Annotated in this window: 59 protein-coding genes and 2 pseudogenes (2 of these 61 cut by a window edge); 46 read left to right on the forward strand and 15 right to left on the reverse strand. The window is 49.3% G+C overall.

Going from position 1 to position 57,671, the window contains the following annotated elements; all coding sequences use genetic code 11:
* The 6 genes from IPL71_RS08790 to IPL71_RS08815 all read left to right on the forward strand — a co-directional run.
* Nucleotides 1-497: the 3' portion of a UbiA prenyltransferase family protein gene (locus IPL71_RS08790; RefSeq protein ID WP_345320793.1), read on the forward strand. Its footprint begins 361 nt before the window's first position; the window shows 497 of its 858 coding nt (coding positions 362-858); its start codon lies beyond the left edge, outside the window; its stop codon occupies nt 495-497.
* 2 nt (nt 498-499) lie between these two features.
* A complete protein-coding gene (locus tag IPL71_RS08795) occupies nt 500-1,804 on the forward strand; it encodes a molybdopterin-binding protein (RefSeq protein WP_345320795.1) in 1,305 nt (434 codons plus the stop codon).
* Between the two features lie 96 nt (nt 1,805-1,900).
* On the forward strand, nt 1,901-2,704 hold the full coding sequence (locus IPL71_RS08800; RefSeq protein WP_345320797.1) for a histidine kinase N-terminal 7TM domain-containing protein: 804 nt from the start codon (nt 1,901-1,903) through the stop codon (nt 2,702-2,704).
* Nucleotides 2,701-6,156 carry a PAS domain S-box protein gene (locus tag IPL71_RS08805; RefSeq protein ID WP_345320799.1) on the forward strand — a complete coding sequence of 1,152 codons (3,456 nt, stop codon included), beginning with the start codon at nt 2,701-2,703 and terminating at the stop codon, nt 6,154-6,156. The genes IPL71_RS08800 and IPL71_RS08805 overlap by 4 nt, the downstream gene beginning before the upstream one ends.
* A gap of 1 nt (nt 6,157) precedes the next feature.
* Entirely contained in the window at nt 6,158-6,517 is a 360-nt protein-coding gene (locus tag IPL71_RS08810; RefSeq protein WP_345320801.1) for a response regulator transcription factor, read from the forward strand.
* A 118-nt stretch (nt 6,518-6,635) separates the two neighbouring features.
* Nucleotides 6,636-8,606, forward strand: coding sequence for a cation:proton antiporter domain-containing protein (locus IPL71_RS08815; protein ID WP_345320803.1), 1,971 nt, complete (start codon nt 6,636-6,638; stop codon nt 8,604-8,606).
* A gap of 63 nt (nt 8,607-8,669) precedes the next feature.
* Here IPL71_RS08815 and IPL71_RS08820 read toward each other — a convergent pair whose 3' ends face one another.
* The 6 genes from IPL71_RS08820 to IPL71_RS08845 form a co-directional block, all read right to left on the reverse strand.
* Nucleotides 8,670-8,969, reverse strand: a complete 300-nt coding sequence (locus IPL71_RS08820; protein ID WP_345320805.1) for an alpha/beta hydrolase family protein — start codon at nt 8,967-8,969, stop codon at nt 8,670-8,672.
* Complete coding sequence (locus IPL71_RS08825; protein ID WP_345320807.1) at nt 8,920-9,741, reverse strand: alpha/beta hydrolase family protein; 822 nt, start codon at nt 9,739-9,741, stop codon at nt 8,920-8,922. Before IPL71_RS08825 ends, IPL71_RS08820 begins: the two co-directional genes overlap by 50 nt.
* Before the next feature lie 135 nt (nt 9,742-9,876).
* Entirely contained in the window at nt 9,877-10,752 is an 876-nt protein-coding gene (locus IPL71_RS08830) for a dihydropteroate synthase (RefSeq protein WP_345320808.1), read from the reverse strand.
* A gap of 108 nt (nt 10,753-10,860) precedes the next feature.
* A complete protein-coding gene (locus tag IPL71_RS08835) occupies nt 10,861-12,018 on the reverse strand; it encodes a M20 metallopeptidase family protein (protein WP_345320810.1) in 1,158 nt (385 codons plus the stop codon).
* Nucleotides 12,019-12,156: 138 nt separating this feature from the next.
* Nucleotides 12,157-13,788 carry a DUF8728 domain-containing protein gene (locus IPL71_RS08840; RefSeq protein WP_345320812.1) on the reverse strand — a complete coding sequence of 544 codons (1,632 nt, stop codon included), beginning with the start codon at nt 13,786-13,788 and terminating at the stop codon, nt 12,157-12,159.
* A 45-nt stretch (nt 13,789-13,833) separates the two neighbouring features.
* Nucleotides 13,834-14,553 (reverse strand): SDR family NAD(P)-dependent oxidoreductase, encoded by a 720-nt coding sequence (locus IPL71_RS08845; RefSeq protein ID WP_345320814.1) that lies wholly within the window; start codon nt 14,551-14,553, stop codon nt 13,834-13,836.
* A gap of 271 nt (nt 14,554-14,824) precedes the next feature.
* On the opposite strand from IPL71_RS08845, the gene IPL71_RS08850 reads away from it, so the two are divergent.
* Both IPL71_RS08850 and IPL71_RS08855 read left to right on the forward strand, forming a co-directional pair.
* The gene (locus IPL71_RS08850; RefSeq protein ID WP_345320816.1) at nt 14,825-15,826 is read left to right on the forward strand and encodes a glycosyltransferase family 87 protein; all 1,002 of its coding nucleotides are present in this window, start codon (nt 14,825-14,827) and stop codon (nt 15,824-15,826) included.
* A 361-nt stretch (nt 15,827-16,187) separates the two neighbouring features.
* Nucleotides 16,188-16,700, forward strand: coding sequence for a hypothetical protein (locus tag IPL71_RS08855; protein WP_345320818.1), 513 nt, complete (start codon nt 16,188-16,190; stop codon nt 16,698-16,700).
* 250 nt (nt 16,701-16,950) lie between these two features.
* Here IPL71_RS08855 and IPL71_RS08860 read toward each other — a convergent pair whose 3' ends face one another.
* Entirely contained in the window at nt 16,951-17,910 is a 960-nt protein-coding gene (locus tag IPL71_RS08860) for a proline dehydrogenase family protein (RefSeq protein WP_345320819.1), read from the reverse strand.
* 126 nt (nt 17,911-18,036) lie between these two features.
* On the opposite strand from IPL71_RS08860, the gene IPL71_RS08865 reads away from it, so the two are divergent.
* From IPL71_RS08865 to IPL71_RS08925, 13 genes are all read left to right on the forward strand, one after another.
* On the forward strand, nt 18,037-18,402 hold the full coding sequence (locus IPL71_RS08865; RefSeq protein ID WP_345320820.1) for a hypothetical protein: 366 nt from the start codon (nt 18,037-18,039) through the stop codon (nt 18,400-18,402).
* 59 nt (nt 18,403-18,461) lie between these two features.
* Complete coding sequence (locus IPL71_RS08870) at nt 18,462-19,523, forward strand: serine hydrolase (protein WP_345320822.1); 1,062 nt, start codon at nt 18,462-18,464, stop codon at nt 19,521-19,523.
* Between the two features lie 63 nt (nt 19,524-19,586).
* Nucleotides 19,587-19,760: a hypothetical protein gene (locus IPL71_RS08875; RefSeq protein ID WP_345320823.1), complete on the forward strand. Its 174-nt coding sequence runs from the start codon at nt 19,587-19,589 to the stop codon at nt 19,758-19,760.
* Between the two features lie 37 nt (nt 19,761-19,797).
* Nucleotides 19,798-20,286 carry a zinc ribbon domain-containing protein gene (locus IPL71_RS08880; protein ID WP_345320824.1) on the forward strand — a complete coding sequence of 163 codons (489 nt, stop codon included), beginning with the start codon at nt 19,798-19,800 and terminating at the stop codon, nt 20,284-20,286.
* Nucleotides 20,287-20,294: 8 nt separating this feature from the next.
* Entirely contained in the window at nt 20,295-22,856 is a 2,562-nt protein-coding gene (locus IPL71_RS08885; protein WP_345320825.1) for a HEAT repeat domain-containing protein, read from the forward strand.
* Between the two features lie 2 nt (nt 22,857-22,858).
* Complete coding sequence (gene ssnA, locus IPL71_RS08890; RefSeq protein WP_345320826.1) at nt 22,859-24,208, forward strand: putative aminohydrolase SsnA; 1,350 nt, start codon at nt 22,859-22,861, stop codon at nt 24,206-24,208.
* A gap of 143 nt (nt 24,209-24,351) precedes the next feature.
* Entirely contained in the window at nt 24,352-25,026 is a 675-nt protein-coding gene (gene npdG, locus IPL71_RS08895) for an NADPH-dependent F420 reductase (protein WP_345320828.1), read from the forward strand.
* A gap of 23 nt (nt 25,027-25,049) precedes the next feature.
* Nucleotides 25,050-25,817: a coenzyme F420-0:L-glutamate ligase gene (gene cofE / locus IPL71_RS08900; RefSeq protein WP_345320830.1), complete on the forward strand. Its 768-nt coding sequence runs from the start codon at nt 25,050-25,052 to the stop codon at nt 25,815-25,817.
* A 78-nt stretch (nt 25,818-25,895) separates the two neighbouring features.
* The gene (locus tag IPL71_RS08905; protein WP_345320831.1) at nt 25,896-26,288 is read left to right on the forward strand and encodes a TIGR03618 family F420-dependent PPOX class oxidoreductase; all 393 of its coding nucleotides are present in this window, start codon (nt 25,896-25,898) and stop codon (nt 26,286-26,288) included.
* Entirely contained in the window at nt 26,275-26,895 is a 621-nt protein-coding gene (locus tag IPL71_RS08910; protein WP_345320832.1) for a nitroreductase family protein, read from the forward strand. Before IPL71_RS08905 ends, IPL71_RS08910 begins: the two co-directional genes overlap by 14 nt.
* 62 nt (nt 26,896-26,957) lie before the next feature.
* On the forward strand, nt 26,958-27,917 hold the full coding sequence (gene cofD / locus IPL71_RS08915) for a 2-phospho-L-lactate transferase (RefSeq protein ID WP_345320834.1): 960 nt from the start codon (nt 26,958-26,960) through the stop codon (nt 27,915-27,917).
* Between the two features lie 2 nt (nt 27,918-27,919).
* Nucleotides 27,920-28,528 (forward strand): 2-phospho-L-lactate guanylyltransferase, encoded by a 609-nt coding sequence (gene cofC, locus IPL71_RS08920; protein ID WP_345320836.1) that lies wholly within the window; start codon nt 27,920-27,922, stop codon nt 28,526-28,528.
* Nucleotides 28,529-28,602: 74 nt separating this feature from the next.
* Nucleotides 28,603-29,601 carry an LLM class flavin-dependent oxidoreductase gene (locus tag IPL71_RS08925; RefSeq protein WP_345320838.1) on the forward strand — a complete coding sequence of 333 codons (999 nt, stop codon included), beginning with the start codon at nt 28,603-28,605 and terminating at the stop codon, nt 29,599-29,601.
* A gap of 96 nt (nt 29,602-29,697) precedes the next feature.
* On the opposite strand, the gene IPL71_RS08930 is transcribed toward IPL71_RS08925, so the two are convergent.
* The 3 genes from IPL71_RS08930 to IPL71_RS08940 form a co-directional block, all read right to left on the reverse strand.
* On the reverse strand, nt 29,698-30,285 hold the full coding sequence (locus IPL71_RS08930; protein WP_514130759.1) for an MFS transporter: 588 nt from the start codon (nt 30,283-30,285) through the stop codon (nt 29,698-29,700).
* Complete coding sequence (locus IPL71_RS08935) at nt 30,240-30,929, reverse strand: MFS transporter (protein WP_514130758.1); 690 nt, start codon at nt 30,927-30,929, stop codon at nt 30,240-30,242. Before IPL71_RS08935 ends, IPL71_RS08930 begins: the two co-directional genes overlap by 46 nt.
* 226 nt (nt 30,930-31,155) lie before the next feature.
* Nucleotides 31,156-32,151 (reverse strand): 2-hydroxyacid dehydrogenase, encoded by a 996-nt coding sequence (locus IPL71_RS08940; protein ID WP_345320841.1) that lies wholly within the window; start codon nt 32,149-32,151, stop codon nt 31,156-31,158.
* A gap of 22 nt (nt 32,152-32,173) precedes the next feature.
* Between IPL71_RS08940 and IPL71_RS08945 the strand changes: the two genes are divergently transcribed.
* The 21 genes and pseudogenes from IPL71_RS08945 (at nt 32,174) to IPL71_RS09035 (ending at nt 50,507) form a co-directional block, all read left to right on the forward strand.
* Complete coding sequence (locus IPL71_RS08945) at nt 32,174-32,653, forward strand: PaaI family thioesterase (RefSeq protein ID WP_345320843.1); 480 nt, start codon at nt 32,174-32,176, stop codon at nt 32,651-32,653.
* Between the two features lie 27 nt (nt 32,654-32,680).
* Nucleotides 32,681-33,136, forward strand: coding sequence for a hypothetical protein (locus IPL71_RS08950; protein WP_345320845.1), 456 nt, complete (start codon nt 32,681-32,683; stop codon nt 33,134-33,136).
* Nucleotides 33,137-33,142: 6 nt separating this feature from the next.
* Nucleotides 33,143-33,745, forward strand: a complete 603-nt coding sequence (locus IPL71_RS08955) for a trimeric intracellular cation channel family protein (protein WP_345320847.1) — start codon at nt 33,143-33,145, stop codon at nt 33,743-33,745.
* Between the two features lie 363 nt (nt 33,746-34,108).
* A complete protein-coding gene (locus IPL71_RS08960; RefSeq protein WP_345320848.1) occupies nt 34,109-34,303 on the forward strand; it encodes a hypothetical protein in 195 nt (64 codons plus the stop codon).
* A 131-nt stretch (nt 34,304-34,434) separates the two neighbouring features.
* On the forward strand, nt 34,435-35,475 hold the full coding sequence (locus IPL71_RS08965) for a hypothetical protein (RefSeq protein ID WP_345320849.1): 1,041 nt from the start codon (nt 34,435-34,437) through the stop codon (nt 35,473-35,475).
* An 88-nt stretch (nt 35,476-35,563) separates the two neighbouring features.
* The gene (locus IPL71_RS08970) at nt 35,564-35,965 is read left to right on the forward strand and encodes a LysM peptidoglycan-binding domain-containing protein (protein ID WP_345320851.1); all 402 of its coding nucleotides are present in this window, start codon (nt 35,564-35,566) and stop codon (nt 35,963-35,965) included.
* Nucleotides 35,966-36,058: 93 nt separating this feature from the next.
* Complete coding sequence (locus tag IPL71_RS08975; protein WP_345320853.1) at nt 36,059-36,805, forward strand: FAD binding domain-containing protein; 747 nt, start codon at nt 36,059-36,061, stop codon at nt 36,803-36,805.
* A 351-nt stretch (nt 36,806-37,156) separates the two neighbouring features.
* Nucleotides 37,157-37,285 carry a hypothetical protein gene (locus IPL71_RS25860; RefSeq protein WP_514130760.1) on the forward strand — a complete coding sequence of 43 codons (129 nt, stop codon included), beginning with the start codon at nt 37,157-37,159 and terminating at the stop codon, nt 37,283-37,285.
* 7 nt (nt 37,286-37,292) lie between these two features.
* Nucleotides 37,293-38,245, forward strand: a pseudogene (locus IPL71_RS08980) (site-specific DNA-methyltransferase).
* 62 nt (nt 38,246-38,307) lie between these two features.
* Nucleotides 38,308-41,220 (forward strand): insulinase family protein, encoded by a 2,913-nt coding sequence (locus tag IPL71_RS08985; protein ID WP_345320855.1) that lies wholly within the window; start codon nt 38,308-38,310, stop codon nt 41,218-41,220.
* Nucleotides 41,221-41,304: 84 nt separating this feature from the next.
* Nucleotides 41,305-41,562 (forward strand): (2Fe-2S)-binding protein, encoded by a 258-nt coding sequence (locus IPL71_RS08990; protein WP_345320857.1) that lies wholly within the window; start codon nt 41,305-41,307, stop codon nt 41,560-41,562.
* A gap of 31 nt (nt 41,563-41,593) precedes the next feature.
* The gene (locus IPL71_RS08995) at nt 41,594-44,293 is read left to right on the forward strand and encodes a molybdopterin-dependent oxidoreductase (protein ID WP_345320859.1); all 2,700 of its coding nucleotides are present in this window, start codon (nt 41,594-41,596) and stop codon (nt 44,291-44,293) included.
* Between the two features lie 76 nt (nt 44,294-44,369).
* A pseudogene (locus IPL71_RS25865) lies at nt 44,370-45,012 on the forward strand (histidine kinase N-terminal 7TM domain-containing protein); the annotation flags it as partial.
* Nucleotides 45,013-45,099: 87 nt separating this feature from the next.
* Nucleotides 45,100-45,192, forward strand: coding sequence for a PAS domain-containing protein (locus IPL71_RS25870; protein WP_514130761.1), 93 nt, complete (start codon nt 45,100-45,102; stop codon nt 45,190-45,192).
* Nucleotides 45,189-45,947, forward strand: a complete 759-nt coding sequence (locus IPL71_RS09005) for an HD domain-containing phosphohydrolase (RefSeq protein ID WP_345320863.1) — start codon at nt 45,189-45,191, stop codon at nt 45,945-45,947. The genes IPL71_RS25870 and IPL71_RS09005 overlap by 4 nt, the downstream gene beginning before the upstream one ends.
* Before the next feature lie 137 nt (nt 45,948-46,084).
* Nucleotides 46,085-46,852: a DHH family phosphoesterase gene (locus IPL71_RS09010; RefSeq protein WP_345320865.1), complete on the forward strand. Its 768-nt coding sequence runs from the start codon at nt 46,085-46,087 to the stop codon at nt 46,850-46,852.
* Nucleotides 46,819-47,427, forward strand: coding sequence for a DHHA2 domain-containing protein (locus IPL71_RS09015; RefSeq protein WP_345320867.1), 609 nt, complete (start codon nt 46,819-46,821; stop codon nt 47,425-47,427). The genes IPL71_RS09010 and IPL71_RS09015 overlap by 34 nt, the downstream gene beginning before the upstream one ends.
* Before the next feature lie 230 nt (nt 47,428-47,657).
* Nucleotides 47,658-47,984: a HepT-like ribonuclease domain-containing protein gene (locus tag IPL71_RS09020; RefSeq protein ID WP_345320869.1), complete on the forward strand. Its 327-nt coding sequence runs from the start codon at nt 47,658-47,660 to the stop codon at nt 47,982-47,984.
* Between the two features lie 76 nt (nt 47,985-48,060).
* Entirely contained in the window at nt 48,061-48,393 is a 333-nt protein-coding gene (locus tag IPL71_RS09025; RefSeq protein ID WP_345320871.1) for a hypothetical protein, read from the forward strand.
* A gap of 42 nt (nt 48,394-48,435) precedes the next feature.
* A complete protein-coding gene (locus tag IPL71_RS09030; RefSeq protein WP_345320873.1) occupies nt 48,436-49,233 on the forward strand; it encodes an XdhC family protein in 798 nt (265 codons plus the stop codon).
* A 227-nt stretch (nt 49,234-49,460) separates the two neighbouring features.
* On the forward strand, nt 49,461-50,507 hold the full coding sequence (locus IPL71_RS09035) for an SPFH domain-containing protein (protein WP_345320874.1): 1,047 nt from the start codon (nt 49,461-49,463) through the stop codon (nt 50,505-50,507).
* Nucleotides 50,508-50,583: 76 nt separating this feature from the next.
* On the opposite strand, the gene IPL71_RS09040 is transcribed toward IPL71_RS09035, so the two are convergent.
* The 5 genes from IPL71_RS09040 to IPL71_RS09060 form a co-directional block, all read right to left on the reverse strand.
* Complete coding sequence (locus IPL71_RS09040; RefSeq protein WP_345320876.1) at nt 50,584-52,113, reverse strand: NAD(P)H-hydrate dehydratase; 1,530 nt, start codon at nt 52,111-52,113, stop codon at nt 50,584-50,586.
* Nucleotides 52,114-52,277: 164 nt separating this feature from the next.
* On the reverse strand, nt 52,278-53,723 hold the full coding sequence (locus tag IPL71_RS09045; protein WP_345320878.1) for an aldehyde ferredoxin oxidoreductase family protein: 1,446 nt from the start codon (nt 53,721-53,723) through the stop codon (nt 52,278-52,280).
* Nucleotides 53,677-54,096, reverse strand: a complete 420-nt coding sequence (locus IPL71_RS09050; RefSeq protein WP_345320880.1) for an aldehyde ferredoxin oxidoreductase N-terminal domain-containing protein — start codon at nt 54,094-54,096, stop codon at nt 53,677-53,679. The genes IPL71_RS09045 and IPL71_RS09050 overlap by 47 nt, the downstream gene beginning before the upstream one ends.
* A gap of 10 nt (nt 54,097-54,106) precedes the next feature.
* The gene (locus tag IPL71_RS09055) at nt 54,107-54,346 is read right to left on the reverse strand and encodes an SCP2 sterol-binding domain-containing protein (RefSeq protein ID WP_345320882.1); all 240 of its coding nucleotides are present in this window, start codon (nt 54,344-54,346) and stop codon (nt 54,107-54,109) included.
* Nucleotides 54,267-54,515 (reverse strand): hypothetical protein, encoded by a 249-nt coding sequence (locus IPL71_RS09060; protein WP_345321124.1) that lies wholly within the window; start codon nt 54,513-54,515, stop codon nt 54,267-54,269. The genes IPL71_RS09055 and IPL71_RS09060 overlap by 80 nt, the downstream gene beginning before the upstream one ends.
* A 163-nt stretch (nt 54,516-54,678) precedes the next feature.
* Here IPL71_RS09060 and IPL71_RS09065 point away from each other — a divergent pair, with 163 nt between their 5' ends.
* The 4 genes from IPL71_RS09065 to IPL71_RS09080 form a co-directional block, all read left to right on the forward strand.
* Complete coding sequence (locus tag IPL71_RS09065; protein ID WP_345320884.1) at nt 54,679-55,587, forward strand: transporter substrate-binding domain-containing protein; 909 nt, start codon at nt 54,679-54,681, stop codon at nt 55,585-55,587.
* A gap of 69 nt (nt 55,588-55,656) precedes the next feature.
* On the forward strand, nt 55,657-56,505 hold the full coding sequence (locus IPL71_RS09070; protein WP_345320886.1) for an amino acid ABC transporter permease: 849 nt from the start codon (nt 55,657-55,659) through the stop codon (nt 56,503-56,505).
* Nucleotide 56,506: 1 nt separating this feature from the next.
* The gene (locus tag IPL71_RS09075) at nt 56,507-57,268 is read left to right on the forward strand and encodes an amino acid ABC transporter ATP-binding protein (protein ID WP_345320889.1); all 762 of its coding nucleotides are present in this window, start codon (nt 56,507-56,509) and stop codon (nt 57,266-57,268) included.
* A protein-coding gene (locus tag IPL71_RS09080) for a dimethylarginine dimethylaminohydrolase family protein (protein WP_345320891.1) crosses the window boundary here: on the forward strand, nt 57,269-57,671 show its 5' portion. The gene runs 356 nt beyond the window's last position; 403 of the gene's 759 nt are visible here — the first part of the coding sequence; it begins with the start codon at nt 57,269-57,271; its stop codon lies beyond the right edge, outside the window.

The raw sequence follows: 57,671 nt of genomic DNA on the forward strand, positions 1-57,671 counted from the left end.
CCTACGCCATCCCTCCCATCCGCCTGCTCAATCGCGGATTTGGCGAAGCAGCTCTCGCCGCACACATTGCCTACATCATTCCGTCCATCGGATTCCTTTTACAAGCCAAAGAAAATCATCGCCTATTGATCTTCATTCTCGTTCCGCTCACCGCATTGGCGCTCGCATATTTTCTCATTCTCAACTTTCAAACATTTTCAGATGACCAAAAATATCAGCGCGGAACATTTCTGCGCCTTCTCACTTGGGAACGCGCCGTACCGCTGCATCACAGCTTGATCGTCTTTACCTACAGCATCTTCGCCATCGCGCCCATACTCGGCTTCTCCGTTCTCTGGCCCGCCTTGCTCACCCTGCCCTTCGCCATTTTACAAATCGTTCTCCTGCGCAATATCTCACTTGGCGGCAAACCAAACTGGACTCTACTCACCACCACCGCCCTCGCTGTCTTTGGACTGACCACCTATTTCTTAACTCTTACTTTTTGGATTAGATAACCGTGCCCGAATTTTTGACTCTCCTCCCGCCCGACCAAGCCCGCGACGAATTACTCGCGCATCTCCCTCCGCCGACAATTGGCTCTGAATCTGTAGAAGTTATCCACGCTCTCGGCCGCTTCACCGCATCTGACGTATTTGCGCCGCACCCGTTACCAGATTTCCCCCGCACCACCGTGGACGGTTACGCCGTCCGCGCCAAAGATACCTTCGGCGCAAGTGACTCACTCCCCGCGTACTTAACCTTGATTGGGGAAGTTCCAATGGGAGATACACCAACCTTTGAAATAAGCGCTGGCCAATGCGCCCTGATCCACACCGGCGGCATGCTCCCCAAAGGCGCAGATGCTGCCGTGATGATCGAATACACACAGATAGTCCGTAAGGGCGACCTTGATGGTCGCCCAGATTCAACAGAAACAACAAGGGCAGGGACAAGCCCTGCCCCTACGGAATCTGAAATCGAAATCTTTAAATCTGTAGCAGACGGTGAAAACGTGATCCGCATCGGTGAAGATGTGGCCGAGAATCAATTAGTGATTCCCGCCGGCACACAGATCCGTCCCGCAGAAATTGGCGGATTAATGGCACTTGGATTCACATCCATCAACATTGCAAAGAAACCGCGCGTTGGATTAATCTCAACCGGCGATGAAGTCATTAATCCAAATCAAGCACCGCGCCCCGGACAAGTCCGCGATATCAACTCGTATACCCTCGGCGCGCTCGTCGAAAAAAGCGGCGGGGAGGCAATCCGCTATGGGATTTTTAGCGACCAGTTTTCAGTGTTGAAAGAAGCGGCGGCGCAGGCGTTATCCGCATGTGACGTGCTGATCATCACCGCAGGCTCATCCGCATCCACCAGAGACATGACAGCAGATGTCATCCGCACACTTGGTGAACCCGGCGTGTTGGTGCATGGAATTAATACAAGACCCGGCAAGCCAACGATCCTCGGCGTGTGCAACGGCAAAGCAGTGATCGGCCTGCCGGGCAACCCCGTCAGCGCATTGGTGAATGGATATTTATTTGTTGTGCCGGTCATTGAAAAATTATTGGGCGCACTGCCAAAACCAAAAGCAACAATCATGGCAAAATTGACAGTCAACCTTCCATCGCAAGCTGGCCGCGAAGATTGGTGGCCGGTGAAATTAAATCAAGTGGAAAGTGGGAAGTGGAACGCCGAACCGATATTTGGGAAATCAAATTTAATTTTCACACTTGCATCTGCTGACGGCTTGCTGCGCATTCACCCCGATGCCACTGGATTAAGCGCGGGCGAAATGACAGAAGTTGTTTTGATATAGACGGGGATCCAATAATCTCTTTCCTTTTTATGCCTTTGCAACGAAATAAATGTTCGCCTGTTATATAATTCGTTATCTATTTTCAAGGATAACCTTATGAGTTTCGAATACTCCCCATACATCCTCTCCCTCGTCATCGCCGCATTGATTTCGGGCTGGGCTTTATTTTATATATGGCCGCATCGTAAAACAAAATCCATCTTGATGCTTGTTCTTTTGGCGGCAGGTGTTGCGGCATGGAGCACAGGACATGCGCTGGAAATTGCCGGCGCTGACCTTGCAACAAAATTATTCTGGGGGAAGTTTCAATACCTTGGAATTGCAACAATTCCAGTGGCATGGTTATTTTTTGCACTTACCTATACCAACCCATCCCATCAATTTATGCGCCGCACTGTGGCGTGGCTAAGCGTTATTCCTCTCGTTACCCTTGTGCTGACATTTACAACCGAGTTACACGGGTTGGTCTGGACAGAGTTCAGGATTATTCGAGAAGGTGATTTTTCGGCTCTTCAATTGTCGCATGGACTATGGTTCTGGGTGTACTGGGGATATTCCCAGCTTTTACTGCTGGCCGGAACAACCATCATGGTGCGTTCACTGGTCCGGGCACGCGGCGCATTCCGTGGACAGAGAATACTATTCTTTATTGCCGTACTCGCCCCGTGGATCGGCAACGCCCTCTATGTAACCGGAAATAGTCCAATCGCATATCTAGACCTGACTCCGTTCGCATTTACGATTAGTGTTGCAGCTCTGGTATGGGCGATCTTTGGTTTTCGCTTAATGGATATCGCACCCATGGCGCGCGACCGTGTGGTAGATTCGATGCGTGAGGGGATGATCGTGCTTGATGTAAAAGGAAACGTAATAGACATCAACAATGCCGCACGCGCATGATCGGAGTTCCCGTTGCGAACGCCATCGGAAAAACAGCAGGGGATATTTTTTCTCCCTGGGCGCATTTGATGGAGCGCTTCCGCAATGTGACGGATGCAAGAGATGAAATATCGGTGGGAGAGGGAGATGCCGAACGTCGCTATGAAGTGCGTCTTTCTCCGCTGCAAGATCAACAGGATCAACTTGTTGGGCGCGTTATTCTGCTGCGCGTCATGGACGAGGACGAAATACCTCAGCCAAGGTTTGCCGTGCGCGAACCTGTTCCAACTCCACTGACGAGCGGAACGCCGGAAAGTTCTTCAACCCGTGAGGATAAATCTAAAAACAAAATATGGAATGCGATTCTTAATTTCTTTTCCCCGCCGCACAGAGATGACCTGCTCATTGGCACGGATATTAATCCGAGTTGGGCGCGCACCATAGAACGCGTTTTTACGGTCATGCTGCGGGTCGTGGCGGTCATCGGCACGGTTTCGGTGGTATTGTCTCTGCCCTCTGTAAGCGGACTTTTCATTTACACCTTAACCATCATCAGTGTCGTGGTGATCTTCTGGGTACTGGCTTTATGGCGCACACCCCCGCTTCGCATTCGCACCACAGCATTTATTTTAACCATCTTTGGGCTGGCTTTTATTGAACTTTTCAACTTTGGCTATTCAGTGGAAGCCTTTACTTATTTTATTTCGATCGTTGTTTTGGGTGTATTGCTTGAAGGCCTGAGCGGCGGCCTGCGGACATTGTTCGTATCGCTGGTTACTCTTTCCATTTTTGGTTTTTTAATCCTGTCCGGCATGCATCGTCCAGTGGGGATCGGCGGATATATCCTTCCCGACAGTATCGCGGGCGCAATATCCAGTATCACCACCTACATGGCTGCTGCGACGGCGCTGGTGATATCCATTAACGCATTAATGCGCAATCTTAACCTTGCATGGCAAAAGGAAACCCAAACTCTTAACCTTTTACAGCAGGAACACGACCTGCTTGAACAACGCGTAGAGGAACGCACTCATGATCTTGCTGAAGCCCGCGATCAGGCGGTTACCATAAGCAGACAAATGAGAAAGTACTACCGCGCCATTGAACAAAGCGGCAATACGATCGTGATCACCGACGCAAATGGAAATATTGAATACGTCAATCCGAAATTTGAACAGTCCACCGGGTATTCAATTGCGGAAGCAATGGGAAACAACTCGCGCATTCTCCAATCAGGCAAACAGCCAGCCGAACATTACAAGCGATTATGGCAGACCATCTCAGCCGGGAATATCTGGAACGGCGAATTTCTTAATAAACGCAAGGATGGCACTTTATATTGGGAGTCTGCCACGATCGCCCCGGTATTGGATCAGGACGGCGTGATCACCAATTATGTCGCTGTGAAAGAAGATATTACAGCCCGCAGACAGGTGGAAGAGCAATTACAAAAACTTTCCCAGGCCGTGGAACAAAGCGGAAATACCGTCATCGTAATGGATAAAAATGGACTGATCGAATACGTCAACCCCAAATTTAGCGAAGTGACCGGCTACTCTTCAGAGGAAGCACTCGGGAAATCCCCAATTGCACTGATGAATGGCATCGGAACCACGTCTGATTTCAGTCAGGACGAGTGGTGGTTGACCGTCACAGATGGGCGGATATGGCATGGAGAATTCGAAAATCATCGCAAGAACGGCTCCGTGTTTTGGGAATCTGCCACGATCGCCCCGGTCCTTAATCGCGACGGCGATGTGATCAACTTCGTTGAGATCAAACAGGATATTACCGAACAAAAGATTTTGCAGAATCAGTTACAAAAACAAAACGACTACCTTTCCATTTTGCATCAAATCACACTCGACCTGCTCAACCGGCGCGAGATCAATGACCTTCTGCAAGTCATCGTAGACCGCTCCGCCATTCTGTTGGACGCCCCATACAGCAAACTGCTACTGGAACAGGATGGCGATCTGGTTGTGGAAGCATTCACAGGCGACCAGGTCGACATAAAAGGCGAACGGTCCCCGCGTGATCCTTCAAGACTCTCATGGCAGGCATTTAATTCACACCAACCCATCGTGCTGGAAGACTATCATTCCTGGAAAGATAGACGCCAGGAGTACGATGCCCTCACACTTTATGCTGCGGCTGAAATTCCCGTCATGGCCGGAGACCGCTGCCTGGGCGTGCTTGCCCTGGCACGCACCGAACCCGGCTACGCATTTACCGCCGAGCAAATTGAAACTGGAATTTTATTTGTGCGGCTCGTTGCACTGGTACTGGATAATGCCAACCTGTACGACTCTGCCGTAAAGGAGATCACTGAACGCAAGCGCACCGAAGTCCTCTTGCAGGAAAGTGAAGCACGCTTCCGTCAGATCGTGGAAAACGCCAGCGACATTATTTATCGCGCTGACACATCCGGGCGTTTTACATACGCCAACCCCTCCGCACTGCACATGATGGGATATACCCATGAAGCGGAAGTGCTGGGTAAACATTATCTCGAACTCACCACACCCGAATCACGCCATAAATTAAAACGAACCTACGACCATCAATTCATTAGCAAAACGAAAAACACCTATTACGAATTTCCCGCAGTAACCACAGACGGTCATATCGTATGGGTCGGACAAAACGTGCAACTCATCATGGATGGAGAACAGATCATCGGCTTCCAGGCAGTGGCGCGCAACATCACACAGCTCAAACAGGCGCAAGAGTCGCTTGCCCTTTCACGCGATCAGGCGCTGGATGCCAGCCGCTTCAAGAGTCAATTGCTATCAAGAGTCAGCCACGAACTCCGCACCCCGCTCAATGGGATTTTGGGGTATGCTGAACTGCTTCAATTCAAGGCGTTCGGCCCTCTCACCGAAGAGCAGCTCAACGCCGTTAACAACATTATTGAAAGCACCGATTATCTCACCGTCATCGTCAACGACCTGCTGGACGAATCACAGATCGAATCCAAATCCATCAGCCTATATAATGAATACTTCAACCCTGTGGATCTGCTTGAAAAAACAAAGAACACCATGTCCACCCTCGCAGATAAAAAAGGACTCGCCTTCCACGTTGAGATTGACCCCGAACTGCCCAGTGAACTATACGGCGATCTCAATCGTTTACAGCAAGTCCTTATCAACCTCGAAGGCAACGCCATCAAATTCACAAAAGCAGGTGAAATCAGAGTCAGCCTTAAACGCCCCACACCCGCGCAATGGTCGATCGAAGTTCGCGATACGGGCACGGGCATTTCCGTGGAAGATCAGCAAACCATATTTGAACCCTTCCGTCAGGTAAGCAATTCGATCACCCGTGAAAATCGCGGCTCCGGCCTCGGACTCGCCATCACAAAACAACTCATTGAATTAATGGGTGGAAAGATCAGCCTTGAAAGTCAACTTGGGGTAGGAAGTCTATTCATAGTCACCCTGCCCATCCTAAACGCCCCCGGAGAATAGCATGACACAACCCTACGCCCTGGTTATTGAAGACGACCCCAAACTCGGAATAATCTACCAAACCGCCCTGCAGCAAGCTGGATACGAAACCGACCTCGACGAAAATGGAAATCGCTACCGCGCACTTCTGGACGCCCGTCAGCCTGATCTTGTTATTCTCGATCTTCATCTCCCTTTTGCCTTTGGCGGCGACGTTCTGGATGTGATCCACGCCAAATACCCAAACACCATCATCGCAGTGGTCACCGCAGACTTCATCAAAGCAAAAACACTAAGCGGAAAAGCCAACCATATTCTTGTAAAACCCGTTAGCGTTGCCAGTTTATTAAGACTTGCCGAATCGATAAAAAACGAATCCTAAGACCACACTGCCGCTAAACACATTGCTCAGTTAGAATCAGAATGAAGTAAATAAACCAGGGATTTTTTGGCCTTTTATTTATTTACTTCATTTATCCTTAATCCTTAAAAGGTATTCCATGCTTCTTGAACTCTTCAATAAACCTGTTGGTTTCTTTTTACTTGCAATGGCGATCATTCTCATCACGCCGCTGCTCTCCGAAAGATTAAGGCTGCCCGGCATCATCGGAATCATCATCGGCGGCATGCTGATCGGCCCGCATGGATTTGGACTCATGGCCGACGGCGACCGCATCGAATTTCTCGCCACCATCGGCCTTGTTTATCTCATGTTCAGCGCCGGCCTCGAAGTGGACATTAATCAGTTCATGCGAGTCCGCACGCGGGCGCTGGTTTTTGGAATCATCACATTCACATTTCCACAACTGATGGGCATGGGGCTTGGCTACATCCTCGGCCTCGACCTGCTGGGCATGATTCTGCTTGGTTCGGCATTTGCCTCGCACACATTGATCGCATTTCCCATTCTCACAAAACTTGGTGTCACTCGTAATGAAGCCATTGCAGTTACCATCGGCGCAACCGTACTGACAGACATCGGCGCGTTCATTGTTTTGGCAGTTGTGCTCGGGGCAAAATCAGGCGGCGGATTTACATTCGGCTATTTTGCACAATTGCTAATCATGCTCGCCATCTTTACTGCGGTTATCATCTTCGGCTTGCCGCGCCTTGGAAAATTTATTTTTCAAAAACTCACCGGCCGCGCCGTCGAATTTCAATTCGTGATCGTTGTCCTTTTTGTATCTGCCTTTCTTGCTGAATTGATCGGCGTGCATGAAGTAGTTGGCGCCTTTCTTGCAGGGCTGGCCGTTAACTCCATGCTTCCGCGCCACAGCCCGGTCACCGGTCACGTGCTGTTCATCGGCGAATCATTTTTCATTCCCGTCTTCCTGCTCTACAGCGGACTCATCACCGACCCGCTGACCTTCCTCAAAAGCCCGCAGACCATCATCGTCGCCATCGGCGTCACCATCGTCGCGTACGTCTCCAAGCTCCTCGCTGCCTGGGTCACCGCCAAAATTTACAAATACACCAAATCCGAATTCTGGACCGTCTACGGCCTCTCACACGCGCAAGCCGCAGTCACTATCCCAACACTTGTCATCGGTTTGGAAACTGGACTTTTCGACTCGACCCTTTTCAATGCCGCCATCCTGATGATTCTCCTCACTTCAATTACATCTCCCTTAATCGTCCAGCGCTTCGCTCCTGACCTGCAAATTGTTGAAGAAGACGATAAGCCTTTGCCGCTCTTTGGCAGAGTGCTGGTGCCCGTGTCCGAACAGAAACAATCCGAGGGACTGATCACACTCGCAATTCTGCTGGCACATACCTCCCATGGGAAAGTACTCGCGGTGAGCGTTGCCAAAGATCTGGGACCCAATAAAGACAGCAGTCTATACAGTCACAAAGACCTGCTCGGACGAGTCACCGAATCTTTGAACGACCCTGAAACCGAGATCGAACTCATTCCACGCATGGCCGCATCGCATGCGCAAGGCATCCTGCACACTGCGCAGGAGAAGAATGCAACACGTATCGTCATGGGCTGGCGCGGCAAGCGGACGTTGCGTGAAAACGTGCTCGGCTCCGTTTTAGATGAAGTCATTTGGGGTTCAGATACGCCGGTCCTGATCGGCAAACTCGAACTGCCATTGAACAGTATGCAAAAGGTTGTATTTATTGTCCCCGCGAAAACTGTCCCGCCGATCATTTTGCGGCGCATGTTACAGGCTAATATTATTTTAGCAAAAGCCTTGAATGTGCCATTAGTCATCCGCGCGGATTCGAGTTACATGCAAACCTTTGAAGCCCTGCTCGCCACAGCAAACTCCGACCACTCCATTGAGATCGAAGTGCTGAAAGATCATCTCAAACCTGAAAACCTCGAGCACGAATCGATCAGCAGTTTTCTTGTACTACCCGGTTTCGGTTCCCGCAAACGCGTAGTGGACACACTGGGAAATATTCCCGAACAATTAGCAAAATCATTCGACGGCAACCTCGCCGTCCTGCATTTCGATAAGTAGCCAATAAAATATTAAATAAAAAATGCAAAGGCGATAAGAGTCTTTGCATTTTTTATTTAACGATTATTTCAAAACAGAATCAAAGAAAGCGATCGTTCTTTGCATGGCAGTTGAGAAGTTTCCAGAAATGTTATGGTTGTCGCCTTCATATGTATATAAGTCGGCAATTTGGCCTGCGTTGCGGGCCTGCTCGGCCAGGCGGAGCGAAAATGCCAAAGGGACGTCTTCATCTTCGGTTCCGTGGTGCAGCTCCAACGGTCCAGAAAGATCCGCGAGATATGATGTGGCAGAGACAGAGTCCCAAAACGCGGAGTTATCTTCGGGCGAGCCGTATGCTTCGATCCATCCTGTGCGCCAGCCCACACCGCGCGAACTCGGCGATGGCGTGAACGAAACCCGTGCGCCGCCAGTTGTAAAGCAAGTCAGTATAGGAAGCGACCACGCCCGCCCAGATCACGCCGACTTTTACATCCTTCGAAATGACCATTGTGCGCAATGTGAGATAACCGCCCATTGAATGTCCCCACATTCCGATCTTATCGGGATTCACTTCGGGCAATTGTTGAATGGACGAAACCGCATTGAGCACATCAATTTGATAACCGGGGTGACCATACGCACCGGTTGCTTCGCCTTCTGATGCATCATGTCCGCGATAATCAATGCGAAAAACAACATATCCCGAGCGCGCAATTTCATCGACATAGGCAATATATCTTTCGGTTGTTTTATACACATCGGGCGGAATATATCCATGATTGAAAACGATCGCCGGCCAGCCGCCTTCAGGCATTTCACCTTCGGGAACGGTAAGTAACGCATATATCTTTAATCCCTCTGAAAGATAATATGAATAATACCGGCGATAATTTGCGCCTTTATCCAACTCTTTAACGATCGTGATCTCACTGCCGGGATACTCCCCCGCCCGCATGGCGACAATACTCATCGGGTGCGGAATGGGAGTTGCCGTTGGAGGCGGCGTCATTGTAAAAGTAGAAGTCGGGATCAACGTCTCTGTTGCAGCTGTCGTTTCAGTAAAAGCGACCGGGGTACTCGCGGGCAGAGTCGCTTGTACGGTGCAGGCGGTAATAAAAACAATAACGATCATCAAAACCAATAAAAGTTTTTTCATCTCGGAGCTCCTTATCGATTAAGAAAACAGCAGGAGACAGTTTATTACCGCCTCCTGCTGTTTATTTATCTTCTACTTATTTACATTATCAACGAAGCGGACTAAAGTCCGCACTCCAAACCACCTTTTTACTTATTACTCTTTACTTTGCCCCGCTTCTGCCTCGCGCAATTTCTCTGTAGCACGGAAATATTTCAGATAGCGCATTGAGTTTGCATCTTTACCCAAAAGCAAATCGGTTGCACGAATCGAACTGCCTAATTTAATCGGATCAGTGATCGAGCACGTAACGCCCGCTTGAATCGCCAATGAAAGAAAAGAGCTGTTCACCGAGTGACGGTCGGGCAAGCCGAACGAAACATTGCTCGCACCGAGACTCATATTCACGCCGTATTCTTTTCTAATTAATTCGATCGCTTTCAAGGTCACCGTTGCGGCCATGCTGTTATGACCGACCGTCATCACCAGCGGATCGATGATCACATCTTCAATCGGGATTCCCATCTTCGCGGCACGTTCAATAATATGACCTGCAACCTTAAGGCGATCTTCCGCTGTGGCTGGGATTCCATCTTCGCCAATTGTCAGCCCGAGGACTGCCGCGCCTCTTTCTTTAACGAGCGGCAGGACACTCGCCAATTGTTTTTCCTCCCCGTTGACAGAGTTAATCAGCGGTTTCCCCGGCGCGACCTTTAATCCCGCTTCGAGGATCTTCGGATCGTTCGAGTCAATACACAAAGGCACATCCACCGCAGATTTAACAGCCTCGACCACAATTGGCATGATCTCCACTTCTTCAATTTGCGGATGACCAACGTTGACATCCAAAACATCCGCGCCCCAGGCGACCTGTCTCTTCGCGAGTTGGATGACATACTCCATATTGCCATCCACCAGAGCCTGCCCCAGCTTCTTCATGCCTGTTGGATTGATCTTCTCTCCGATGATGACAAATGGTTTATCAATGCCAATGACAACTTCCTTACTGCCCGACTTTAGAATTGTATGCATGTGCCCTCCGAATAAAAAAAGATTAAACACAAAGGACACGAAGTACACAAAGTGGAAAGGTTTTGGTTTTCCTTCGTTACCTTTGTGTACTTCGTGTTTAAACCGCTCTTACATCTTCAAGAATCTCAACGTAGTCTCAACCAACACCGCCGTACCAATTGGCAAAGCGCGCTCATCCAAATCAAATTTGGGGTGATGAAGTTCATAAATTTCACGTCCGGGGATCATCGTGCCAATCGTGTACATTGCGCCGGGTGCATTCTTGAGAAATTCAGGAAAATCCTCCGCGCCCAGTGTTTTTTCCATCTCATGTACATTGTCATTGCCGAGCAGTTCTTTGCCAACTTCCTCGATCACTTTGGATACAAACTTATCATTGATCAAAGGCAGTCCGCCGAAATCAAATTTCAATTCGTAATTACCGCCGAGCGCTTTTGTAATTTCAAAGGCACGTTTTACTTCTTCACGGATTTGTTTTTGCACTTCCAGTGAAGTGAAGCGCAGCGTGCCTTTCATCTCAACTTTTTCAGGGATCACATTCTCTGCAAATCCGCCGTTGACCACACCAATACTGACCGCCGCCGGTTCAAACGGATCGAGCCTGCGTGAGACGATTGCATTCAAAGCAATGATGACATGCGCCAGCAATGAGAACGGATCAACCGTAGTGTGCGGATACGCGCCGTGCCCGCCTTTGCCAATGATCGTGGCGAAGAAAGTATCCACACCGCCGCCGCTCGGACCTTCGTTGATCGCAATCGTCCCAACCGGGCTGGTCGGGTCAACATGCTGAGCGATGACATAGTCCACACCTACGACTGCGCCTTCACGCTCCATACGCTGTGCGCCGCTCAAGCCTTCGTCGTCTGCTGTTTCTTCTGAAGGTTGAAAAAGAAAGCGGACACGGCCATTCAGTTTTTCTTTGGAAAGCAAATGCGCCGCACCCAACGCCATGGCCGTATGTGAGTCATGTCCGCAGGCGTGCATTTTGCCGGAGTTTTGAGAGACATAATCGGTTTCATTCTGTTCAAGGATCGGGAGCGCATCCATATCCGCGCGGATCGCCACCAGCTTGCCACCTTCGCCGATCTCAGCCACAACACCGGTCTTCCCGACTCCGCGTTTCACGCGATAGCCCATCTTCTCCAATTCATCCGCAACGATCCCCGCTGTGCGATGGACGTCAAACCCCGTCTCAGGGTGCATGTGAAAATCACGTCGCCATTCGATCAATTCTTCTGAAATTGCATGTGCCTGTTTTAGCATTTTCTCTCCGTTGTTTTTCTTAAGTCAACTGTTGTAAACCACAAAGTCACCAAGACACTAAGTCACTAAGTTTTTTTCCTTCGAGTCTCTGAGGCTTCGTGTCTTGGTGGCAAAAAAGGACTTTTGCAAAAGGTAAAATTATGGTTCAGTATATCCTGCATAATTAATTGAGCGTTTGCCGGTTGTCGGCCAGTAATATTTTTTAAGCGTTGATATCTGTTCTATCAAGCGTTCGCTGTCTTCAAAATCTGTCCGCACGTAATAGTAATGCGTATCATACGGACTGTCGCCAAAAACCGCCGCGAGCACATAACCATTCGCCTCGGCAGATTGTTTCATGGTGATCGTCATGCCGAACCATTTTTGCGCAAGATTTTCCTCAGTTAATTTCGGCGGCACGAGCGGCGAATAATAATCATGAAACATGATGACTTCAGGCTTGTACTGATCGAGATATTCCACAGTCAGCCCACCGTTATGCGCGATGAACTGATCGTTCAGTCCCCACGTGTCAATCGCATCCCAACCGGAATAATATGGAAGCAGCCCCGCTTCAGTAGTCGCAATTGTGTATCCCTTGCCGCGAAACTCCGCCAGCAATTTCCCCATCTCATAGCGGCCATCACGCTCATAAGCTTTTTCACAAGTCTGTTGATAGGATGTCAGGAAGCAATTTTGAAACCACGAATAATAAACAAGACTCGCGGATATTCCAATTAATGCGATGAAGTACACGGATCTTTCTCTACCTGAAAACTGGTCCAGCCACGAGAAGCTTAATCCACGCACCAGCGGACTCCACGACATGAGCGCGATGGGAAGCAATGCATATTGAAAGCGTGCTCCATAGTTCATTTCGTCTGAAATTAAGATGAAGGCACAGGCGAAGCCGAGGATGGGAATAAGATAAGCAATCGTGCGCTTTGTGGTTTCACTGGAACGAAAGCCAAGAATAAAAGCAACGGCCATCGGTAGGCATAAGCGTAATAAATTCAGCAAGGAATTATGGTATGAGTCCCAATGCAATCCGCTCCCACCTTTTTTATAAAATGGATTGGGCAGCGGATAACCGAAGTAATTCCAGCGCCACAGAAAATATGCGCCACCCAATAAAAGAAAGACCGCGCCAAAAACGACAATGATCGAGGTGGAGTTTTTCAGTCCACGCATGAGGATGACCGCAAGCAGCATTAAGGAAGCGAGAATGACTCCCTCGGGGCGAATGAGTCCGGTGATGAGTCCGCTGAGGGCGAAGGCGAGAGTCAACCCAACGTGTGGATTCTCTTTTTGAATCAGGAGCAGGCCTAAAGTCCAGGTGGATGCGGCGGCGAGGGCAAAGAAAGGCGTCCCGAAGTAAGCTGCCACATAGGAGAGTCCGGTTCCAACGGCGAGATAAAGTCCGCTTAAAAGAGAAAGAGGAATGCTTGAATTGTTGATGCGGCGATTTGTCCAGTAGACGAGTAGAACCGTGAGAACGTGCGAAGCAAAACCAATACCGCGCACCGACTGCCCCACCGTGAGCCCGAGTTTAATCAGCAGGGACGAAGCCGCCATGAAAAGAAAATCGGTGGCGCCATCTACAGGATGTTCGCCAATGTTCCAAACAATGCCGTGACCGCCCGCGAGATTTTGGGCGTAACGCATGAGCATGGCCGCATCTTCAAAAGGCGGAATCGAAAAATCCACATAACGCGCCGCGTAATAAACCGTGGACGCGATCAATGCGAGGGAGATGAGCAGGTCGAGGGTAAGAGTTTTTTTGAAGGACATTAGGGAAAAGGAATTAGGAAATTAGGAATTAGGTAATTTCCTAATTTATATTAACGAATATCCGCCATCTACAACGATGGTTTGTCCGGTAATGTATTCGTTCTTGATCAGGAATTCAAGCGTGGAAGTTATTTCTTCAAGCGTTGCAGCACGTTTGAGCGGGAGACTGGCTACAAGTTTATCCCATTGTACCTGCGTGACTACATCTGATGGAAGCACAAGCCCGGGGGCGATGGCATTGACGCGAATATTTGGCGCAAGCGCGCGCGCAAGCAATTTTGTAAGCGATTCAAGCCCCGCCTTGCTAACTGTATAGGATGGATATCGACTCCATGCCTTTTGCGCGCCAATATCTGTAACATTGACAATCAGTCCGCCGGTGGTCATACGTTTGGCTGCCTGTTGCGCAAGAAGAAAAGGCGCGCGCAAATTAAGATCAAGGGCTGAATTCCAATCTTTCAATTCAAGCTCGCGCGGATTGCCAACGGGCATAACTGCGGCAGAGTTAACGACAACCTTCAATGGTGAATCGAACTCGTCAACCAGTGAAAATAAAAAGTCCACTTTTTTGGGGATGGTAAGGTCGGCGCGAATCTCCAGACACTCCACGTCCAAAGCGCGGATCTCTTTTGCGGTTTGGGCGGCTTCTGTGGCAGAACCGCGATAATGTAAAGCAATGGAATATCCCTTGTGCGCGAGAGCAAAGGCAAAGGCTCTGCCGAGTCTTTGTGCGCCGCCGGTAACGAGGGCAAGTTGTTTCTTCATATATGAGATTGTAAACGAAAAGGGAAAGATTTGGATTTTTTTACTGCACTCACAAGCATGGCTTATAATTTCAAAAAACAGGCTCTTTTCTAACCAATGGAAAAACCCTAAACACAAAGGGCACGAAGTACACAAAGAAGGGAAAAGGCGCCGGCTTGATAGGCTTTTTCCTTTGTGACTTTTGTGTACTTCGTGGTTGAAAAGAGATTTCCCGTTAAAAACGGGAGAAACAAAAATATTCTAAAAAGCCCGCAAAAGAGAACTTTTCGCCATGACAAAAAAAACATTCGCAGGATTTAGCATCCTCATCATTACAACGATCTGCGCTTATTACTGGCTGCAATGGAAAACCTTGAACGGTTTTGTGACCGCCATTGATCACGGTGACGAGTTGTTTGGCGATCTGGTCACATTTTATTATCCGATGGCGCAGAATATCTTTTCTGCAAAGATGCCAGTGCCGGGATATTACTACTCGGCATTTTTTGCACTGTTGATCTCGCCGCTTGGGACACTTCCCATCGCACAGGTAAAGTTAATATGGGGAATTTTACAGGTATTCCTCGCGGCAGTTTTGGGAATTGTTTCAAGTGAAAAATTACTGGAACTTCCGCGCACTGGAAAGACATTCTTTCTTTTTCTGTTTCTGACTTCCTTTCCGCTCCTGCACAATTTCAAATGGGGACAGGTCAGCGTGTTGATCACGCTCTGCGTCTTAACTGTGATCTGGTTCTACAAAAATGAATATTACATCCCCGCCGGCATTCTTTTGGCCTTCGCCGTTTCGATCAAATATTACCCGGCGATCTTTATTATCTATCCGCTTTTTAAACGGAATTATCGTTTCCTGATCTCGTTCAGCCTCTCCACGTTGACATTTCTGGCCGTGATCCCATCCATTACGCTGGGACCGTTGGAGTGGGTCAACTTTGAGAAAGCGGTTAGCGTGCTGATCGCGGATGCAAAATTCGCCGGGGATGTCAACTCGCAGTATTTTGGTCATGTGATACTGAGAATGGTTTCACTTGAAGATGCGCCTTATAAGAAAAAAGTTCTGTCCACATTTCTCGAATGGGCCGGCAGACTCGTGACCCTGATAAATATCGGGATCATCTGGAAGATACAAAAGAAACAAATCCAGGACGCATTGATACTATCCACCGATGCTTTTTCTCTCCCTGCCTTTTATTATTCAGACTTCATGGTCACATTATTTTGTGTATCTCCCTTTTTTCCAGACTGTCATATTCGTTCAAAGTTTACAAAACTTTAAAGCAAACAAGGAATTCACACCAGCACTGGTATTGACCTTGCTCTCGTGCATGACGTCCAGTGTTTTTGCTTTAACCTGTTCCCCGGCTGGAGTGAATACAACGATGCGGGTGTACTTTTCACCTCCAATCTTTTGCTGCTCTTTGCGTTCTATCTGGTTCTATGGAGTAGATACAAAAACAGCGCGGACGCAAATTAAGTTTTAGGTTAACTTTACGACCCCTCCCACAAAAAGTAAGTAACATTCGTTACTATGCAACCCCGTAAAATTCTGTATACTCTCTCTAAAACCAAACAAGTTAAATTAGGGCGGAAAATTAAAAAGAAAATCCGCACAAAACAAAACCAAGGGAGCTAAGTTTATGAAACAACGATTAAAGAAAAGCCACGCCCTGCTCATGCTGGGGCTGATCTTGGCAACACTAACTGCCTGTGAAAGACCACCAGAAACACCGCTACAGATTACGGATATTTCCGTGCATCCTGATCCCATCATTGGGCAAACCGCCACCCTGCGCGTCGAGATTATGTCCATTGATAACGAGAAAGATGTCACCATCATCGTTACATTACCCGATGGCATGAAGTTGATGAGTGGCGAACTAGAGTGGAAAGGCTCGCTAATTGCCAATCAGCCTCAAGCCCACGAGTTTGAATTATGCGTCCTTTATGAAGGCGATTGGGAGTTGCATGTTAGTACCTACTCAACCACTCTGATCGAAAGTTACGGAGACTCTGACACACTTATCCTTATTACTAGTGCAAATACGGTAAGGGTAGTGCTTGGTATGAATTACCGGATTACTCAACCACCGGGAAGAATGACTATCCCCACACCTGTGCCACAAATCCCACCCGCAGACATTTGTTCTTAAAACATTCATGGAGGAAAAATGTTACTCAAGGATCGCTTGCATGTATTCTTTCTGTTTATCGTTTTTGGGACAGGTAGATTAATCCAAGACTGTGAATACGCTTACTCACAGGAGATGATTCCGGTGGTGCAACGACAAATTTTAATATCCATACCGGTTCCTTTCTGGCAAAGCAAACTCAACATATGATAAAGAAGAAAAACGCTGACTTATGTAGTCAGCGTTTTTCTGTGCTTGAGATTGAAATTATTTACCCCTTGAAGAAGTTGGTAATAAAGAACCAGATGTTCGCGGGGCGTTCTGCAAGGCGGCGCATAAAGTATGGATACCAGTGTGTACCAAAGGGGACGTAGACACGCACGGGGTAGCCTTCCTGCACCAGTAATTCCTGCAAGTCACGGCGAATGCCATATAACATTTGAAACTCCAGGCCATCTTTTGGAAGCCCAGCCTTGTCTGCATATTGTTTGGCAAAGGCGATCCGCTTTTCATCGTGTGAAGCAATGGCAGGGATCGCGGGAACGCGGCCATCTCTTGATAATCTTGTGTGGTTGGCAAGCGACCCGTCGATCAGTATCTTGGTCAACAGATCATAGTTTGCATCCACGTCCGCTTTCTTCGGGAAGGCTTTATCGGCGGGTTCCTGATATGCACCCTTCACCAAACGAATGGGCGTCTTATCCTCCACCATGCGGCGGGTATCAGCTTCGGCGCGATATAAATATGCCTGCACAGCCATACCCACATTCGTGTACCCCTTCTCGCGCATTTTGTAATACAGGTTAATGGTCTTGTCTGTATAGGGAGTATCTTCAATATCCACGCGGACAAAGGTCTTGTTCTGCTTTGCCCGGGCGAGAATCCGCTCCAGATTTTGGGCACACAGGTTCTCGTCGAGGCCCAGACCGATCTGCGTCAACTTGATGGAAACATTGCCGCGAGCGTTGGCATCCGCTCCGAGGGCGTCGAGAGTCGCAAAAATATCATCTGTGGCTTGTTGTGCTTCTTCGGGAGTATTGGTATGTTCACCGAGATGGTCGAGTGTGACGTTGATCCCCTTCGCGTTCAATTCATGGACAACCCGCATTGCATCTTCAAGTTTCGTGCCTGCAACAAAACGGGATGCTGTGCGCCAGGCAAAACTCCAACCAGTGACCAGGTTTTGCGCCCATGCGGCTTTGGACAAATAGATGAGGAAAGAGCGGAGCATATCAATCCTTTATGTGAGGGGTATGTCGGCAATGCCAACAAATGTATTCTAGCACAAGTGCCTTATTTGAGCATTTTGGTTGTGTTATACTTTTTTAGTGATTTTCGTCATTATTTTGGAGGCCGTGTGAAAAATCGTAATACCAACACCATCCTTCGGGGTGTATCGATTCTGTTCCTGACCGCCGCACTTGTACTCAGTATCGTTTCCCTAATTGGATATAGCCGTCAACGAAATAACTATCCCGCCAGCATGACCATTGCTGGTGTGCCTGTCGGCGGATTAACTCCGACCGAAGCTTCGCAAAGATTGCTGGAAGTGTACACTTCTCCGATCGAAGTGCAATACAATGATGCCATTATCCAGATTGATCCTGGCGTGGTTGGTTTTCAACCCGATGTTGAGACCATGCTTGCCGCGGCAGATCTAAGCCGCACAGGCAATCTTTTTGGGGCGGATTTTGGGAATTCCTTTGAATCGCACTCCTGCTGAAATACAAATCCCTTTAAGCGCGCCGCCTTCTGAAGAACGTCTGCGCGAATATCTGCAAAATGAGATTGCATCACGCTACGATCTTCCCCAAACCCAGCCCAGCCGATTCCGGCGGGACCTCTTTCCTGCCCGGTGACCCCGGACAAACTCTTGACCTTGACCGCGCTGTTTTACTTGTCAACGATGCGCTCAGGTCTCCAGTCAGCCGCTCTGTTACTTTGTCATTTACGCGAAGTTCAGCTGCGCGCCCGACGATTGAAAACCTTGAGATTCTGCTCAAACAGATCGTGCAAGTCTCAGACTTTGACGGCTTGATCGGTTTTTATATGGTAGACCTGCAAACCGGCCGCGAGATTCACTTTGCAATAGACAACAAACAGGAAATTTCGGTTGAACCCGATATCGCCTTCACCGCATCCAGCACGATCAAAGTGCCGATCGTAACTTCCTATTTGATCAACCGTGGAAGCAACCTCGACGCAACCGTGACAGACATCATCTCACGTGTGCTGGGAAAATCAGACAACTCAGCAACAGACCTCGTACTGGAGCGCATCGACCCAAGCTCCGGCCCGCTGATCGTTACGCAAAACATGAAACAGATCGGGTTGAACAGCACCTTCATCAATGGGTTTTTCTTTTTGGGCGCGCCGCAGCTTTCGCCGCGTCCGGTCACCCCGGGAAATTCGCGCACAGATGTATTTGCCGACCCCGATCCATATTCTCAAACCACACCCGCTGAAATGGGCTCCCTACTTGCCGATGTATATCAATGCGCCCAAAACAGTGGCGGCGCACTCATCGCGGCCTTCCCTGATAAGGTCAGTCCGGCCACCTGTCAATTGCTGATTGACTTTATGGCACAGGATAAGCTTGGGTCGCTGACCCAGGGTGGCGTTCCTGATGGCACACTTGTTCCCCACAAACATGGATACGTCCCCGCCTCCGACGGTATTGTGCGCGATACAGCCGATGTCGGCATCGTATACACACCCGGCGGAAATTTCGTGCTTTCCATCTACTCGTACCATCCGATCAACAACGTCTGGGATACGATCAATCCACTCTTTGGCAATCTAACCAAAGCCATCTATAACTACTTCAACGTTACAGTTGAATAACCACTTGCCCCATGATCAAATGAAAATGGGGCATTTTTTCATACTTCGTATATAATTCAACTTATGAGCGCATCGTTAGGACTTTACCGCCTGCAGCAAGTAGACCGTCAAATTGACCGTGCGCGTTCCCAGTTGGATACGATCCGTCAAACGCTTGAAAACGACGTTGAACTTGGGAAGCACTCAAACGCGTGGAAACCACCCAAGCCGAACATTACCGCGCCAGCCAGGAATTAAAAAGTCTGGAAGCGGAAGTACAGGCGCAAAAATAAAAATGGAGCAGGCCGAATCAAGTCTGTACGGCGGCACCGTTAAGAATCCAAAAGAACTGCAAGACCTGCAAAAAGATATCGTCTCAATAAAAAAACATATTACTGCGCTGGAAGAACGCGAACTTGAATCCATGATGCGGGCAGAAAATACCGAGAACGCCCTGCAAAGCGCAAAAACAGAGCTGGAATTAATGCAGGCGCGGCTCGGCAATGAACACAGAAAATTAATCGATGAACAATCCGTATTGATCACCGAAATGGAGCGGTTGACGGAAGAACGCGAAGCCGCGCTCGGTCCGATCGAAAGCACACTGCTTGCAACTTATGAATACCTTCGCCAGCAAAAACGCGGCGTGGCTGTTACAGAAATAAACGACAACTCGTGCTCCTCCTGCGGAGCAACTTTAAATGCCGCTTTACAGCAAAATGCACGTTCTGCCAAACAATTAATGAACTGCCCATCCTGTGGACGAATTCTGTACTCCAACTAAAACCTTCCATGTTCAGATTCGCAATTGACCCCTTCTCCTTTTTCGTTGGCTTCGCAACCGCTTCTGTATTTTGGTGGCTTGTTGCTCAAGCGCGGCCGCTTTGGCGGGAATTCCGTGCCAACCTAAAAGAAAAGAACGAGCTTGCTCAGGCACGCAAATCAAGTTCGGTGGAAGAAAATCACCGTCGCTCCACCTTACGCCGCGCACAAGGAATGCATCTCGCCGCCCCTCTTTTTGCACTGGATGAGATCATTCAAGAACCCCTGCTCATTATCCCGCCGCAGATCATAGAACCCGGCATGCCTCAACCATTGGAAGATGTAGTTTCACAAACCCTGCCCTACTTGCCTGGATGGCCTGAAATTGCAGCCGCCTATCATGCGCCGACTCTTACACTTCCACAGGCTTTACTAGGCAATGCAAACATTGTCATTATTGGTCAACCCGGCACAGGCAAGACCAGCGCGCTGGCACATCTTGCTTCGCTCGCCGCAAATCGCAGCGAACAGTTGGACACACTCAAAGACGCAATTCCCTTCCTCGTTCACATCGCCGATCTCAAACTCCCGATCGCAGACCCCAAAGATGCATTAACACCACTGATCGAAGCCGCATCAGAACACACATCCATGCTTGACTTCGGGCGTTTACCTGTTTTCTATCAATCAGCATTCAAAAGCGGAAACGCCATCCTGCTCGTAGATGGCTTCGACGAAATCACACCCGAAGCACAGCAGGTCATCACAGATTATTTCAAGATCATCATTCAAAATTATCCACAGACTCGCATCGTCACCACCGGCGCACCGGAATATCTGGATGGCTTGATCGGACTCGGTTTCGCTCCGCTTTCATTAATAACATGGTCGCCGCAACAAAGTGAAAAATTTATAAATCGATGGGGCGAACTGTGGACTCAAACTGTTGCAATGGAAGCTTGGGCACAGACCGGCCCCGAACAAGTGGACCCGATCTTACTTAACGTTTGGCTGAGTACCGACAATATAAATTTATCTCCCCTTGAGCTGACTCTCAAAGCATGGGGAGCCTACGCGGGCGATAGTCTTGGCCCGCATGTCCTCGAATCCATTGCATCTCACATCCGCCGCATTGCACCATTGAATACCCCGCTTGCCGCGCTTGAAACACTTGCCATGCAGGTACTCTTAAGTTCCCAACCGGTCTTCGACCCTCGCAAGGCGCGCACATGGGTCAAGTCATTTGAAACCGCAGAAGACAGCGCGGAAGAAGAATCCACGGACCCGACAGCAGCGGCACCCGAAACCACAGAGGAAAACACAACCACTGGCGAAGCGAAACCCAGGAAAGAAAAGAAAGGCGAAAAGGTGGCGGTCAAAACTGCTTCCTACGGCCTGATCGGAAAAATGGCCGCCAGTGGACTATTGGTCTCATACCCCAACAATAAAATGCGTTTCGTTCACCCAATCTTTGCAGGGTATCTGGCGGGTCGTTCGTTAGCAAATTTCAAAGAAGAAGAAACCATTGTCAATCAACCTGATTGGTCTGGTAAATATCTCGCCATGCGTTACCTGGCTGCTCATGGAGATGCAAGCAAACTTGTACAAACCATGCTTGAGTTTTCCCGCCTGCCCATGCATCGTCCGCTTTTTGCGGCGGCGCGCTGGCTGCGTGACGCGCCAAAAAACGCCCCGTGGCGTGGAAAATTATTCGGCACCCTTGCATCGGTTTTGCAAACAGAAGGACTCCCGCTCAATCTGCGCGGACAAGCCATGGCGGCCTTTGTTATCAGCAACGACCCAAGCGCGCAGACTCTCTTCCGTCAGCTTTCCACGACTCTTTCATTTGAACTGGTACAACTGGCAGTGATCGGCTCCGGCGCAATGCGAGACTCAAAATCCATACAGGTTTTGGAACGTGCCATGGAAGCGCCGAGTCTGGCTGTTCGCCGTGCAGCCTGTATGGCATTGGTTTCAATTGGAACAAACGAAGCACTGGAAGCCGTTGCCCATACTTTGCTTAATGGCGATGAAGATATCCGCCGTGCCGCAGCAGAAGCACTGGCGAATGATCCGAAAGAAGGCTACGAGATGTTACGCGATGGTACAACCATCAGCGACATTCTCCTGCGCCGCGCAGTTGTGTATGGACTGGGACGAGTCAGTCAATCGTGGGCAACTGAGATTCTGCAAAAAGTGCAAATTGATGATGACCAGTGGGTTGTGCGCAATGCCGCCACCGAAGTTCTCGAAGCAAAAGCGCATCCTGGCGCTCGCGCGCCACGGAAATTAAAAGCACCGTCTGAATCACCATGGTTAATCCAATTTGCCGGCAAACAAGGCGTTGGCATTTCACCCGGCGCACCAGCGACAGATATTCTTCTGCTTGCCCTCAAAAGCGGCGACGCAGATGCGCGGCTCGCATCCCTGCCATATCTTAAATTCACACCGAGCGAAGGTGTGATCGCACAATTATACGAAGCCATGTATACCGATGATCCTGAACTGCGCGAAGCCGCGTATAACACGCTCTGGGAGTTAGGCACGTCTGGTGCAAAACTTCCGCACCCCAGTCAATATGGATACAATTAACCATGTTAATTACCAACGCAAATATCATCACCTGGGAATCCAAAAATCGGATTCTGCAAAATTACGCGATCTACATCGAGAGTGACCGCATCAAGGAAATTGGGACCACCAAGGCGCTCACCGCAAAATATCCCAAAGCAAAGACTCTCGATGCGCGTGGACAATATGTAATGCCGGGCAACATTTGCGCGCACACGCATTTTTACGGCGCGTTCGCACGCGGACTCGCCATCCCCGGGCCTGCTCCAAAAGACTTCCCTGAGATCCTGCAAAAGTTGTGGTGGCCGCTTGACCGTTCGCTTGATGCGGAAGGTATCCGCTTATCGGCGCTGGTCTGTTTAGTCGATGCGATCAAGCATGGCACGACGACTCTGATCGATCATCATGCTTCTCCAAATTATATTGACGGTTCACTTGATCTCATCGCAGATGCCGTGGATAAAAGCGGATTGCGCGGCGTGCTGTGTTATGAAGTGACTGACCGCGACGGCACAGAAAAAGCAAACAGCGGAATCAACGAGAATGTGCGCTTCCTGAAACGCCTGGCAGCCAACCCGCATCCGCGCCTCGCTGGGACATTCGGCCTGCACGCCAGCCTGACGCTTTCGGGCATTACCTTGCAGGCCTGCCGCGCCGCCGTTCCTGAAGGGACGGGCTTTCACGTCCATACTGCCGAGCATGAGTCGGATGAGTATGACAGCCTCGCGAAAAGCGAAATGCGCGTGGTTGACCGTTTGCTCAAGCATAACATTCTCGGCCCCAACACCATCGCCGCACACGGCGTCCATTTTGATGCGCGTGAAATGGAAATTCTAAAAGAGACCGGCACATGGCTTACCCATCAACCACGCTCGAACATGAACAATGGCGTGGGTGTGGCACAGATCGAATCGATGATGCGCATGGGAATTAAAGTTTGTCTGGGCAATGACGGTTTCTCCAACGCCATGTGGGAAGAGTGGAAGACCGCTTATCTTTTACATAAATCAGAACATCGCGACCCGCGCCGCATGGGCGGATACGATGTGACGCAAATGGCCGTTTACAATAACGCCGCACTCGCGAATCAATTCTTCCCCGCCGCGCCGATCGGGCAGATCACAGAAGGCGCATTCGCCGACCTGATCTTTGTGGATTATTCTCCATACACGCCAATGACCGACGGCAACCTGCCCTGGCATATCATCTTCGGTTTCCAGCAAAGCATGGTCACCACCACCATCGCGGCTGGCAAAGTCTTGATGAAAGACCGTGAATTGCTAACTCTCGATGAAAAAGAGATTGCCGCCCGCGCCCTCGAAGTTGCACCGCGCATTTGGAAGAAGTACGAAGAAGAAGTAGCAAAGAGCTGAAGTTTGTGAGGCATCTGAGGTTTATGAGGTTTATGAGGTTTCTAAGGGTCTTGATGTTAACCAAGTAAACTCAGATACAAGCAAGCGCATCAGATACATCAGAAACCTCAAACACCTTAGATACATTAATTTACCGGAGTCACATGAACGATTCATCATTATTACTATCCATCGCTGTACTGGGTGGAACAGGCAAGGAAGGCAAGGGACTCGCGTTCCGCTGGGCGCGCGCAGGATACCGCGTATATATTGGTTCACGCAGTGCGGAAAAAGCTGTCGCTGCGGCAAATGAGATTAAGGAAATGCTTGGGGATGGAATCTCTGTCGAAGGGATGGGCAATCTTGAGGCGGCGCATGAAGCGCATATCGCAGTGTTAACCGTTCCATATTCCGCACATCGCGACACATTGGAATCCGTCAAAGATGAACTCAAGGGAAAGATTCTAGTGGATGTCACTGTGCCGCTTGTCCCGCCGAAAGTTGCCATGGTGCAAATGCCATCCGCAGGTTCCGCGGCACAGGAAGCAAAGCAAATTCTTGGTGACGACGTGCAGGTGTGTGCCGCATTCCAAAATATTTCACACGAACACCTGCTTGACAACGCGGATGTTGAATGTGATGTGCTGGTCACAGGCACAAGCAAGGATGCTCGCGCCGAAACCATCAAACTGGTCGAAGCCGCAGGTCTGCACGGTTGGGATGCCGGCCCGATCGAAAATTCTGTTGTCATCGAAGGCATGACCAGCATATTAATTGGCATCAACAAAAAATATGGCTCAACCCATGCGGGGATCAAGATCACGGGCGTTGAACGTTAAACGTTTAGTGCTCAATTGTTGTCATGTCGCTTACCATAACTCCACTTCAAAACATTCCACTCATCCGCCAAGATGACAACTTGGCGGATATTCTTGTTGATTCCCTGCACGCATCGGGCGCTCAACTTGAGAACTATGATATTCTCGTCATTGCACAAAAGATCATCAGCAAAAGCGAAGGCCGCATGGTGGATATCACCACGGTCACACCTTCGTCACAAGCCATTGAACTTGCTCAAAAAGCAGACAAAGACCCGCGCGTGGTTGAACTCATGCTTCAGGAAAGCAATGAAGTTGTCCGTGTGCGGGTGGGAACGATCATTGTCGAACATAAACTTGGCTTTGTGTGCGCCAACGCCGGCATTGACCATTCCAATGTGGCCGGCAGTGGAAATGAAAATCAGGAATTTGTTTTGCTCCTGCCAGAAGACCCTGACCAATCCGCGCGCAACATCCGTGAGCAGATCAAACAAAAAACAGGGAAAGACATTGGCGTGATGATCATCGACTCGCATGGCCGCGCCTGGCGAAACGGCACGGTTGGAATCTGCATCGGCTTAAGCGGACTTCCCGCCTTGATCGATGAGCGCGGCTGGAAAGACCTCTTTGGCTACACACTCAAGATCACAGTTGTCGGCGTGGCCGATGAACTCGCCGCCGCCGCATCCCTGATGATGGGACAGGCCGCCGAAGGCAAGCCCGCTGTGCTTGTGCGCGGCTTCCCTTATCCATTACGCGAAGGCTCATTGCAGGAAATCATCCGGCCCAAATCTCAGGATATGTTCCGCTAATATAATTCCAATGTTTTTCTGGTATCTTTGCAAAATCCAGTGTAGGTTATCAAATACACAAATAAAAAATGAGACACAATGAAAAACTTTCCGCAAGAATATCTTGACCTCCTCAAAGACGAAACAAAAGCCTATCTCTTTCTTGCAACCACAATGCCCGATGGTTCGCCGCAAGTCACACCGATATGGTTTAACGCGGACGAGGATTACATCCTCATCAACACCAATGAAGGACGCACCAAAGACCGCAACATGAAAGCCCGCCCAAAAGTTGCCCTCGTCATTCAAGACCCGCAAACACCATACCGTTATATTCAAGTTCGCGGCGAGATTGTGGAACACACCACACAAGGTGCAGATGAACACATCAACCAACTCGCGTTAAAATATGATAATGAACCGTGGAAATACCGCGCAGGACAAAAGCGGATCATCTTCAAAATTAAACCAACTCACTTTGACAGCCACTGATCTCCATACCTTCCTGCGGACTCGCCGCTCGATCCGCCGCTTCAAACCGGACCCGATACCTGATCCGGTTATCGAACGCATTCTCACCACTGCCACATTTGCCTCCTCCGCACATCACCGTCAACCCTGGAGATTCGCCGTGCTGACAGATGACTCTGCCAAGACCAATCTGGCAGACATCATGGCAAAAGATTTCCAGCACGACCTCGAAGCCGATTCTCTTGCTCCCGACGAGATAGAAAAAAAGGTTACGCGTTCACGCGAGAGAATTATTGAAGCTCCTGTGGTTGTCATCTTAAATGTGGATATGAGCGAAATGGATACGTATCCCGATGAACGCCGTAAAAAAGCGGAATACATCATGGCAACCCAATCCGCGGCAAATGCGGGCATGTTATTGCTGCTCGCCGCGCACGCCGAAGGGTTAGGCGGAGTCTGGGTATGTAGTCCTCTGTTTGCACAGGAGACAGTCCGCAGCGCCCTCAATTTGCCGCTGGCATGGGAGCCGCAAGCCATGTATTTTTTAGGCTATCCAGTTGAAATTCCACAGGCGAGAGAAAGAAAAGATATGCGTGAAATTACAGTGACCGTAGACGGCGGACGATAGACCATCTTCATGCCTTCCCACTGTGAATCCCTAAAATCAATTAGTGAAAAAATAATCCTTATATGACATCTACGAAAAATACAGACACCACCCATCGTCCATCGTCCACTGTCCACCGTCGAATTGTCGCCCTCGCGGGCGGGGTCGGCGGCGCGAAACTTGCGCACGGACTCGCCCAAATCCTTCCCCCCGAAGACCTGACCGTTATCGTCAACACCGGCGATGATTTTGAACATCTGGGCTTATATATTTGCCCCGACCTTGATACGGTTTGCTACACCCTCGCCGGGCTCGCCAACCCCGAAACAGGCTGGGGACGCGTCAACGAAACCTGGAATACGATCGCAAATATTGAAAAGCTTGGCGGACCAAACTGGTTCCGCCTTGGAGATCAGGATTTCGGTACACATATCGAAAGAACCCGCAGACTCAAAGAAGGCCAAACGTTGACACAGGTCACAAAAGATTTTTGTGCTGCGTGGGGAATCAAACACACAGCCCTGCCGATGACCGATTCGCCTGTGCGGACAATGGTGGATACTGACGAAGGCGAACTGGCTTTTCAGGAATACTTTGTTCACAGACAATGCAAGCCGAGAGTCAAAGGCTTTCGGTTCGACGGAGTCGAAGTCGCTGGGCCAGCTATCGGGGCGCGCGAAGCGCTTGAATCAGCGGATGCGATTGTCATTTGCCCGTCGAATCCCTGGGTCAGTGTCGATCCGATTCTGCGCGTCATCCAAAAAATAAATAAACCGGTCATCGCAGTTTCACCGATCATTGGCGGAAAGACGGTCAAGGGGCCTGCCGCAAAAATGTATGAAGAACTGGGCATTGAGCCTTCGGCGCTGGCCGTAGCGAAACACTATCGAACCTTACTCAGCGGATTTGTGTTGGATACTGTGGATGCGCATTTATCAGAAGAAATTAATACAAAAACTTTGGTAACTGATACACTTATGAATAACCTTACAGATCGCGCCCGATTGGCGACGGATGTGCTAAACTTTATCGGGAGTATGTAACCATGACCATTTGGGCTATCGTGCCTGTAAAACCCTTGCGACGAGGAAAGTCGCGTTTGTCTGGAGCACTAACGGAAGATGAAAGAACGGTATTAAATCAGGAACTATTGGAGCGCACGCTCAAAACACTTTCCACTGTAAAAGAATTGGATCAAGTGTTGGTGGTAAGCCGTGACCCGCAAGCGTTGACCATTGCCCGCAATCACGGCGCAAAAACCGTACAGGAAGATGGTCAATCACATTTAAATACAGCACTGACGCGTGCCACCGTTGTGGCGCAAGTCCATGCTACACGCGGCGTGCTGGTTCTGCCCGCCGACCTGCCGCTGCTCACTCGTGATGATGTGCTCGCATTGGTTGACCGTGCCGTAAAACCGCCCGTAGTTGTCATTGCACCCGACAGGCATGGGAAAGGCACGAACGCCTTATTAATGATTCCCGCAGGAACGATCGAATATGATTTCGGCGAAGGTTCATTTCAAAGACACTGCGACCGCACGATCAAAGCAGGCGCGCGTTTGGAGATCGTTGAAATTCCATCTCTGGGACTTGATCTTGATCTGCCGGAAGATTTGGAAATGGTACGCAAGATAGAAGGTATGAAGTTGTAAATTAATTAGCCACAGAGTTCGCAGAATTTTTATTCTGAGAGTTCCGTGGCAAATTTTATTTCAAGGAGAATGCCATGACCGAACGTGTTGCACTTTATCTGCAAGATTCGCACGACCTGCGTGATGGATTGGATTACGCAAAATACGCTGAAGAAAAAGGCTTTGAAGCCATCTGGCAAGCCGAGAGTCGTTTGGTACGCGATGCCATTGTACCGATGGCCGCCTACGCCGCAGTGACCCAAAAGATCAAAGTGGGATCAGGCGTGATCAACAACTGGACCCGCAACATTGGATTACTAGCCGCCACTTTCTTAACGTTGGATGATCTTGCTCCGAATCGCATTATCTGCGGGATAGGTGCCTGGTGGGATCCGCTAGCCAAGAACGTGGGCATTGACCGCAGAAAGCCCCTGCTCGCCATGCGCGAAACTGTTGAAGTAATGCGCCGCCTGCTTAATATGGAACGCGTCACCTTTCATGGAGAGTTTCACCACGTAGATAACATTGAACTGGACGTAGTCCACGGCCGCCGTGAACCGCGTAATATCCCGATCATGATCGGCGCCACAGGTGACTTGATGATGGAAATGACCGGCGAGATCTCAGACGGCTGTGTGATGAATTACTGCGTGGCTCCTGAATACAACGACAGAGCAGTTGAACTGCTCGAAAAAGGTGCGAAGAAATCAGGCCGCACATTGGCCGATATTGACCGTCCGCAGTTGATCGTCTGCTCGGTGGATGAAGATCACGACAAAGCGATTGAATATACAAAGGAATTGCTTTGCCAATATCTGGCGCAGCAGCCGCATATTGCCAAGGCCTCTAATGTTTCAGCGGAAGTCATAAATAACATTCAAGCCACTTTGGGCTGGCCGGCCACAAAGGAACAGATCAACAAGGCCAAGCATTTTGTACCAGATGAATTAGTCCACAAGATCACGGCTTCCGGTACTCCGGCAGAAGCACGCGCCAAAGTAGCAGAATACGTCAAGCGCGGATGTACTTGTCCCATTTTGTATCCCGTTGGCGGAAATTTCAAGTTATTGATCGATACGTTTGCACAAAGCTAAACATCAGAATCAAGCACCCCGTGAAGAGCAAATTCACGGGGTGCTTTTTTGTTGGTAGCACGGATGCGGACTGAAGTCCGCGCTCCAGTCTGCGCTCTAGATTTCTTCAACCCGTTGAAACTTCTCTCGTGCGCCAAGTTTTATGTGTAGGCCATAAAATGCAATGATGGCGATCACACACAACATACCACCGATATACCAGACATAGTTAGGATCATAATTGTCAAAGATCAAACCTGCTGCCCAGGGACCGATCATCGAAGGGACAGCCCACACCAAACCGAAGACTGCCATATAGCGGGCACGCATTTCCTCGGGTGCAAAGGATGCGGCCAGCACATTGCTGGTCGGCATGCCGATCATTTCACCAATCGTGATAATTATCATTGCTACAATAAACAGCGGAATGGTGGCTACAAACCCATACATCGTGAAGCCGATCATATAGAAAAATGTCGCAGCGGCCATCATCAAAAATGGAGGATATCTCTTGATAATCCGTGTGACTGCAAACTGGAAGATGACCACAGTCACCGCACTGGACGACATGATCAACCCGTAAAATTGCGGGTCAACTTGATGCACATCCCGCAAATAAACAGACAGGGAACTGTACATTTGTTGATATACAAGGATCATCAAAATCGAAGCAAAGATAAAAGCAAGATAGGGAAAATCAAAAATGGCGACACGATACCCGCTGAGTGTTTGCCATAAAGATTCATGTTCAGTCTTCTCTTTCGGCTGCGGTTTGGTTTCGGGCAATAAACGAAAACGAGAAGAGCCGTGATACTGCTGATAAGAGCATCGCTTAAGAAGAGATACAGAAAATTGTAGGCCGCAAGAAAGCCGCCAATGGTTGGACCAATGATCCAAGCAAAATTCGAAATCACGCGCATCAACCCATAACCTTCGGCGCGTTTTTCAGGTGGAAGAATATCTGCAATCATGGCTTGATGTGCGGGATGTGCAGCACTGCCCATTAATCCCACAAAAATCGACAAGCCGTAGAACATATAGAATTTATCCACAAAGCCGAGGGTGAGTCCACTTAAGGCGCTGACGATGAGTCCGAACAAAATAATACCGCGTCTGCCAAAGCGATCTGCCATTGCGCCGCCGATGGTGCTTCCCACCAGTCCTGCGGCTGAATTTGTAGCAAGCAAAATACCGGCTTGTGTCATACCGACGTCAAATTTTTGTGTGACGTACAAGGCAAAAAACGGCATGAGTAAGGTGTTTCCGATCACGTCAATAAAATGTGTGCCCGCCACCACCCAATAGGTTCGTGGAAATTCGTTGTAAGTACTAGTTATCTTCCTAAACATTTTTCTCCTATTATTAAAACTAGAACTACCCCGCCACAAAAACAGTTGGCTCCCTCAGTCCTTCGGCTTCGCCACAAAGAACATGTGGCTCCGCTCAGGATGCAGTTCGGCTTCGCCACAAAGAACATGCGGCTCCGCTCAGGATGCAGTTCGGCTTCGCCACAAAGAACATGCGGCTCCGCTCAGGATGCAGTTCGGCTTCGCCACAAAGAACATGCGGCTCCGCTCAGGATGTATATATTTCTGGATTTACACAATTCGGCAGACGTTCGCCTTTCAAGCCGGCGATCAAATTCTGCGCGGCAAGGAGCGACATCATATCACGGGTCTTTTTACTGGCGCTACCCAGATGCGGTACGATGACACAATTCTCCAGTTCCAAAAGCGGACTGTCCATTGGCAGTGGTTCAGGGTCAGTGACATCCAGTGCGGCGGCGAAGATTTGATTGGATTTCAATGCATTATATAAAGCAGTTTGATCCAAGACACCGCCGCGCGCGGTATTAACCAAAACTGCATTGGGTTTCATCTTTGCCAGAAAATCTGCATTAACCAGATGTCTGGTTTCAGGTTTGAGCGGCACATGCACAGAAATAAAATCGGATTCGCGCACTAAAGTATCAAGGTCAACAGATTGTGCACCATAAGCAGGCTGTGCGTTGGGACTGTAATACAGCACGCGCATGTCAAATCCCTGTGCGCGTTTGGCTACAGCCTGACCAATTCTGCCAAAGCCGATAATGCCCAAAGTTGCGCCAGCAAAGTCTGCGCCGAGTAAAAGGCTTGGCTGCCATGTAACCCAATTCCCCGCCCGCAGAAATCTTTCCGCTTCGGTAATGCGTCTGCCGGCAGACATCATCAACGCAAAGGCCTGGTCGGCGGTGGCGTCAGTTAATACGCCGGGCGTGTTGCCCACGGGAATTCCGCGTGCAGTGGCAGCGGATACGTCAATATTGTCCACGCCAACTGCAAAATTGCTGATGATCTTTAGCTGTGGACCGATTGCGTCCATCAGATCACCGTCAATTTTATCGGTCAGCAGGCAGAGCAGACCATCTGCGCCGCGTGCGTGTTCGATGAGCTGCGTCCGGGTTGGAGGAAGGTCGTGTGGCCATATCTCCAACGCGCTCTGAGCAATGCCCTCGGGCGGAAAATGCTCATTGAGCAGAATCAGCCCCGGGTTAGGAATGATGCGGGTAATAAATACAGTCGGCTTTGTCATACGCCAGAGTATAATCCCACGCATGTCCTCTATCAAACAACCAAATTCACGTCATTGTTTTATCTGCGGTTTGGAAAATCCAGTCGGCCTACATTTACACATTTACGAAACCGAGCCGGGTGTTGTTGAAAGTAAATATATTGCACCTGAGCATTTTCAAGGCTATCCGGGTGTGCTGCATGGCGGAATTGTGGCTGCGATCATTGACGAAATTTCGGGGCGCGCTCACATGGGCAGCGATCCGCTAAATCCGCGTTTTATGTTTACGGGAAAATTGGAAGTGAAGTATCGCAGAAATGTGCCGATCGGAAAAATGTTAAAGATCGTTGGCAGGGCGGGAAACACAAAACGAAATCTGGCAGAAGCATGGGCCGGCATTTACGACTCAGAAACTGAAGAACTGCTGGCTGAAGGTACTGCCATTCATATTAACGTGCCGAAAGAAAAACTTGATGTATCCCAACTTGAAGAGTTGGGCTGGAAGGTTTATCCAGATGAATAATGTGCGGCGTGGAACGGGAGATCAAGCGTGAAAAAAATATTGTTATTTTTATTCGTATTGTTTGGTGTATTAATAACCACGGCGATAATCGGGCTGCCGCAAAAAAACGTTCAGGCGCAATGCGCTGATCCGGCGGGGAATCCATGCACGCCAATTCCAATTGAAGAAACTGAAGTTGTAAAAAAACGCACACCAACACCCATTCCGCCCACGTTGACTCTGTCACCTACTTCAACATCAACATCCACGGCAACGCCGACCTACACGCCCACATTTACATCAACCGCAACCGTTACTGCAACCGCAACTATACCTTCAGCAACCAGTACCATTACATTTACGCCAACTGCAACACCGCTATTCTCAAACCCTGCCACAAACTGGATGCCGGGCGTTGGCATTGGCGCATTTTTATTATTGATCGTTGTTGGGGTATTTTTACCGGTTATGCAGAAAATAAGAGTTTCAAGAAGAGGATATTAAATTTCATTGGATAAGATTCTGGTTATCCTGACATATATTGCAGTCATCGCTTCGGCTGTTTCCGGCGCATTGGAAGCGCGCAAACATCAAATGGATATTGTGGGGGCGACCACGATCGCATTTGTCAACGCTTTTGGCGGCGGCACCATGCGTGATCTATTGCTTGGGCGCACGCCTGTTTTCTGGGTCGTGGACCCGTGGCTGACAATTGTTACTTTTATAGTTGGTGCTCTGTCTTTCTATCGCCTTGACCGCGTCTCAAACCGATTATTAACTGTGGCCGATGCGATCGGACTTGGTGTATTCAGCATTCTCGGCGCAACCTACACACTCCAACTTGGTCTCTCTCCGATTGTGGCAATCTTAATGGGCGTGGTGACCGGCATCTTCGGCGGTGTGCTGCGTGATCTGCTCTGCAACCGCATCCCAAATGTTTTCCGTCAAAGCACCGAACTCTATGCCACTTGCTCCTTCATCGGTACCTGTGTATTTGTTGCGCTCGTCTCTTTTAATCTCACGTCTCTGCCCGCCGCCGCAATTGGCGCAGCAACTATTTTTACGCTGCGTCTCGCCGCCGTGCGTTTTAAGATGATTCTCCCCGGGCCGTAAAATTCCTTGTTAATTTTTTACCTCCCGCTGCAATATATACAAGGGTATTATTTTGCGTTTTCCAATCTACCAAACCCAAAAAATGATCGGTTTTCGAATTTAACTACAGACAAAAAAGGCGGGAATGGATTTTTAATAAAAGGAGCTTCGTCATACCCCTGTTATCAGTGTTAACACATGCGCCGCGCAAGCGCAGATATCTGTGATAGCTTATACTTATAAGATAGTGGGAATCAAGCCCGAGGTCCAGATTGAAACGGCGCTTCACATCACCAGCCCAAATCTGGCAAGTGACCAATTAGCGAATCAGCGATCCAGATTGGCTTCCAAAACCATCTGCCTTTCAAAAAATGGAGGAAAACAATGAACGCTCATCAGAAAAAAACTACAAACATTATAGGTTGGGCAATTGGATTCATCGCCATAGCATTGATCTTCATCTGGATCATTCGCACCATCATGCCTGCGCCACAACCTGTAACCGAAAATATATCCTATCCAAATGCTGAAATATCCCTGACTGAAATTGTTCACATAACACCCGCGCCAAATTCTTAACACACCCGCGCCAGGCGAAAGACCTACAACATGGGCGGGACAACTCTTTATCTAAAACACCCCTGCCAGAATCTCCAGCGGAGGTTGGTGTATATCTGGCGGCTGAGCAGCCCAATACCGACGAGTCAGTATTGGCATTGGCAGAAAAATTCGGAATACAAGGCGATATCTATCTTGCGCCCAATCAAATGCGCGGAATACTTGCCAGTTATTTTGTAACTGCCGGAGGGCCACGGATTTATGTAGGGTCAGATAATTACTTTGCATATTATTCCGATTATGGCAAAGAAAACTCAAATACGGAAAATATCAGCGATGAACAAGCCCGCATCATCATTGATGATTTCATGACCTCTCACGGCTTTAACTTTGAGTATAGAATCGAGCGAAACTACAGGAACAAGAGAAGTTTCAATATCATCTCTCTGTTGGATGGAATGCCAATCCTATATAGCCGCCAACTCCCCGCCGGACTTCTGATTGAAATTGACAGCAAAAACAAGGTTTTCAGCGTCAATGGCATTTTATATTCCACCGACCTGTTCGGAAAGTTCCCTATTCGTTCAGCAGGAGAAGCCTTTCAATTCATGCTCGAATCACAAGCCGGCACGTTGATAAGTATACAATCAGCTGATCCTGTTAATTACCAAACCTGGCAACGAACATACCCAGACAACCAGAAAATATCCATCTACGGTTATGTCACTGTCAACAACCCAGCAGATACAGGAAATCTGCCCTTCCTAGCCATTGATGAATACGCATTAGGCGGAAATACTGCAGGGATGGAAAAAATAGCTGCACACACACTTGTTATTACAAATGGGCAATTTCAATCTGTCAATGGCATTCGCAAATTCATTGTTAAAGACTGGAAAATATCTGGGGCCGCGCCAATCTACACTCAAAACCCTCTATACACAGAAAAAAGCCAATTAGTGATAACCGATAACAGCAATGGCAACACTTACATCTTAACCGACACCCCAAAGGATTTACCCAAAATTATTCTTGAGATGAATATCGATAATGAAGCAGTTAATGGAGAAGTTGTGACTAGCGGTTTCCTACTATCTGACGGGTCATTTGAGTGGAAGGTAATCTCGTATTATCCTACCGATCAAAAAATCACAGTATTGTCAGCAGCGGCAATCCCAATTTATATAAACTGAATTTCACTGGCGCTTCCATCCTCTACCCACGCCGATTCCGACATTTGTGCCATTATTTACCGACGAAACAGGAAAATTATGGTACACCATGCAACCGGGAGACACTTATGATTCTATAGATAAAAAATTCAATATCAGCACTAAAATCCTGATGCAGGCCAACAACATCAGCGAGGTCACCTCAGTCATGGTTGGGAGAACGATCACCATTCCTGGCGTCAGCCCAGAAGAGGCAGCCAATATGCCTAATTTGATGAATGGCAATGACGCTAACGAAGCCAATGCGAATATCATCATCGAAAAAGCAGAACTGGTATATTTTATTTCCGATCCACGCTTTGCAACCTCTCCCTCTCCATTCATTAGGAGTAGCTACCTCCAACCCATGTGGCGTTTCACAGGTCACGACCGTAATGGAAATCTGGTTGAAATCCTTGTCCAAGCCTTGAAGGATGAATACCTATCACCAGAAATCGAAGTTATTCAATAGTCAAAAAATTTTTGAAAAAAATGGCCCAGAAAATCGGGGCATTTTTTTCAAGAGTATAATATTGTCAGACATTTCTTCAAAACTGGAGATAACATGATTACGACATATCACCGCCCACAGACTCTAGACGAAGCCCTGAAACTTTTGACTCAACCCAATACATTTCCACTCGGAGGAGGGACGCTTCTCTCCCAGCCGACAGTTGATTCTGTCCAAGTGGTTGATCTTCAAGCTTTGGGCTTGGACTCCCTAACAAAAAAAGGCAACGACCTTGAGATTGGCGCAACAGCCACGCTACAAGCATTACTTGAAAACGAAAGCTGCCCCGAAGCCTTGAAAATCGCCATCAAACTTGAAGCCCTGATCAACATCCGCAACTCGGCCACCGTAGCCGGGACTCTCGTCAGTGGTGACGGGCGCTCACCGTTTGCAACTTCATTATTAGCACTTGATGCGAAGATGACAGTGACTAGTGAACAGTCATCAGTGGTCAGTATCGGCGAATTTTTACCTCTACGTCCACGCGGACTTATCACCTCGATCACAATTCCGCTCAATACAAAATTTGCATTTGAATTCGTCTCAAAGACTCCCGCTGATAAACCACTGATCGCCGCCGCCCTCTCACAATGGAACTCAGGCCGCACGCGCTTGGCACTTGGCGGCTATGGTAAAAGTCCCATGCTGGCGATGGACGGCACCGAAGCCGAAGGGCTTGATTCCGCCGCCCGCAACGCCTACCACGAAGCCAAGGACGAATGGGCATCCGCTGAATATCGCATGGACGTTGCCGCAGTGCTGGCAAAGAGATGCTTCGAAGGATTTCAAGCGAAACAGTAAACTTGTATTTTTCTTATTTGTCTTGTAAAATAAATTGTTTTTCGGAGGCGGGGGAAGGGGCAACCCTGCCTGGAAGGCAGCCCGGATGACGCGAAGTACAGGAAGAAAGAAAATGGCGGATAAATCCTTTGTGCTGGATACATCTGCATTAATGGCTTTTATTGAACAAGAGGAAGGTGCCGAGCGCGTTAGAGATTTTTAGGATCCATCATCTTCCTGGCTCTCCATTTTGGAAATTGTTTATATTTCCAGCGTGAACTTGGCGAAGAAGGCTAAAACTGATGCAGAAATATCTGGGGAAGGGATGAAGCGCTCTTACTCAACGCGGCTCGGATCAAATCAGCACACAGCCTGTCTCTTGCAGACTCGGTCATTGCCGCAATCGCCACTCAACATAATGCGATCTTGATTCACAAAGATCCTGAATATGAACAACTTCAAAACGTCGTTGAGATGGAAAAACTACCGTATAAAAAATAACCGAAGAATGACCGTGCTCCCCCTTAACCAGATCCTGCAAGGCAATTGCATCGAGATTCTCAATTCGCTCCCTGAGAACTCGGTGGATTTGGTATTTGCCGACCCGCCTTATAATTTGCAGCTACAAAATGACCTGTTCCGTCCTGACTTAAGCAAGGTGGACGCGGTCAACAACCAATGGGACAAATTCAGCAGCTTCGCAGCATGGATTACTGGATTCTGAATGACATCATCTGGCTCAAGACCAATCCCATGCCGAATTTTCGCGGTGTGAGATTTACGAATGCACATGAGACCATGATCTGGGCGCAAAAGAAAAAAGGCGCGCACTACACTTTTAATCATCACTCAATGAAGGCGTTAAATGATGACCTGCAAATGCGGTCTGACTGGGTGCTTCCGCTGGCGACCGGCAAAGAGAGAATCAAGTCTAATGGACTAAAGGCGCACCCCACACAGAAGCCTGAGTCATTGCTGTATCGAGTGATGATGTCGAGCAGTAATATTGGAGATGTGGTTCTCGATCCGTTCTTTGGGAGCGGGACAACGGGCGCGGTGGCAAAGAAATTAGGACGAAAATATATTGGCATTGAGCGTGACAAGAAATATGTAAAGGTCGCGCAGAAGCGCATTGACGCAGTTAAGAAGTCACCTGATGAAGCACTGACTCTGCCCGAAAAGCGGAATCAGGCCCGGGTGCGGTTTGGTGCGCTGCTTGAGGCGGGGCTTTTGGCTCCAGGGCAGAAACTGTACTTTAAGGAAGATAAATCCATTCGCGTTGTAATTCTTTCGAATGCGCATTTAAAATATAAAGAGCAAGAGGGATCGATCCATTCGCTGGCGAAGGCGCTGGCAGGCGGGGCCGTGAATGGCTGGGATATGTGGTTATATAAAGAAGATGGAAAGTTGAAAGTGATCGATGAATTGAGAGAAAAGATAAGGATGAAAGATAAAGGATGAAGGATGAATACCAGACCTTCGACCTTTGACTTTCGACCTTAGACAAACGCACAGGAGAAAAAATGTCCAAATCATTTAATTTAGTTGAAGAAAAAAATATTCCCGAATTGAATTCAGTGGCGCGGTTGTATGTGCATAAGCGCACGGGCGCCCGTTTGCTTTCGGTAATTAATGATGATGAAAATAAAGTCTTTGGGATCAACTTCCGCACCATCCCAAAAGATTCAACCGGCGTGGCGCATATTCTTGAACATTCGGTTTTAAATGGTTCTGAAAAATATCCGGTGAAAGAACCGTTCGTGGAATTATTGAAAGGTTCACTGGCGACTTTTGTAAATGCGTTTACATTCCCCGATAAAACCTGTTATCCGGTAGCGAGCCAGAACGTGCAGGATTTTTATAATTTGATCGATGTGTATGTGGATGCAGTTCTGCACCCGTTGATGAGCGAACAGACTTTAATGCAGGAAGGCTGGCATTACGAGATCAATGATGTTTCCGAACCGTTGACTTACAAAGGCGTGGTCTTCAATGAAATGAAAGGCGCGTACTCGTCACCTGACGGCGTGCTTGAAACGCGAATTATTGAATCACTTTTCCCCAAACACATCTACGGCGTGGACTCCGGCGGTGACCCGCGTTATATCCCTGATCTGACTTATGCGAATTTCAAAGCCTTCCACGAAACGTATTATCACCCATCGAATTCGTTCATTTATTTTTATGGAAATGATGACCCAGATCAGCGTCTGAAATTAATGGAGGCGTATCTTAAGCCGTATAAGAAACAAAAAGTTAAATCAGCGGTGCCGCTTGCCAAACCGTTCAAACGCGCCAAGAAAGTTGAATATGCTTATGATGCCGGCAATGATGAAGATATTGAAAAGAAAAATTATCTGACCGTCAACTGGGTGCTGCCTGCAACTACAGAACCAGTCTTGAATTTAAGTTTGCGAATCCTTGGCTATATTTTGATCGGCACACCTGCTTCGCCGTTGAAGAAAGCATTGCTTGATTCGGGTCTCGGCGAAGACCTGGCCGGCGTTGGACTTGAGACTGAACTGCGTCAGATCATTTTTTCAACCGGATTAAAAGGCACCCGCACCCGCAGCGCAAAGAAGATCGAGAAATTAATTCTCGACACCCTCGAAACACTCGTCCGTGATGGCATTGACCCTGATATGGTCGCCGCCGGGCTCAACACCACCGAGTTCCGTCTGCGCGAAAATAACACAGGTTCCTATCCGCGCGGAATCGCGCTCATGCGCCGCGTGTTAACCACATGGATCTACGATGATGAAGATGTGTTCAAACTGCTCGGGTTTGAATCTTCACTCAATGAAATCAAAAATCAACTCGCAACCGATGCGCGTTATTTTGAAAAATTGATCAAGACTCACCTGCTGGATAACCCGCACCGTACGACGTTGCGCCTCACCCCCGACCCCGAGCTTGCCCGCCGTTTCGACGAAGATGAGAAAGCCCGACTGGCCGCCATCCGCGAATCGATGAGCGAAAGTCAGATCGCGCAACTGGTAGAAGATACAAAGAAACTCAAGATCAGACAGGAAACACCAGATACCGCCGAAGCGCTGGCGACTCTGCCATTCTTGAAATTACAGGATCTGGACAGAGAAAATAAGACTCTTCCGATTGAGAAGATACAGATCCAGGAAACACCTGTGCTGTATCATGACCTGTTCACGAACGGCATTGTCTATCTTGACCTCGGCTTTGATCTGCACACGCTGCCAACCGAATACCTCCCGTTGACAGAGATCTTCGCCCGCGCCCTTTTGGAAATGGGCACTGATAAAGAAGATTACGTCAAACTCTCACAGCGGATCGGCAAAAGCACAGGCGGAATCTACGGCAACGCGGTCAGCACCACGGTCCGCGGGACGAAGGAAAACGTCAGCAAATTATTCATGCGCGGCAAAGCCACCATGAGTCAGTCGCATGAGTTATTGAATATTCTGAAAGATATTCTGCTTAATACAAACTTTGACAACCGCGAACGCCTCAAGCAGATCGTGCTTGAAGAAAAATCAGGCCTCGAATCCTCCCTCATCCCCAGCGGACATATCTACGCCAACCAGAGAGTCCGTGCTCAATTTGGCGGCGCGGGCTGGGTCAACGATCAGATGAGCGGAATTGGTCACCTCTTCGCCTTGCGCGAACTTGCCAATGACATTGATAAAAAATGGCCGAAGGTCTTAAAGCAATTTGAAGACATGCGCAGTGCTTTGATCAACAGCGGTTCATTGATCTGCAATGTGACTCTCGATGCCGCAAACTGGAAAACCTTCAGACCGCATTTTGAGAATTTCATTTTTGCCCTGCCAGAAAAGAGCGCCGAACTTTCAGCGTTCAACGCCGAGGCTGTAATTCAAAAGGAAGGTCTGACCATTCCGGCTCAGGTCAACTATGTGGCCAAGGCCGCGAATCTATATGATCTCGGTTATGAATTCGATGCGTCCGCAGAAGTGATCACAGGCTACTTACGCATGACGCACCTGTGGGAAAAAATCCGCGTGCAGGGCGGCGCGTATGGCGGCTTCTGTGTCTTCGACAGCAACTCGGGCGTGTTCTCCTTCCTTTCGTATCGCGACCCCAATCTCGATTCAACACTTGAAAACTACGACAACTCCGCTGGCTTCCTGAAAAATCTCGATGCCTCCTCTTTGAACGACAACGAATTGACCAAGGCCATCATCGGCGCCATCGGTGACCGTGACGGTTATCAACTTCCCGACGCCAAAGGCTACACATCCATGATGCGTTATCTCACTGGCCGCACCGATGAAATGCTGCAAAAGGAACGCGAGCAAATTCTCTCCACCAACGGCGAAGACTTTATCTCCTTCGGTGAAGTGTTGGAGAAAGCCACAAAATCTGAAGCGGTGGCCGTCATCGGTTCACAGGCTGCAATTGAAGGCGCGAAAGCCGGTTTGAAAGTGACGAAAGTTCTATAACAAAAAGACGTTGAAAGTCGAAGGGCAAAAGTCAAAACCTGACTCCGACCTTCGACTTTCGACCTTTGACGATTAAGGAGCAACATGAACATCACCCTAAAAATCAACGGCACAGATCACAACATTGACACCGCCCCATCCACCACGCTGCTCACCGCTCTGCGCGGACTTGGCTTTCACGGTGTGAAGTTTGGCGATGAAGGCGGGCTCTCAGGCTCAGATACCGTTTTGTTGGAAGGCAAGCCCGTCAACGCAGGGTCACTGCTTGCCGCGCAGGCCGAAGGTCACAACATCGCCACGATCGAAGCCTCGGCGAGCACCCAGAACAAGGCTGGAAGTTAACCGATGGGCTACATCCGCTGCAAAGGCTTTCGTGGAAACCGGCGCGATCCAATGCGGCTACTGCACGCCGGCGCAAATCCTCGCCGCGAAATCCTTGCTTGAGAAGAATCCGAATCCCAGCGAGGCGGAAGTCCGCGAGGCGATCTCGGGTGTGCTCTGTCGCTGCACCGGCTACCTCAAACCCGTGCAGGCCGTGTTAAAAGCTGCTGCGGAAATAAGGGGCGATACGCCGCTGGATTGGAATTCCATTAATTGGGATTTCGGAACGCCCCAAGATGACTCTCCTCAAAATGACGCCCCCGCATCAAACCTGACCGGTGTGCAGGTTCGGCCAAAAGTAGTTTTAGCTCCCGAATCGAAAACCTGGCAAACAGTCGGCAAGCCCGAAATCAAAGTGGACGCCGTGAAACTTGTACAAGGCAAACCAGCCTTCACCGCTGATTTTGAAAAACGCGGACTGTTGCACGCCAAAGTTTTACATTCACCACACGCGCACGCACTTATTAAAAAAATCGACACCAGCAAAGCCAAAGCCCTCGAAGGCGTGGCTGCCGTATTAACATGGAAAGATATTCCACGTGTCGTATATTCCACCGCCGGACAATCAGACCCGATCCCCGGCCCATTGGATACATTTTCGCTTGATAACAAAGTGAGATTTGTCGGCGACCGCGTGGCCTTTGTGGCCGCAGAGACCGCAGAGATCGCAGAAAAAGCCCTCTCGCTGATCGAAGTGGATTATGAAATTCTGCCCGCAATTTTAGACTCACGTGAATCCATGACAAGCTCCATCCGCATTCATGATGAACCTGAGTATGTAAATTTTGCAGATTCAAATCCCGCAAAAAATCTGGCAGCAGAAATCCGCATTGACATTGGCGATGTGGAAAAAGGATTCGCCGAAGCAGATATTGTCTTTGAAGCATTTTATGAAGTGCCCAAAGTACAACAGGCACATATTGAACCGCATGTCGTCGTCACCTATTGGGACGAAGATGACCGCCTCGTGATTCGTACCTCCACACAAGTTCCGTTCCACGTCCGCAGAATGATGGCGCCCGTGCTGGGACTACCCGTAAAGAGAATCCGCGTGATCAAACCGCGCATTGGCGGCGGCTTCGGCGGCAAACAGGAAGTCTTAATGGAAGATGTGGCCGCGCATTTGACGATTGCCACAAAACAGCCTGTGATGTACGAATACACACGCGAAGAGGAATTCATCACCGCACGCTCACGTCACCCGATGCGAATCAAAATGAAGACCGGCGTCAAGAAAGACGGCACGATCACAGCCAATGAAATGTACGCGCTGTCAGATACAGGAGCCAACGGCGCGCACGCATTGACCGTCACCGGCAACACTGGTCACAAGGCAATGGCTTTATATGTTGGCGATGGTGAATATCGCAAAGCGCCAAATATCCGCTTTTATGCCGATATTGTTTACACCAACACCCCGCCCGCCGGCGCCTTCCGTGGTTATGGCGTGCCGCAAGGCTACTGGCCGCTGGACCGTCACATGGAAAAGATGGCACGCGCCATGGGACTCGACCCAATTGACTTCCGCTTGAAGAATGCGATTCACGCTGGTGAATATCATCCATTTTCAGTAGCCTGGAACGAAGGCAGAGAGCCGCGCCCAGAGATCATCCACACCGTTGGGCTTGAGCAATGTGTAGCGCAAGGCCGCGCCGCAATCGGCTGGGACGATAAGTTTGGGAATGAGGAATGGCGTTCTTTCTCTCTTTCTTCTTTCGATAACAAGGAAAGAGGAAAGAAGAAAGAAGGTAAGTTACGCCGTGGGATTGGCGTCGCCATGGTGATGCAAGGCACGGCCATTCCGTATCTCGATATGGGCGGCGCTTCGATCAAGATGAATGACGATGGTTCGTTTAATTTATTGGTAGGCGCAACCGATCTGGGCACCGGCTCGGACACTGTCCTCGCGCAAATGGCCGCGGAAGTTTTGGGCGTGCCGCTTGAAGATATGATCTGCTATTCATCTGATACAGATTTCACGCCATTTGACAAAGGCGCGTATGCTTCCTCCACAACTTATATTTCCGGCACGGCGGCTGTCAACGCGGCCAAGATCGTCGCGGAAAGAATCAGAGTCCGCGCGGCGATGATGTTGAATCTCGATAAGCACGAAGACATCAAACTGGAAAATCGTCAGGCCATTGCTCCTGATGGAAGATCAGTATCCATGACCGAGATCGCATTGGATTCGCTGCACAAGAATAATCAGGAACAGATCATGGGCGTGGCGAGTTATGTCTCACCCGTGTCGCCGCCGCCTTTCGCGGCTCAGTTTGCCGAAGTCACCGTCGATATGGAAACTGGTCAGGTCACAGTGGACAAGCTTGTGATGGCGGTTGATTCGGGTATCATTATTAATCCGCTCACTGCTTCAGGTCAGATCGAAGGCGGTATGACTCAGGCCCTCGGCTATGCCGTCTGCGAAGAGATGCGTTATGACGACAAAGGCCGCGCCATTGAACGCGACTTTGACCGGTATCACATCTTCCGCGCTGACGAGATGCCAGAACTGGAAACCATTTTCGTCGAGACGTTCGAACCGAGTCATCCATTTGGCGTAAAAGCTGTCGCAGAGATTCCCATGGACGGAGTCGCGCCCGCCGTCGGCAATGCCATCCTCGATGCTGTTGGCATCAACGTGGACGATAACCCTGTCACTCCTGAAAAAGTGTGGCGCGCCCTCCAAAAATAAAGACAAAATCAGTGACAGCCATTTTAAAATGACTGTCACTGATTTTTCACTGAGGCAGGTAAAATAGAGTCTCGATATGACCCGCGGCGAACTTATCTATCTCATTCCATATTTTGCAGCCCTTGCACTCTCGCTTGGTGTTTTATTTTACGCATGGAACAGACACAGCGCGCAAGGGGCGGTTGCATTTTCATGGTATATGATCGGACAGGTGCTGTGGATTGTAAGTTTTATCCTGGGACTTATCAGCTCAGACATTTCCACCAAGCTATTTTTAGACAGTCTGCAATGGTTTGCTTATATTATTATCGGCATAACACTGCCAATTTTTGTAATTCAATATACAGAACACAAACTGCGCAACTCAAAGTTGTTCTTTAGGATCGTGCTCATTGCCCCGATTTTCTTATGTGGAGCATTGATTGGCAACATTTTTTTTGATTGGATACATCAAGCTCCAAAGATCATCCCGCTGACATATTTCTCTCAACTAACATACGACAGCACACCAATCATGTATGGCTACGCTGTTTACATATATGCTGAGCGTATGGATGTTATATCTGCTAATACAGCGCATTATTCAACATCACAACTTCTACCGGATACAAACACTGCTTATCACAGCTGGACTTTTTTTCTCTGTTTTTGGCACAATTCTGCCGCTGCTGGATATTCGTATCTTTCCGCAATATGCCTCAACTCCATTTACTGGCGCAATTGGAAACCTGATTATGTTTTGGGGATTTTTTCGTTTTCGTATTTTCGAAATCACCCCCATCGGACGCGATAAGGTTTTTGAAGCCATGGTTGAACCCGTGGTCATTCTGGATAATAAAAATATGATCGTGGATGCAAACACATCCATGCTTGCCCTGCTTGGAAAAAAATTCAGATGATGTTATTGGTGAGTCTGCCAAAGAAATATTCGCAGATTTCCCAATTCCAATCAAACAATATACAGGTCTCCTACGCGCGCGCCGAAGCCACCTTTGTTGTTGGCGGCGTTAACGTCTACTACGAGTTAACCGTTTGGCCGCTTTACGATGAGCGCAAAGAAATGACAGGCCGCATCTACATTTCGCACGACATCACCGCCCAAAAGGAACTCGAACGCGAACTGCGCAAACTCAACTCAGAATTGGAAGACCGCGTCCGCGCCCGCACCTGGGAGCTGGCAGAAGCCTACGACACAACCCTGGAAGGCTGGGCGCGCGCGCTCGAACTGCGAGATAAGGAAACAGAAGGTCATTCACGCCGTGTCACTGAAATCACATTAAAGATTGCCTATGCAATGAACATTTCGGAAGAAGACCTGGAACATATCCGCCGCGGCGCAATTTTGCACGACATCGGAAAAATGAGCATCCCGGACGAGATCCTGCATAAGCCCGGCAAACTAACAAACGAGGAACGCGAAATTATCAAAGAACATCCTGATACCGCCTACAAACTACTCTCTCCGATCCCGTTCCTGAAAAAAGCACTGGAGATTCCGTATTCGCATCACGAAAAATGGGACGGCACCGGCTATCCGCAGGGCTTGAAAGGAAACGACATTCCCCTCGCCGCGCGCATATTTGCCGTCGCGGATGTCTGGGATGCGCTTGGCTCAAACCGCTCATACAATCAAGCCTGGCCGCGCGAAAAATAATCGAGTACTTTGTTGAAGAATCAGGCAAACACTTTGACCCGGTCATCATTAATATATTTTTACGACTGATCGAAAAAGGCGAGATATAATTCAACACAATAAATTATTGTAAATTTCACTCTGAACTGGAAAATAAAATGCCCGATCAAATTTATGTTATAGGACACGTTAACCCCGATACTGATTCCATTGCCTCGGCAATGGGCTATGCCTGGCTCCTGCGCGAACGCGATGGGATTAACGCCATTGCGGCACGCGCTGGTGCGCTTAACCAACAAACCTCGTATGTACTCAAGACTCTTGGCATTGAAGCCCCCATCCTGTTGACAGACGCCTCTCCGCGCTTTGAATCAGTCATGCGCCGCCTCGATACCATCCGCCCCGATTCTCAACTCGGTCTCGCATGGACACTCGCCAGTAAAACAGGCGGCATCGCCCCCGTCGTCAGCGAAGATGGCAAGCCATTCGGCATTATCAATGGCATGAGTCTCTTTAGGTATTTCAGTGACACTCTTGGCCCGCGTCCCGGCGACACCACCGTGCGCGAAATGATGTCAGCAAAATGTCAGGATGCAGCCGAGATCAATGTCCCCAAATATGCATCCAGCGCGCACATCCGCGATTCGCTCAATAAAATTCTCAGAGATGAATTCAATGATTACTGGGTCGTTGACGAACACGGCATGTATGTTGGCATCGCAAATCAACGCGAAGTTCTCAATCCGCCGCGCATCAAGATCATCCTCGTTGATCATAATGAACCGCGTCAGGCCATTGCCGCGCTCGAAGAAGCCGAACTGCTGAAATATTGGATCATCACCGCCTCGGTAATCCATACACGCACCAACCGATTCGTTTCACTGTGGATATCGTGGGATCGACATCCACCCTCGTGGCAGAGATGACAGCCGAAGCCGGACTCTCCATGCCCCCGGCACTAGCCGGAACGCTTCTTGCTGGACTGGTATCTGATACGCTCATCCTGACATCTCCCACCACCACACAGCGCGACAAGGTCGCAGCCGAGCGGCTATCCCGCTGGGCCTTTGTTGGTGGAAGTCCACTCAAAGGCGAAACCATTGAAACCTACGGCAAAGCAGTGCTCAGTGCCGGCGCAGGCCTTTCCAACCGTGACCCCAAAGATGTCGTCAGCACAGACATCAAACCCTTCGAAGGCGGCGGATATAAATTTGCAGTCGCCCAGGCCGAGGTGACAGACATCCTGCAACTCACCGAACACCTTGAACCGCTTCAAAACGCGCTCAACGACCTGCGCGATAAACGCGGACTTGACTTCGCCATGCTGCTGGTCACAGACGTTGTACGCGGCACAAGCCGCCTGTTAGTGACAGCCAACTCACCGACCGTCCTGAACGACCTGCCCTACCCGCCCCTCGCAGACGGCACACGTGATGCTGAAGGAGTAGTGTCGAGAAAGAAACAACTCCTACCCGCCGTGTTGGGCTTGCTCGAACGCTAACAATAGCCTCCTGCAATCCTATAGATTTTCAACTATTGACCGCCGGAAACGTGGATAAATCCATGTTTCCGGCGGGTCGAAGACTTAATAGCATCATTAAACGAAAAGGCGCAATACCCCATCCGTCACGATGCGGTTATTACGGTAAAATGGATGTATGATTATTCGCAAGGAACTGATGAACAAAAACTCCCCCAATACATGCTTTAACAAAGACAAGGCGACCATTTATGAGCGATGATACCGTATATTTAAATCACATATTCGCCGCCATGGAACAGATCGACCGTTACACCAGAGGCATGTCTGAAAGTGAATTCCTTTCCCGCGCCATGGTACAAGACGCCGTTGTGCATCAGATCGAATTGATCGGAGAAGCAGCCAGTTGCATCTCTGTAGAATTTCAGAATGAACATCCCAAATTGCAATGGGCCAACATGACAGGCCTGCGCAAAAAGATCATCCCTGAAAGTTTCAACATCAATCTCGTCAATGTTTGGAACACCGTCCAGGACGACCTTCCTCTTCACAAACAGGCCATCAAAAAACTTTTATAAGCGATATTTACAAACTATCGCGCTATGCATTTACGCATCACCAGCGCGTGAACGCCGGAAAGAAATCAAGATACGCATGGATAAAATCCCCAATTCCCAATTAATAGAAACCGACATCCCCAGCAACCGCGCAAGCTGGAAAAAAATCGAACCGTTCGCCTTGACCTTTGACGGATACAAACACTGGGGCTCCTTCAAAAGATGCCGTGAAGTCGCCGAAGAAGGCGTCAAGCTATATCGCGGACAAAAAGAACTCACCCAGTCACTAACCGACCTGCGCACCTGCCTCTTCTTTGAATCACGGCGCTGGAAACATTTTGAAAAATCTCCATCCAAAAAAGGCATGGAGTACGTTCATATTCTGGTCGAAGCGATCCGCGTCCGCGTTGCTGCGAAGGAAATTCAATAATTTTTGAAGGAGCAGGAGAAAACTCTTGTTCAAAGTTAAATCATGAAATCCATTTATCAGGCTCTCGCCGAACTTGAGAAAAACAATCAATCTGCCGCGCTCTGCACGGTGACAAAAAGTGAAGGCTCCACGCCGCGCCACGTGGGCAGCAAAATGCTTGTCCATCCTGACGGGAATTTTATCGGCACCGTCGGCGGCGGCGAATTGGAAAACCGCGTTATCAAAGCCGCGCTTGAATCAATTCAAAACGAAACCGCCCAAACTCTTGCCTATTCAATGGCCGATCCTTCACGCGGCGACCCCGGCGTATGCGGCGGCCAGGTGGAGGTATTTGTGGAACCCATTCTTCCCACACCACTGCTGATCGTGATCGGCGCGGGGCATGTCGGCAAAGCGGTTGTGCATCTCGCAAAATGGCTCGGCTTTCGCGTGGCTGTCAGCGATGACCGCGCCGAATTTTGCACGCCCGAATCCATACCCGAAGCGGATGCTTATTATCCGGTGGCAATGGATGAACTCCCAAAACACATCACAATCGATAAACGAACGGTTCTTATCTTAACCACAAGAGGATCAGCCATCGATGCGGCTGGACTCTCCCCGCTGCTTGATTCCGCTGCCGCGTATATCGGCATCATTGGCTCAAAGCGCAGGTGGGCGACCACGGTCAAGGCATTAAAAGACAAGGGCGTTTCTGATGAAAAGATCGCGAGAGTCCACTCGCCGGTTGGGTTGGAACTACAAGCAGAAACGCCGGAAGAGATCGCAGTCAGCATTATGGCCGAGGTGATGATGCTCAAGGAAAAAGGAACGGGAAAGTCGATGAAGAGTAATTTGTGATGTGAACGATCACAGATACGAGAATGTTCGCGAAAACAGAATCAGGTTACAGGTTAAGAAAGAAGCGGTTCTGTGAGCAATACACTGTAAAAGGCAAGTAATTTTCAATCGAAGTATGAAACGTTTGCGGTTGGAATTCGTAAGAAGAATAGGAAAAACGGTTCTTGTTGCAGAAAGTTCATTCGGCTATAATCTGAGTGTTATTATAAAAAAGGAGAGAAAAAAACATGGCTAGAATTTTTGATGTCATTGAGTATGCAAATGAAATGAGCGATGAGATCGTCCATCGCTTCCCTGAAGAAGGTATCGGCGATTTTCGGATTGGCTCACAGGTGATCGTGCGCGAAAGCCAGAGCGCTGTATTCTTCCGTGACGGCAACGCGCTGGATGTGTTCAAACCGGGCCGCCACACGATCGCGACCGCAAACATCCCGTTGCTGATCGATTGGGTCGGCAAGGCGTTCAATGATCGCACACCGTTCCCCGCGGAAGTGTATTTCGTTTCGCGCAAGGAATTTGCAAATGAGAAATGGGGCACACCGCAGGCGATTATCGTTCGTAACCCCAATATGGGTTTTGGCGTGGCGCTGTTGCAGGGATTTGGAACCTATTCATTCCAGGTAAAGGATCCTCAACAGTTCGTTACGCAGATCGTCGGGGCGCAGGGCGCCTACCGTACTTCTGAAATCGAAGAACGCTTGAAGATGATTCTGCTTTCGAAATTGCAGGATGTACTCGGCGAAACTGGCGCGAAGGGAAATCCGGCGAGCAAATTGATCGGTCTGCCCGAGGAGATCGGCGCAGCGGTCCGCGTAAAGGCCAAGGAAGATTTTGAAGCCATCGGCCTGACCCTTAAGACATTCTATATCGGCAGCCTCAAACCAAGCCAGAAGTCGGCTCAGGAATTGCGCGATATGGGCATGCTCGATATGTCCACCTACACCCAATTGCAAGCTGCGGATGCAATGCGTGATGCGGCTCAGAATCAGAGCGGCGGCGCAGGTTTAACCGCTGGCATCGGCGCTGGTATGGGCATCGGCAATTTGATGGGACAGGCCTTACAAGGCGGTATGCAGAATAACTCACAGGGCGGCAGCGCTCCTTCTGGCGCGAAGATGCCCGATATCATGACCCCCGCTGAAGCGGCTCAGTTCATGAAAGTGACTGAAGAAGATATTATGGCCGCAATCACCGATGGAAGCCTGAAGGCGAAGAAAGTCGGCAAGGCATTCCGCATCAGCAAGGATAATCTCGATTCGTTCATGAATAGCTAAGCGTTGAAGAAATATGAAAGAGGAGTCTGAATTTTTCAGACTCCTCTTTTTGTTTTGGATGCTTCGTGTTAAGCGTTCAATCTTCCAATTCACTCATGATATCGACGACAGAGTCGAGGATATCACTTGCAAGAACGGATGCAGTGGTGCCAAGATCTTCGGCAGCGAGCAGACCAGCTTCAGCATGGATGTATGCGCCTGCAACCGCGGCATCGTAGGCGTCGAGTCCCTGAGCGCGCAGACCGACGATCAGACCCGCCAGTACGTCACCTGTGCCTGCACGCGCCAGCGCAGGCGATGCCACAGGGATAATGGTCATTTGTCCTGTTGGGGATGCAATGACAGTAAATGCGCCTTTCAAGACCACGACATGCCCCCATTCTTTTGCATACTTGCAAGCAACTTCACTGCGGTTTTCCTGAATTTCCTCTTTGGACAACCCCGTCAACGCGGACATTTCGCCAGCGTGCGGAGTGAGCACTGCAAGCGGAAATAATTTCTCATGCCAGTCTTCGATCTGCACCAGATGACGCAATCCATCGGCATCCACTACGGTGGGAAGTTTTACTTTAGAAATTACGGTCTCGATAAAAGTTCGGGTTGGAATATGATTTCCCATGCCCGGACCAAATAAAAAGGCGGTGGCACGGTGTACGTGATTCAAAAAAGTATCGGTTGCTTTTCCAGAAACAAAACCAGCTTCATGCGGAAGTAAAACCCAGGTGGCTTCAGGCAGTTGGCCAGCAAGCACGGCATGTAATGGTTCGGGCACAGCCAGCGTGACCAGGCCCGCACCAATGCGATAAGCGGCAGTGCCAGCCAACAGCGCCGCGCCGGTATAGTTCAGCGAGCCAGCTGCGATGAGCGCGGTACCAAATGTCCCTTTGTGTGAATCGAGTCTGCGTTCGGGTAAAAGCCCGGCGACGAGTTCATCGTCAGCGACTTCGGTTTTTAATTCGTTGAAAGATGCAAAGTCATCGGGCTGACCAATATCCACAAGCGCCAGTTCGCCGACGAATTCAAAAGCAGGCAATTTCAGCAAGCCCTGTTTAACTGCCGCCATCGTAACCGTAAGATCAGCAGGGATACATTCAAGCGCAACCTCGCCCGAGTCACAATCAACGCCGGAAGGACAATCGACAGCAATAATGTACGGCGGCTCGTCCATCTCTTCCATGACGACAAGCGAATGTTCCAACACAGCAGCGACCTCTGCTTTAAGCGGAAGTTTGATCCCGGTACCAAGCAGGCCGTCCAGCACAATTTCAGCGGATTCGAGATGCGCGGTCAATGTGTGAAAATCGCCATCATCTTCGGCAAGGGTCACTTCTCCGCCCGCAGCGAGTAGACGCGCCACATATTCATCATTTTTTTTGCGTTTAACCAGATAGGCGCCGGCGTGCCAGCCTTCTTCGGCGAGATGCGTCAATGCCACAAGCGTATCTCCGCCGTTGTTGCCCGATCCCACAAGACCAAGCACCTCTCCCCATTCCTCATCAAACGCGATCTCGTTGACAATCTCCGCAAGTCCACGGCCTGCGTTTTCCATCATTTCAGCATAAGGCAGGCCATTTGCATCTGCTTTGCTCCTTTTGCATCCGCGCACATGGTGACAAGTTTCGGGTGTTTACCCATATAGCTGTTGGTTGTGTAAAGCTCAAATGTGCGCAAAGAAGATTATACGTCTATTTCCTGCGCAGAACTCTGCTGAGCAAACATAAAAACAGAGGCTGACTTTATAAAGTCAGCCTCTGTTTTTATTGTCAAAATTTATCCCCACAAATCTACTGCAACATCTGCCAGCCCCAGCGCAAGCAATTTCTCTTTGGAAGGCTTTCCGGTCTCTTTATCCCAACCACGTGCTTCGTAATATGTTTCAAGAATGGCGAGCATATCAGGGACAAACCCCATGGTACCGCCTTCTGTATGCGGCTCCAGCAAAGCCTTGGGCAATTTATCATTTGCGCGGGTCAGCCCCATGCGATTATTGATGGCACGCTTGATATTCCAGCCGCGTTCTCCGGAGCGCATCATATCGTCGAGAGTCCATTCGAGGCCGCAGGCCGCATTGATCAAGTCCACTTGCATTTGCGGATCAACATTAGCAAAGATGCACATGATCGCTGAATTGAAGAATGTACGCCAATCCTGATGCTTCGCAACATTTGCAGATTTCTCCGCCTGCGCCTGACGTTCAAAATAGGTAATGCCGATCTTTTCATACGTGTGACCAAAATCCACGAAAAAATAATCAGACTGATTATGACAAGCCCCGCGTGGACTGGTTGCATAGGAAAGCGCCATACCAGAAACTCCGCGCGGATCATGGTATGCAACTTCAAGTCCATTCACCTGCACGGCTTCATCTTCAGCATCAAACGCTGCGCCAAACTGACGTGAGCCGCGTGACAATAAATCACCGATCCCCTCACGGCGCGCGATCATGTGAATCAATTGTCGCACCGCCATGAAACTTCCCCAGGTCAACTCAATGCCGCCAGTGTCCTGTTTTGTCACTTTGCCCATTTCATACAAATGAAAGGCCAGCCCGATCGTGTTGGCTGTGCTAATGGTGTCCATGCCATATTTATCGCATAATTCACCAAGGCGCACAACCTCTTCCAGATTGTCAATTAATAAATTTGGACCAAAGCCAACAATCGTTTCGTATTCAGGCCCCTTGCGCTTGTTGCCATCGCCAAGATTCACTACCCGTCCACAGGCGATCACACATCCCTGACACGCGCTGCTGCCAGTCAAAATACTTTCAGTCATCTTCGAACCGGAAATATTATCCACACCGGCAAACGAACCCTGATGATAATATTTTGCAGGCATCGAACCTAAATACTCGGCGTAATTTGCCACGCCTGCCGTGCCCACCTCGTGAATGATCTTGGCTTCGTTGTCCTGTTTGAGTGTACGATTGGCTTCAGAGCGCAGCGCAGAATAGCGTTCCATATCTTCAACCACGATCTTATTTTTTCCATAGACCGCAATCGCCTTGAGATTCTTCGAACCCATCACTGCGCCAAGTCCGGTTCGTCCCGCCATGCGACCATGGTCGCAACAAATGGATGAATACAAAACGCCTCGTTCTCCGGCTTCGCCAATTACTGCGACATGCGCCCCCTTGATCCCGACTTCCGCTTTGACAACTTCCTGCGTCTCATACACATCCTTCCCCCAAACATGCGCAGCGCTCTTTAATCTCAAGCCTGCCTTCTTCAATCCAAATATATACCGGGCTGGAAGATTTTCCTGTGATCCACAAACCGTCATAACCAGCCTTGCGCAGTTCTGGTCCCCAAAAGCCGCCAATGCCAGATTCCGCCCACAAATTTGTAGCGGGACTTTTCCCGCAGATCACAAAGCGTCCAGTCGTTGGACCAGATGTTCCGCTCAATGGGCCGTTGATAAACAATAAAGGTGACTCAGAAGAAAGCGGATTAAGTTCCTTCGTTAAATACGGATAAAGAATCCGCGCCGCGAGAGAAGCACCACCAAGAAAATCGCGTTCCCATTCTCTGGGAATGACAAACTCTTCGGATATTCCAGTTGTAAGATTAATTTTAAGAATGGGCAGCATACACGGTCAACTACACGATCTCTTCTGTCGCATCATTCGCCACGCGGACAAAGTCCAGCACGGTCGGCACATTACGCATCATATAGCCCATATTGCCTTGTACCTTGAGCTTCATCGTCATCATCGCAGTCATGGGACGATTTTGCCAGTGAGAACACTGAGTGATATTGTTATAGGATGCGGACAATGAAAAACTGGCTTGGGTAGGCAGATGCATCAGGCTTATAGACTGCCTTTCGGCACTTCCCATGCCACAGGTCCAGATAGAACGTGAGCTCCTCTTTTAAATTTCCTTCAGGCTCGATCTTAAAGAACAAATCCCCTTCCCAGTTCTTCGCAATCTCACTATATTTTTCATCGGAGTTAAGTTTTGCTTCGAGCCCCTGTAACCATTCTTCGCTTGGGAAGATCGCTGTCATAGTATTTGCCTCCAGAAATAGATATTATGCAATTGTACCATTATGGATTATATATAAAAATCCTTGCACAAATAAAAAAATAGTCTATGCTTAACGCCGGAAGATGAATTCATCCTTGTGCAATTTTAAAATTGCCAATATTTTATTTCTCTTGGAGGAGAAAATGAAGAAACTGTTCACCCTCGCCAGCCTGCTCGTGTTGGCATCTCTCGTACTTTCCGCTTGTGGTGGAAGCGGCCCAAAAGCAGACAACGTTCTTGATGATATTAAGAACCGTGGATATATTTTGATCTCAACCGATCCAAATTACGCTCCGCAGTCATTCCTTGACACCACTGCTTCCCGCCCTTCTGATACCAAATGCCCTTCTGATGCCTTGACCACGACCGAAATGCAAGGCTTCGATGTGGATGTTGCCAAAGCCATTGGTGATGCGCTCGAAGTGGAAACCTGTTTCGCCACCCCAGGTTGGGATCTCCTCACTGCCGGTAACTGGGCTGACAAATGGGACATGAGTGTTGGTTCCATGACCATCACCACCACCCGTCAGCAGGTGCTCGATTTCAGCGTGCCTTACTACTACACTCCCGCAGTTGTAGCCGTAGCCGCCGACTCTGAGTTCACCACTGTTGAATCCCTCGCTGGTCAGGCTTTGTGCGCCGGTGTTTCAACCACCTACGAATCATGGTTGAACAACGATATCGCCGCTCTCGGTTTACCCGAATCTTCCATCTACGCCAAAGTTCCCGAAGGTGTCACAGTTGTTCCGCTTGAGAGCGATCAGGAATGTGCTCAGTCCATCGCCGCTGGCCGCACCGACTTCGTTGGTTATGTAACTTCCGGAACCGTCGTAGACGCCAACCTCGCCGCTGGTTTACCCGTCCGCAAAATTGAAGGCGCTGTGTACTCTGAAGACCTCGCCGCCGCTTTCGACAAGGCTTCCACACTCGATACAACCTCCCTGCGCGCCAAAGTGGACGAAATCTTCACAGCCATGCACGCAGACGGCACACTCTCTGCCCTCTCCATCAAATGGCTTGATGGACAAGACCTGACACAGGCTCCTAAATAAATTTTTTGTGCAATAAAAGGGAAGCGGCTTAAGCCGCTTCCCTTATTTTTTATTTTCAGGGAGATCGGCATGAATATCTTTTCCAAAGCACAAGATGCACCCAAGTCACAAGCCGAATTGATCTACGAATTACAGGCACGCAAAGAGCGCCATTTCCGCGCTAATGTAGGGCTTTCCTGGTTTATTCTCCTTTTTATTCTTGTTTTTACATTCAGTGGTCAGGAAATTACCATTGGCTCAACAACTTTCAGCGGAATCAAAGTTGACACTGAATTCATCAGGAACAACCTGACATTTATCGCTGGCGGCTTGGGAGAGACCATCAGAATCTCGATCATGTCCATTGTGTTGGCAATGATCCTCGCCCTGCTGGCTGCTCTCGGACGGCTTTCCACCTTCCCTCCGATTTATGCGCTTAGCACTTTTTACGTCTCACTTATCCGTGGGACTCCCCTTTATTTACAGATATTCTTTTTCTTCCTCGCACTTCCTCAGTTGGGTATTATTTTGCCCGGCATCATCGCGGGCGTATTGGCCCTGGGACTTAATTACGGTGCATATATGTCGGAGATTTTCCGCGCGGGGTTAAGTTCCGTGGGCAAAGGTCAACGCGAAGCGGCCATTGCGCTTGGCATGACCCCCACACAAACCATGCGCCGTGTTATTCTCCCGCAGGCACTACGCTTCGCCATTCCTCCCGTCGGCAATGAATTTATCGCCATGACCAAAGACTCCGCGCTGGTTTCCGCCACAGGCTTCGTGCATGAATTAATGTGGCGTTCCACAAAAGTAGGTCGCGCACAATTCCACAACCTTGAGGCGCTGATCATGGCAGCCATGTTCTACTGGGGATTGACCCTGATCCTCACTTACGTCCAAAGCATCATCGAAAAACGCCTCGCCAAAGGAGATCGATAACATGGTTCCGATCGTAAAGATTTCCAACCTTGATAAATATTTTGGCCGCCTGCACGTATTAAAAAATATCAGCCTTGAGGTTCCACCCAGGCAAGTAGTCTGTTTGATCGGGCGCAGCGGCTCAGGCAAAAGCACCCTGTTGCGCTGTATTAATTTTCTCGAAGAACCATCCCGTGGCAGCATTGAAGTGGACGGCATCCATGTCAGCGGCGGTGAAAAGGGTAAGGAACATCGCCGGCTCATTCATGAAGTCCGCCTGAAAACAGGCATGGTGTTTCAGGAATTTAATTTATTTCCGCATATGACCGTGCTTGAAAATGTAATCGAAGGCCCCGTCATCGTAAAAGGCATGGACAAAGCCAAAGCGATTGAAATCGCAAAAATGAACCTTGACCGTGTGGATATGCTCTGGAAAAAAGATGAATATCCCATGCGCCTTTCGGGCGGACAAAAGCAGCGGGTTGCCATTGCCCGCGCGCTCACGATGGAACCCAAGGTCATGCTTTTTGATGAACCTACATCAGCCCTTGACCCTGAGCTGATCGGCGAAGTACTCAACGTAATGAAAAAGGTCGCCCAGGAAGGTATGACCATGATCGTGGTGACCCATGAAATGGGCTTCGCCCGCGAAGTGGCAGACCGTGTCCTTGTGATGGGAGAAGGTGAATTGATCGAAGATGCCAAGCCAAGCGACCTGTTCACCAACCCCAAAGATCCGCGCACCAAAGCCCTCATCGACCGCTATCGCTCCGAGGAACAATAAATGACCGTTGCAATTACACGTGAAGTGAGTTCCCGTTTCAGTGAATGTGAACTGACTCATATTGACCGCACACCAATTGATGTGAATGTTGCGCGCGCGCAGCATCATGAATATGTCAACTCACTCGCCGCTCTTGGATGTCAGATCGTGGAATTACCCGCCGAAACAGATTTGCCTGACTCTGTTTTCGTGGAGGATACAGCTTTTATCCTGCCGGAAGTAGCGGTCATCACCCGGCCCGGAGCTGATTCTCGCAAACCGGAAACAGAATCCATCATCCACGCATTATCCCCCTACCGCCCGCTTGTGCATATCTCTGCCCCTGCAACAGTGGATGGTGGCGACGTGCTTGTGCTTGGAAAGAACATCTATGTCGGCTTATCCACCCGCAGCACTGCATCCG

Origin of the sequence: Candidatus Villigracilis proximus, assembly GCF_016717045.1 — a bacterium.
GTDB lineage: Bacteria > Chloroflexota > Anaerolineae > Anaerolineales > Villigracilaceae > Villigracilis > Villigracilis proximus.

Excerpts from the sequence above, each read along its gene's own strand:
- IPL71_RS08800 (WP_345320797.1), top strand. The coding sequence starts at position 1,901 with ATGAGTTTCGAATACTCCCCATACATCCTCTCCCTCGTCATCGCCGCA.
- IPL71_RS08805 (WP_345320799.1), top strand. The coding sequence starts at position 2,701 with ATGATCGGAGTTCCCGTTGCGAACGCCATCGGAAAAACAGCAGGGGAT.
- IPL71_RS08810 (WP_345320801.1), top strand. The coding sequence starts at position 6,158 with ATGACACAACCCTACGCCCTGGTTATTGAAGACGACCCCAAACTCGGA.
- IPL71_RS08815 (WP_345320803.1), top strand. The coding sequence starts at position 6,636 with ATGCTTCTTGAACTCTTCAATAAACCTGTTGGTTTCTTTTTACTTGCA.
- IPL71_RS08825 (WP_345320807.1), bottom strand. The coding sequence starts at position 9,741 with ATGAAAAAACTTTTATTGGTTTTGATGATCGTTATTGTTTTTATTACC.
- IPL71_RS08830 (WP_345320808.1), bottom strand. The coding sequence starts at position 10,752 with ATGCATACAATTCTAAAGTCGGGCAGTAAGGAAGTTGTCATTGGCATT.
- IPL71_RS08835 (WP_345320810.1), bottom strand. The coding sequence starts at position 12,018 with ATGCTAAAACAGGCACATGCAATTTCAGAAGAATTGATCGAATGGCGA.
- IPL71_RS08840 (WP_345320812.1), bottom strand. The coding sequence starts at position 13,788 with ATGTCCTTCAAAAAAACTCTTACCCTCGACCTGCTCATCTCCCTCGCA.
- IPL71_RS08845 (WP_345320814.1), bottom strand. The coding sequence starts at position 14,553 with ATGAAGAAACAACTTGCCCTCGTTACCGGCGGCGCACAAAGACTCGGC.
- IPL71_RS08850 (WP_345320816.1), top strand. The coding sequence starts at position 14,825 with ATGACAAAAAAAACATTCGCAGGATTTAGCATCCTCATCATTACAACG.
- IPL71_RS08855 (WP_345320818.1), top strand. The coding sequence starts at position 16,188 with ATGAAACAACGATTAAAGAAAAGCCACGCCCTGCTCATGCTGGGGCTG.
- IPL71_RS08860 (WP_345320819.1), bottom strand. The coding sequence starts at position 17,910 with ATGCTCCGCTCTTTCCTCATCTATTTGTCCAAAGCCGCATGGGCGCAA.
- IPL71_RS08870 (WP_345320822.1), top strand. The coding sequence starts at position 18,462 with ATGAGATTGCATCACGCTACGATCTTCCCCAAACCCAGCCCAGCCGAT.
- IPL71_RS08875 (WP_345320823.1), top strand. The coding sequence starts at position 19,587 with ATGAGCGCATCGTTAGGACTTTACCGCCTGCAGCAAGTAGACCGTCAA.
- IPL71_RS08880 (WP_345320824.1), top strand. The coding sequence starts at position 19,798 with ATGGAGCAGGCCGAATCAAGTCTGTACGGCGGCACCGTTAAGAATCCA.
- IPL71_RS08885 (WP_345320825.1), top strand. The coding sequence starts at position 20,295 with ATGTTCAGATTCGCAATTGACCCCTTCTCCTTTTTCGTTGGCTTCGCA.
- ssnA (WP_345320826.1), top strand. The coding sequence starts at position 22,859 with ATGTTAATTACCAACGCAAATATCATCACCTGGGAATCCAAAAATCGG.
- npdG (WP_345320828.1), top strand. The coding sequence starts at position 24,352 with ATGAACGATTCATCATTATTACTATCCATCGCTGTACTGGGTGGAACA.
- cofE (WP_345320830.1), top strand. The coding sequence starts at position 25,050 with ATGTCGCTTACCATAACTCCACTTCAAAACATTCCACTCATCCGCCAA.
- IPL71_RS08905 (WP_345320831.1), top strand. The coding sequence starts at position 25,896 with ATGAAAAACTTTCCGCAAGAATATCTTGACCTCCTCAAAGACGAAACA.
- cofD (WP_345320834.1), top strand. The coding sequence starts at position 26,958 with ATGACATCTACGAAAAATACAGACACCACCCATCGTCCATCGTCCACT.
- cofC (WP_345320836.1), top strand. The coding sequence starts at position 27,920 with ATGACCATTTGGGCTATCGTGCCTGTAAAACCCTTGCGACGAGGAAAG.
- IPL71_RS08925 (WP_345320838.1), top strand. The coding sequence starts at position 28,603 with ATGACCGAACGTGTTGCACTTTATCTGCAAGATTCGCACGACCTGCGT.
- IPL71_RS08935 (WP_514130758.1), bottom strand. The coding sequence starts at position 30,929 with ATGTTTAGGAAGATAACTAGTACTTACAACGAATTTCCACGAACCTAT.
- IPL71_RS08940 (WP_345320841.1), bottom strand. The coding sequence starts at position 32,151 with ATGACAAAGCCGACTGTATTTATTACCCGCATCATTCCTAACCCGGGG.
- IPL71_RS08945 (WP_345320843.1), top strand. The coding sequence starts at position 32,174 with ATGTCCTCTATCAAACAACCAAATTCACGTCATTGTTTTATCTGCGGT.
- IPL71_RS08960 (WP_345320848.1), top strand. The coding sequence starts at position 34,109 with ATGAACGCTCATCAGAAAAAAACTACAAACATTATAGGTTGGGCAATT.
- IPL71_RS08970 (WP_345320851.1), top strand. The coding sequence starts at position 35,564 with ATGCAACCGGGAGACACTTATGATTCTATAGATAAAAAATTCAATATC.
- IPL71_RS08975 (WP_345320853.1), top strand. The coding sequence starts at position 36,059 with ATGATTACGACATATCACCGCCCACAGACTCTAGACGAAGCCCTGAAA.
- IPL71_RS08985 (WP_345320855.1), top strand. The coding sequence starts at position 38,308 with ATGTCCAAATCATTTAATTTAGTTGAAGAAAAAAATATTCCCGAATTG.
- IPL71_RS08990 (WP_345320857.1), top strand. The coding sequence starts at position 41,305 with ATGAACATCACCCTAAAAATCAACGGCACAGATCACAACATTGACACC.
- IPL71_RS25870 (WP_514130761.1), top strand. The coding sequence starts at position 45,100 with ATGGTTGAACCCGTGGTCATTCTGGATAATAAAAATATGATCGTGGAT.
- IPL71_RS09005 (WP_345320863.1), top strand. The coding sequence starts at position 45,189 with ATGATGTTATTGGTGAGTCTGCCAAAGAAATATTCGCAGATTTCCCAA.
- IPL71_RS09010 (WP_345320865.1), top strand. The coding sequence starts at position 46,085 with ATGCCCGATCAAATTTATGTTATAGGACACGTTAACCCCGATACTGAT.
- IPL71_RS09020 (WP_345320869.1), top strand. The coding sequence starts at position 47,658 with ATGAGCGATGATACCGTATATTTAAATCACATATTCGCCGCCATGGAA.
- IPL71_RS09025 (WP_345320871.1), top strand. The coding sequence starts at position 48,061 with ATGGATAAAATCCCCAATTCCCAATTAATAGAAACCGACATCCCCAGC.
- IPL71_RS09030 (WP_345320873.1), top strand. The coding sequence starts at position 48,436 with ATGAAATCCATTTATCAGGCTCTCGCCGAACTTGAGAAAAACAATCAA.
- IPL71_RS09035 (WP_345320874.1), top strand. The coding sequence starts at position 49,461 with ATGGCTAGAATTTTTGATGTCATTGAGTATGCAAATGAAATGAGCGAT.
- IPL71_RS09050 (WP_345320880.1), bottom strand. The coding sequence starts at position 54,096 with ATGCTGCCCATTCTTAAAATTAATCTTACAACTGGAATATCCGAAGAG.
- IPL71_RS09055 (WP_345320882.1), bottom strand. The coding sequence starts at position 54,346 with ATGGGAAGTGCCGAAAGGCAGTCTATAAGCCTGATGCATCTGCCTACC.
- IPL71_RS09060 (WP_345321124.1), bottom strand. The coding sequence starts at position 54,515 with ATGACAGCGATCTTCCCAAGCGAAGAATGGTTACAGGGGCTCGAAGCA.
- IPL71_RS09065 (WP_345320884.1), top strand. The coding sequence starts at position 54,679 with ATGAAGAAACTGTTCACCCTCGCCAGCCTGCTCGTGTTGGCATCTCTC.
- IPL71_RS09070 (WP_345320886.1), top strand. The coding sequence starts at position 55,657 with ATGAATATCTTTTCCAAAGCACAAGATGCACCCAAGTCACAAGCCGAA.
- IPL71_RS09075 (WP_345320889.1), top strand. The coding sequence starts at position 56,507 with ATGGTTCCGATCGTAAAGATTTCCAACCTTGATAAATATTTTGGCCGC.